This window comes from Brevibacillus fluminis, from assembly GCF_052072235.1.
Taxonomy (GTDB): Bacteria; Bacillota; Bacilli; order Brevibacillales; family Brevibacillaceae; genus Brevibacillus_D; species Brevibacillus_D fluminis_A.
The window spans coordinates 1,738,186-1,795,856 of record NZ_CM125436.1 but is presented as its reverse complement, the minus strand read 5'-3'; the positions used below and the strand labels follow the sequence as shown (position 1 = coordinate 1,795,856).

Below are 57,671 nucleotides of genomic sequence, written 5' to 3'. Positions count from 1 at the left end.
AATCAGAAAAAGATCCGTAAGAAGGCCGGTTGGGATGGCCTTTTTACGGATCTTTCGTGTTTACTCATCGTTTTTCTTCAACTCTTCAATCTCTTGTTCGGTACATCCCGTGAACGCTGCGATTTGAGCGAGGCTCATGCCTGCTCGCAGCATGTTGCGGGTGACCTCCGCTTTTGCATCGGCTTTGCCTTGGGCGATTCCTTCTGCTCTGCCCTCTGCTCTGCCTGCGGCCATCGCCTCTTCCCTTGCGCCTTCCAGCATGTTTGCCTCATCCCTTTGCGCTTTCAGGCGCATCTCATACAATTTTCGGGCATCTTCATTTTGGTTAAGAAACTCAAGCACGGTCATTGCTTTGCGGATTGCGGGTTCTCGCTGAGCCAATTCCTCCACCGTCCTTTCGCTTGCCCTCCGATTCATCTTTTTCTCTCCTTTCATTTTATCATTGTCTTGATGATAGAAAAAGACAGACCGCTTGAGCAAAAATATGCAAGCCGAACCGTTCTGGAGCCAGCGTGATGCAGCACATGAATAATGCCGTAACGATTATCCATCCTAAGAAAATATTACACGTTTGGGGGAGTTGATCATGTTCTTTTTTGGTGATTTCCTCAAAAGAAAACGTTACTCCCACGGGGGAAAACGGGTGAATTCGAACCAACCGGTTCAGGAAGAGGTTTGTCCCCTTCATCCGGAATTGTCGCGGAATATCGAGGAAATCCACCGTTCTTTCCCTGCGTCACCCGATTTGGTTATCTATCAGGTAACGATCGGCCCTCAAGAGACTCCGATTGCTCTTTGCTATCTTGACGGAATGACGGATAAAAATGCGCTCAACAACAACATCCTGGGACCATTGATGTATGGCAACCTCGATCCAAAAAGCGAAATGGACATCCCGATGCCCACGATCAGCGGGTTCAACACCGTTACAAACTGGGGCGATGTGGTAACCGCCATTCTCTTTGGAGAGAGCGTTCTTTTCATGGAAGGTCGGCAGGAGGCGTGGGTCTACGATACAAAAGGCTGGCCCCAGCGCGCGATCGAAGATCCCCAGCTGGAAAGCTCGCTAAAAGGGGCGCATCAAGGATTTTTGGAGATCGGAATGCAAAATATCTCGCTGCTGCGAAGGTACATTCCGAACCCCGAGCTTCGCATTGTAAAGCATGTGGTCGGGAGCCGCGGGAAAACACAAGTCTGGATCATGTATCTCGAAGATGTCGCCCATCCGGAAGTTCTTGTGGAACTGGAAACGCGAATTAGCCAAATCGATGTGGATGCGGTGATCAATACGGGGGAATTGGCTGAGTTTATCGAGGATAACTCGTTTTCGCCGTTTCCCCAGTTCATCATCACGGAGCGTCCGGATTCAGCAGCAGCTCAACTGCTGGCAGGTCGTTTTGTCGTGATCGTTGACCGTTCGCCCAGCGTCATCATCGCCCCGGCTACGTTTACTTCCTTTTTCCAGAGTATCGATGATTACAGCATGCGTTGGCAGATTACATCGTTTATTCGGCTTCTGCGCTTTCTGGCTTTCATGATCGCCCTGCTTCTCCCGGCTGTCTATATTGCGTTCATTTCGTACAACTACGAGGTGGTCCCGCTTCAATTGTTTTTGTCGATCGCCGAATCGAGGGCGCGCGTGCCGTTTCCTCCGCTTCTGGAAGCGACAATGATGGAAATCATGCTGGAAATGATGCGTGAAGCTGGAATCCGCCTTCCTGCTCCGGTTGGGCAAACGATCGGGATCGTGGGCGGCATCGTCATTGGTCAGGCTGCTGTACAAGCAGGCATCGTCAGCAACATCATGGTCATTGTGGTTGCCTCTACCGCGATCGCTTCTTTCATTTTACCCAGCTATGATATGGGGACCGCTGTCAGGCTGTTGCGGTTCCCGATGATGGTGATGGCCTCGCTGTTTGGGATCATCGGGATCGTGGTTGGCGCGATGACGCTGGTTGCCCATCTGGTCACCCTGGAGTCGCTTGGGACTCCTTACGGCAGCCCGCTGGCACCGTTCCGTTGGGCAGATATGAAGGATACGTTCATCCGGTTCCCATTATGGACGATGGTCAAGCGGCCGAAAAGCGCCAGACCGACGCAAGAAGTCCGGATGGGCCACAAACGGCCGAGAGGGGACCAGTCATGAAGAAATATGCGATGAACGAAATTACCTTGATGCAATACATTTTTCTGATCCACGGGGCACAAGTCGGAACCGGGATATTGTCACTTCCACGGCAGGTTGCCGAAAAGAGCGGAACGGACGGATGGTTGACGATCATCGTGGCATGGCTGATCAACTGTTTGGCAGGCTGGGTCATCCTGCTGACGCTTCGGAAATATCCCAACTTTACGATGCTGGATTTGTTCGGCTACTTGTTCGGGAAGCGATTCGGGAAGCTGCTTTTTCTTCCGTTGATTGCCTATTTCGCCTTTTTTGGCCTCGACATCCTGGTGAATTCGATGCTCTATATCAAAGCATGGTTTTTGACGAAAACCCCGGGATACCAGGTCTTGCTGCTGTTTGCCATCCCAACCTAGATTCTCGTTTCCAATGGCTTGCGCGTACAAGCCCGCTACGTGGAACTCGTCTTTTATATGATGCTGTGGATCCCGCTTTGTTTGTTGTTTCCGCTGGAGAGAGGCGAGCCTCTCCATCTGCTGCCTGTGCTCAAGGAAGGGTGGGGCCCCGTCTTGAAGGGACTGCCGACGACGGTTTTCGCTTTTGCGGGCATCGAGGTCCTGTTTTTCATTCATCCGTTTCTGCGAAACAAGCAGTACGCCATACACGGGTTTATCATCGCCAATACGATGACGATGCTCTACTATCTGTACGTCACCATCGTTTGCTTCGTTTTTTATACGCCGGATGGAATCACAACGCTGAATCAACCGGTGCTCAGTTTGCTCAAAAACATCGAGTTTCGCTTTCTGGAACGGTTCGATATGGTGATTTTGGCTGTTTATTTATTTGTCGTGTCCAAGGCGTGGATCATCTACATTTACTGCACCGTTTTCTCAACATCCCAAATCCGCCACAAACAGGATCATCGCCTGCACAGCGCCATTTATTTATTGCTCGCAATCGGAGTGATCTATGTGGTGAAGCCGACATGGAATCAAGCCGACGAATGGGTGAAGCTGCTGTCCTACGCCGGGATGGTTGTCATGTATGTACTGCCTGTACTTCTGTACGTCTATGTCCGCGGCTTCGAACTGTTCCGAAGGGGGAAAGCCGAATGAAGAAGTTGTTGATCGGGCTTTTGTCCCTGACATTGGTAGCGACAGGATGTGCGAATCGGATCGATATCGAAGACGCATCCTTGTCACTTCTCGTCGGCATCGATCTTGATGAAAAAAACAACTTGATTTTTTCGGCATCCAGCCCCGTTTTCAATAAAGAGGCAAAAATAAAAGAAGAGGTCTACGTCTCCAAAGCAGAAACGCTGCGGAAATCGAGGGAGGAAGACGACAAAACGTTTATGGCATTGACGACCGGCGGGAAAGCGCAGGTGTTTTTGATCGGAAAGCGCGTGATGCAGCATAAGGGCTGGTTCAAGTTGCTGGAGCCGTTTTTGCGAGACCCGAAAAATACCGTGAACGTCAGAATTGCAATGGTCGACGGACTTGCTTACAAGCTCATTCAATTGAAACCCAAAAACAAGCCGCGTCTGCCCCTTTACCTCGCAAAGCTGATCGATACGGCCGCCCGCCGTAATCTTACCGTAAAAACAACGCTGCAGGATCTTCGCAGGGAGACGTACGAAAAAGGGATAACGCCGAGCGTGACCAACCTCAGCAACGATGGAGAGGTGCTCGTCGTCGGTACGGCGCTGTTCGAAGAAGGGGGAAAATACGCGTTCAGCATTGGTGCCGACGAGAACAAGCTGCTTCGCATTTTGAAGAACAAGCTGAAAGGGGAATTCGGCTTCACGTTTAGCGCCCCCGATCAACCGAAGGGTGAGATTTTCCCGGCGAATCGGTATAGCTTCACCGCCGAGAAAATCTCCGTCAAAACGAAGACAGGATTTGCAGACGACAAGTTCAAGTTCGACATCGACGTAAACATGAGAGTAGGTTTGACGGAACGACTGTTTCAGCTCGATGTTACGAAAGAGGCGAAAAAACTGGAGAAGGACATGGAAGCGGAGTTGGAAAGACGCTTCGAGGGGCTCATCCGCAAAATTCAAAAAGCGAAAATCGATCCGATTGGCCTTGGCTTGCACGCGCGTGCTTATGAATACAGACATTGGAAAGCTGTGCAAGATGACTGGGGCGAAGCGCTCGCGAAGGGAGATGTGAACGTAAAGGTAAACGTCACCATTATCGGGGTGGGAACGACGCAATAGGAAGCGGCTGAAAAAATCCCCCTGGCTTCCAAACGGTCAGGGGGATCAGGCGCTCTCTTTATTTATCTTTCCAAAAATCGTGCTGCCCCGCCAAATATGGCTTCAGCGTGCTGTACGGAATCTCGAATTCGGGGAAGCCTGCTGCGTACGGGGTGTATTCGTACGGCTGGAAATAGACAACGATCCCGTTTTTGGTCAAGAAAAACGCGGTGTCATCCTCGATGCTTTCGAAATCGGCCAATAGCGGCATATCCATTTTCGCGAAACCGTCTTTGATCACGGCGTTGATCGCTTTTTTGTAGTCGCTGCCTGCTTTGAACAAGTCTTTCAGACCGATTGTTTTGCCTGTTGCCATGTCGATAACCACCGAGTCTCTGCCCGGCATGCCGTGCGCTGCGCCGCTGTAGTACGAATACGAGTCGCCGATGATGTTGAGAATGTTGTTTTTCTGGTACACGACGCGGTAATCCGACGAATAGCTGAGATCCGCTTCTTCCTCAAGCTTGGGCGCGAATTTTTCAACCAGCGTTTTGTTCAGCGCATCCTGCAGCTTGGCATCCTTCAAGCCGGTGATTTGCGGATAATACATGTAGGAATCCCCGGATTGAAGCGGCTGTTTCTTTTCTACCAATGTCGCACCGTTGCCGAGCGCATAGTCGCGCGATTCGGTCCAGACCGTTTTGCCTGTCCGATCGATATAAGAAGCGTGCTGATTCTTGATCACTTCCGCCAAACCGTCCTGAAACGGATAAATGGTGCCTTGCGCTTCAAGAAGCTGTTTGCCTGTCTTATCGAACAGCTTGTTGTCCACATAAACAAGGCCATCGACCACTTGCGGCAGTACGTCCCACACCGGTTTCACCACGTATTCGCCCTTGGCATTGATCAACCCGTACTTGTATGCTTCCCCCTCTTGCACTTCCACGGGTGCGAGGCCGTCTGTGAAATCGCCGACGCTGAAAAAGTTCGGGGGAATGACGACTTTGCCCGATTTATCGATGAAGCCCATCTTGTCGTTGATGGTGACCGCCGCTTTGCCTTCGTGGAACTCACCGGCAAAGCTGTATTGGGCTGGCAGGACCAGCTTGCCGGTCTTGTCGATGTAGCCTTGCTTTGCATTATCCTGGCTGACAGCAGCCAACCCTTCGGAAAAACGCCCGACCATTTCATAGGTCGGCTTCACAACCCAGTTCCCCTTTTCGTCCACGAAGCCCCACTTTTCGCCATCGCGCGCTGCGGCAAGCCCTTCATAGTAGCCGTTCAAACCGATTTTGTCCGGGTTTGGCCCCAATGCCTTGCCTGTTTTGTCAATCGTCAACACATCATCGTTTACGGTGACGTGGGCGATTCCGTTTGTAAACGAGTCCAGCGCCGATTCATACACGGGCTGAATCACGAATTTGCCCGTCCGGTCGATGAAGCCGACCTTCCCGTTTTCCGCGCTCGCCGGTGCCAATCCTTCGCTAAACGTGCCCACCCAGCCAAATTGCGGGGCAATCATCTCTTTGCCTTCTTTATTGATAAAGCCGAATTTGAAGTTGATGTATGCCGGATAGAGCGGATCATCCTGCTTCTTCTCCTCCGCCATGGCACCGTTTACGCCAAATAGCATGCTGCTGATCAGGACAACCGACAGTGCTGCCGCATTTTTTTTCATTGTTACGTCCCCGCTTTCTCTCTCCAGTGGTTGCATCACCTAGAATAGACGATTCTCCGGTTTGTTTCGTTACAAATTTTTGCACGCTTCCCCTCTTTATAAAATCGGCGAAACAAGGCGCGCGATTGACTCCTTGAAGCGGGCAAATCGTGACCGTCGGATGTATTCGGCCAGCGTTTCCTCGCTGCACTCCTTCAGATCCTCGTTGAAAATATGTACCAGCTTGCACGCCGTCTCCGTATCGTACACAAATGCGTTGATCTCAAAATTGAGCTTGAAGCTGCGAATGTCCAGATTGGCCGTGCCGACAGAGGCGATCTTTCCATCAACGACAATCGTTTTGGCGTGAAGGAAGCCTTTTTCATAAAAATAGCACTTGATCCCGCTTTCCAAAAGCTCCCCCACATACGAATGCGACGCCCAGCGGGTAAATTTATGATCCGCTTTTCGCGGGAGCATCAGCTTGACATCCACGCCGGAGAGCGCGGCGATTTTCATCGCGTTAAGCAGGCTGTCATCCGGGATAAAATAAGGAGATTGCAGCAGGACAGACTCTTTCGCGGAATGAATCATCTTGACATACCCGTCGCGTATGTGATGCCATTTGGAATTCGGCCCGCTGGTCACGATCTGGATCGCCGTCTTGCCCCCGCCTTCAACTTTGGGGAAATAGCGCTCGTCATAGGCGACGCCCTCCCCTGTGGCCAAGTTCCAATCCAGAAAGAACGGCGCCTGCAAATGAAGCACAGCCCCGCCTGACAGGCGCAGGTGGGTGTCGCGCCAGTAGCCCAGGTAAGGGTCCAGGCCCAAATATTCGTTTCCGATGTTGAACCCGCCCACATAACCGACTTTTCCGTCGATGACGACGATCTTGCGGTGGTTGCGGTAATTGATCCGCGGGTTGATGTACGGGATTTTGGACGGAAAGAACGGAACCGCCTCCCCGCCTGCCTTGCGCAGCTCGTCAAAAAAATGACGCGACAGATGCGAGGAGCCGATGTCGTCGTACAAGAAGCGGACCGCCACGCCTTCCCGCGCCTTTTTTGTCAGCGCGTTCAAGATTCGTCGTCCCAATTCGTCATCGCGCACGATGTAGTAGAGCATGTGGATATGATCCTGCGCAGCCTCAATATCCTGCAAAAGCTGCGCGAATTTGTCATTCCCGTCCGTAAAAATGTCGACCTTGTTATCGGTGGAAAGCAGGCTGTAATTGGTCGTCAGATGCATGTAAATGAGATTTTCGTACTCATACACCGACGGGTCATGGCAGCCAAGCCGGGCGTGGGACAGCTGTGTCGCCTGCTCTTCGACTTGCCTGGAAACCATCGCGATCTCCTGCCGCTTGATGCGGTAGATTTTCCGCTTGCGCAAATTTTGGCCGAGAAAAATATAGAGAAAGAATCCAGCGATCGGGAAAAATACCAATACCATCAGCCACGACCATGTGGCGGCAATGTTGCGCCGTTCGAGAAAAATGATGGACAGGGCAAACATGATGTTCACAACCAATAGAACGATATATAGCTTTGATAAAATTTCCACGTGCGAATCCCCCCGTTCTGATGGCCGTCCGTCTATTATACCAAAAAGGAAGAGATTCCCTCAAAACCGAATCGTTTTTTCGCGTTTCTACATGTTTTTTTATAAAGGCTTTTTATTTGGCACGACAGTTGCTAGGATAAGAGACGGAAAAAGTTATTCTACCGAATGGAGGCTCGTTACTTGTCACAACCTAGAACACTCAAACGCTCGCTCTCGCTGTTCCACGTCATCTTTTTCGGCCTTGCCTATATGGCGCCGCTGACGATTTTCACCACGTACGGGGTTGCCACGCAGGCGTCGCACGGCATGCTGCCGGCTGCCTATATCGTCGCCCTGATTGCGATGGCGTTTACCGCCTATAGCTATGGCAGGATGGTCAAGGTGTATCCGATGTCCGGTTCCGCCTATACCTATACGCAAAAATCGCTGAATTCGCACGTTGGCTTCCTTGTTGGCTGGGCCATTTTGATGGATTATTTGTTCTTACCGATGATTAACTACTTGGTGGCCACGCTGTATTTGGCGATTTATTTTCCCAGCGTCCCGTTCTGGGTCTGGGTGATCAGCTTCATCGTGATTACGACGGTGCTCAACATTTTGGGAATCAAGCTGGCTACCAATATCAATACGCTGTTCGTCATTTATCAATTTTTCGTCCTGATCGTTTTCGTCGTGCTGTCGGTCAAAGGCATCCTCAATGGCATGGGTACGGGCACGCTCGTCTCGATCAAGCCGTTTTTCAATCCGGACGTGCCGCTTTCGTCCGTTATGGCGGGCGCATCGCTGTTGTGCCTGTCCTTCCTCGGATTCGATGCGGTCTCGACCTTGTCCGAGGAAACAAAAAATCCGGACAAAACGATTCCGAAAGCGATTTTGTTGGTGACGCTGATCGGAGGCGCCTTGTTCATCTTCATTTCGTACGTGGGGCACATGGTATATCCTGACTATGCGTCATTCAAAAACGCGGATACCGCTGCGTATGAAATGATCGAGTATGTCGGCGGCAACTTGTTGACCGCCCTGTTCACAGCGGCGTCGCTCGTCGGCTTCCTCGCCTCGGCAGTGGCCGCCCACGGCAGCGTGACGCGCCTGTTGTACGCGATGGGCCGCGACTCGGTTTTGCCGCAGAAGCTGTTCGGTTCGCTCCATCCGCGCTTCAAAACGCCGGTGTTCAATATCGTGCTGGTCGGGGTACTGTCGCTGACGGCGCTGTTCGTCGATCTGGTGACCGCAACGTCATTCATCAACTTTGGGGCGCTGGTTGCCTTCACGTTCGTCAACCTGTCCGTGATCGCGCATTATTTCGTGCGCAGCCGCCGCCGCTCGCCGCTGGATACGCTGCGGTATTTGATTCTTCCGCTGATCGGCGCGGGCTTTACGGTATGGCTCTGGACCAGCCTGGACAAGCATTCGCTGATTCTTGGCGGCGTTTGGGCGCTTTGCGGGCTGATTTATTTGATGTATTTGACCAAGATGTTTACGAAGCGGCCGCCTGAGTTGAATTTTGATGAGGTGGATTTGGAGTAGGTTTATTTGGTGGCAACCTCAGCTTGGGCTGGGGTTGTTTTTTTTGCTTTTGGTGGGCTTTGGTGGAGGTGAGGGGATTTTTGCAAGAAAGTTCCACGGCAGCGGTTGCGATGCCTACTGGGGGTCGGGGTGGCAGGCATCGCAAACGCTGGCGTTCCACTTTCTTACAAAAATCCCTTCGCTGCGTTTATACAGCCAATCAAAAAGATAAAAAAACCTAAATAAAAGCTGGGAAACCGCCTCCTACAGGCATCTCCCAGCTTTTTACACATCTTATCACTGAATCAACCCGATCATCTGCCAGAACGGCACGCACGCGATGATCAGCACCAGTACCATGATGGCGTAGCATACGGCGATGAATTGGCCTTGTTTATGGGTAAAAGAGCGTTCCTCCGTGCTGTAGTAGGCGGTTAAATAGGTTGGTGATTGGTAGGAGAAGAAGAATGGGTCTGTGGAGAGCAAGATGACAAACACGAGTACCCATGGATGGATCTCCATTTTTTGTGCCAGCGGCAGCATGGACATGACCAGCAAAATGACAGCGGGGTCGTCGCGGATGATCAACGTGACCAGAAAGGATAGCAGCGAGACGGCGATGAGAAACAGGTATGGCGATGTCATGAACGGTGCCATGTACTCGCTGGTCGCCTGTGCCATCACATCTGCAACGCCAAGCTGTGTCGCCACTTCCGCAAAGCTGAAGGCGATTCCGATAAAAAGAAGGAACGGCCAGTCGATGCCGCTTTTCAACGTTTTCGCGTCCAGCACGCCGGTGATGACGAAAACGGCGAAGCCCATCAGCATGACCCAGGCGTTGTCAATCCCGTGCAACGGCTGGAGCATCAAGGGCACGATACATGCCAGCGTGACTGCGATCGTGATTTTTTCTTCGCGGGTCAGCGCACCGAGAATGCGGATCTGGTCGTCGATCACTTCTTTTGTAATCGGTCTGGCAGGCGCCTTCGGTTTGAAAAAAATCAGGATAACGGCTAGCATGCCGATCGTGAAAACCACGAAGGCCGGCAGCGCATACCACAACCATTGGAACCAGGAAAGAGTGCTGTCGCCGGCCACCAAGCCGTACGCCATGACGTTCGTGTACGAACCGGTCAGCACAAATGGTGCCATAAAGCCGTAAAAAATCATCGCCGCAAGTCCAAGCCCGGCCGCCCCCTTGCTTCTGTCGGCAAAGCCCATCGATTCGGAAATGGTCTGGGCGATCGGGACTCCCAGCGTCGCCTTGGCGGATGAGGATGGAATCAGCGGGTTGAGCAGCAAGCCGCTGACCGTGATGCCCCACAGCTGTCCGCGATAATGGCTGGGAAACGCTTTTAGCGCATACAAGGACAACCGGTACAAAATCCCCGATTTGGTAATCGCGGCGCCCAATGCAAGGATGAACAGCATGTATAGCCAGACGGGCGATGCATACCCGGAGAGTGCCACCTCCGGCTTGACCAAGCCGTCCATAACCCAATACATCGCCATGAACAAGGCAACGATGAAATCAGGAATGATATTGAGTATCCAAAAAATAACGGCCGCGATTGCGACGCCGATAAATGCCATGCCTTGGTGCGACAAACCGCCAAACGGCGCGCTTTGTGAAAAGAACACGATGCATCCGATGGCCATGAGAACCGACAGGCTGGTGACCAGCTTGTTTTTGGCGAACAGCTTGCCGGCAGCATCCACCAGGCCGTTTCGCTTCATCCCGTCCAGCGACAGCTTGGCAAGAAAAAAGGTGCGATTCTCGTCGTTTGCGGCCGCTGCCGCCGTCTGCTGCGACAGCCCCATGGCCGCATTCAAATACTCCAGCGATTTCGCCGGATGGTGCTGACGGCAAAGCTCCGCGCCGATCCGATAGAGCGCGATCGTTTGGTCGTCGGAAAAATAGCGGGTGCGCAGCCCGAGAGCGGCATCCAGCTTGGCGATCCCCAGCTCCGGGTTTTCTTTCACGCATTCTTGCAAAAAGGCGAGCAAGAGCGAAAAATCGCAAAAAAGCAGCTCTTCCGGACATTGCGCAAGCGCGGAGATGATGATGTTCCAATCGACTCGTTCGAGTTGATCGCGTTTTTGCCTGATCAAGCCAATGAGGTTCTCCCACTTTTCCGCATAGGCGAGAACATATGCGCCATGTCCGATCTCACCATGCTGCACAAAATCGGCGACGACCGTCTCCATCCATGCCTGTCTGCCTTCCGCATCGCTTGTAGCGCCGTACAGCTCGATCAGCTTGCTTCTCGCTCCAGGCAAAACCGCAAGCAACTGCGCATTCTCCTCGACCGGCTTCACATAGTTTCCCACAGACGGATTCGCCCGCAGCCCTTCCTCCCACGTCGGAATGTTCAACTCGCGCAAGATCAGTCGTTTGCTGACATAAGGGACATGAGCACAGCGCAAAATGACTTTGTGCCACGTCGGATCGAGCACGCGGAACTCCGCTGCGAACTGCCGCGCCCGTTCCTCTTTCGCATCCTGCAAGTTGTGGTTCGTCTGGACGAGCCGCTTGGACAGCAGCCGAATAAAATAAGCGGAAATGGATGTTTTTTCGTTCACCAGCTCGATGAACGTTTCCGCATCGATGCGCATGAGAACCGTCTCGCCCACTGCGATCGCCGTCGCGGTGCGGGCTTCCCCCGTCAAGAGCGCCATTTCGCCGAACGCCTCGCCAGGCGCAAGGACAACCAGGGAAAACCGGCGTCCGTCCGGCCCCTGTGTGAACAGCTCGATCTTGCCGCTTTGGATCACATACATGCTGTCCCCGGCTGCCCCTTGTTCAAAAACCGTTTCCCCATTCTGATAGGATATGCGTTCGAGCTTGCCCAGCAAGCGAGCCTGTTCGACTTTTGACAATCCATGAAGCATTTCAATTTGATTCAAGCTCTCACCTCGTATCCGTTTCCCATTGCGTCGTATGAGCGGCATTATAGCGCCTTTACGTCCAGCCTGTCATCTCCCCAAATGGATAGCACATGTAAAAACCGACTCTCAGCGATGTGCCAAGAATCGGTTATGGATCAGCTCGAATATGCTGTCGACATCATCAATCCCGAAAACAGGCAACCCTTCGTGCCGGAACGCAAACCAGCTAACCGCTCCAACCACATTGCTCAACTCCGCAAGCAGAGCGGTATGCGCTTGTTCCCGCAGCAGCACAAGCTTTGGATAGCCCTCCCGCTTGTAACCCTCGACCAAGATCAGCTCGGCCCCCGCGTCTGCCAAACGCTGGATCAGCTCGTCGGGAGAACGACTCCCTCTTTGGATCAGCGCGCTTTTGGCTGCCGACTGAATCGCCACAAAGGACGCGCCGGCCTCGCCGAAGCGGTGCGTGTCTTTTCCCGGCTGATCAAGCGCGAAATCGTGGGCGCCGTCATGCTTGAGCACTCCGACGCGAATGCCAGCGCGCTCGAATCGCTGGATCAGCGCGGTCAGGAGCGTCGTTTTTCCTGTATTGGAATAGCCGGAGATCTGAAAGACAAAAGGAGCCGTCATCGCTTTCTCTCCCCTCCGAAGCGCGGCATGGCATGCAAAATCACTTCGACCTCTTCCCCTGCGCTCCGTCCTCTGCCGCCGGCCGGAATGATGATGAAACACTCGCTGTTTTTCAGCGTGGTCAAATTCCCGGCTTTGTCGTTCTTGTCCGGATACGCGACAAGCTGCCTGTTTTCTTCCTGCAGACGTCCGCGCAAGTATCGCGGATACGGGCACGGCTTTTCACACGAGCTGCCGAGCGTCGCCCTGATGGAATGCCGCAGCGCGTTCGTCTGCCCCATCATCTGTGCGAGCAGCGGCCGGACAAACAGCTCGAAGCCGAGAAAACAAGCGCCCGGATTGCCGGACAACCCGCAGATCGGCTTATTCCGATACAGGAGGGCAGTCGTCGGGCTGCCCGGCCGCATCGCCACCCGGTTAAACAAAAGCTGCACATCGTCATCGTCCGACATCGCCGCGATGCCATCGAAATCGCCGACAGAAACGCCGCCCGTCGTCACAAATACATCCACCTGGTCGACCAGCTGATCGAGCGCTTCCTTCGCTGCGCCAGGATGATCCGACAGCGGCGGAAACAACAGCGGCACTCCTCCCGCATCGGCGATCATGCCTGCAAGCATCGGGCCGTTGCTGTTGCGAATTTGCCCGGGGCGCAGCGGCTCCTCCGGCGACAGCAGTTCATTGCCGGTGATCAACAGTCCGACCCGCGGACGGCGCACAACGGGAATCCGCACATAGCCAAACGCGGCCAAAAGCGCCATCACGCCGCCATTAATCCGCTCGCCGCGCTCGATCACCTGTGTCCCTCGCGAAATTTCCTCGCCGCGGCGCGAGATGTTTTCACCGGCTTTCATCGCCCGCTTGACACCGACCCGCTCGCTGATTTCACCCGGATTTTCAGTCTGTTCAAACATGACGACCGCATCCGCCCCTGCCGGCATCAGCGCGCCTGTCATGATCCGGATCGCAGTGTTGGGCAAAACCTGCTTGGACGGCACCTGCCCTGCAGCGACGGTTTCGATCACGTTCAGCCATACCGGATGCTCGACTGACGCATGGACGGTATCCTCCGCCCTGACGGCATAGCCGTCCAGCGGGGAGCGGTCAAAAGGCGGCATGTCGCTGTCCGCCTGAAGCGAACGGGCCATCACCCGTCCATGCGCTTCATAGAGGCTGACCTCCTCTTCCGGCAGCGGATGGGCGGCTTGCGCAAGCAGCATTTGGACTGCTTTCTCCACGCTGATCGTCTCTCTTGTAAAGCGCATCTTTTTTCCTCCTTGGGCTGCAGCGGTCGTCCGGCATTCACGCTTCCGTCCCAGTTTCCTGCAACAATCGGTTCGCTGCTCTTGTTTCGCCTGCACTGTGCAATGGCAAGCGGGCTTTTGCAAAAATCATGTCCTTTTCCATTCTGGTCGTTATGCGGCTTTCCCGCATCCCATTTCGATTAGCTTGCCCACGACCGGCGGGCCATACGATGAAAAAATCGCCATGAAGCCACTCGACTGCCCGAAGCAGAGAATGGTTCACGGCGATTGTCCCTGGCAGGTTCGCTACCAGGTGTCAATGTCCCATGCAGGCGAGAGCAGTCAGCCAGAACGATGGGCAGGAACGCTGCGCTGTCCGGCTTACGACTCGTGCTTGAATTTTTTTTCGATGTCTTGATCGAACACAAAGATGGACATGCCGAAATCTCGCTCGATATCGATATCAACAAACAAATCCACGAACGTTGCACCCAACAGCTGTTCCATTTCGACCGGACGGTTTTTGCGGTACATGTCCTTGACCATTTCCGTGCGGGCGGAACGGAGCATTTGCTTTCCTTCTTCCGCTGTGGCGATGAATTTTTCCACGGGCGACAGATTGCCTTCCATTTCGCTGATCGCCCAATTTTTGCAAAAGGTGGTCATGACCTTGCTCGGTCCTTTTCCCATATGACGTTTGCGGAAAGCTCTGACCAGATTGCTGAATTCGGCTTCATATTTATTCATTACGAGGCAGATCACCTTTACCTATTTTCTGTACTACCCCCAATGTATCACTGTTTAGCTGATTTTTTCAACAGATGTTTTCGCCGCTCCCGCCTGTTCGCGCAATTTTTTAATATCCAAACGAATGACCAGCGAGATCGCCAAACCGACGATGAACATGCAGCCAAAGACGCTCAAAGTGCCGATGTAGCTTCCGGTGGATTCGCGCACCCATGCCGCGAAGATCGGTCCAGCCAATCCTGCTGCCGCCCACGCAGTCAAAATGTAGCCGTGAATCGCGCCGAGCTGCTTGGTGCCAAACAGGTCGCCGATATAAGCCGGGATGGACGAGAAGCCGCCGCCATAGCAGGTCATGATCAAAAACAGGGCGATTTGGAACAAAAGCGGTACGGTAATGTTCGGCAGGAGGAAAAACAAGACCACTTGGATGATGAAGAACGCCGTGTACGTATTCGGTCTGCCGATATAATCGGACAAGGATGCCCAGGCGAGCCGTCCTGCGCCGTTGAACAGTCCGTTCAAACCGACCATCGTCGCGGCTGCAGCGGCTGACATGCCGACGATCTCCTGGGCCATCGGAGAGGCCACCGAGATCACCGCGATTCCACAGGTGACATTGATGAACAGCATCAGCCAGAGCAGATAAAAGCGGCGGGTTTTCACCGCTTCATTTGCGGTCAACTGCGCCAAATCGCGCTTGATCTGTTTTTTGCCCGCATTCACTTGGGCCTTGAAGCCTTCAGGCATCCACCCTTCAGGCGGCGGTGACAAATATTGGGCCGAGGCGAACATGACGATGAAATAAATGATGCCGAGAATATAAAACGTTTTGGCGATGCCCACCGCTACGATCAGCGCCTGCATGATCGGGCTTGCGACGAGCGACGCGAAACCGAAGCCCATGATGGCAAGTCCTGTCGCCAATCCGCGGCGGTCAGGGAACCATTTGACCAATGTCGACACCGGCGTGATGTAGCCGACGCCTAGTCCGATTCCACCCAAGATTCCGTAAAACAGGTAAAGCAGCGTGATGTTTTCCAGCTGGATTGCGAGCCCGGAACCCGCGATTCCCAGCCCGAAAAAGATCGACGCCAGCGTCCCGGCTTTGCGCGGGCCATGCTTCTCGACGTAATGCCCGAGAAAAGCGGCCGACAGCCCGAGGAACAAAATGGCGATGCTGAAGGTGAACTGCACATCTTTCAGGCCCCAGCCGAATTGCTTGGTGATCGGGTTCGTAAACACGCTCCACGCATACACCGAGCCGATCGAGATATGAATCCCGACAGCGGCCGCTGCAATCAGCCAACGATTTTTCAATTTTCCCTGCACAAACTTCATCTCCTTTTGACATTAGTGAACAGCTCTTCGGATCGACAAGCCCGCCGCACACCGGCAGCCCCGGTACTTGCCGATCGAGAAAAAGAAAAACTGCCGGATTTCATCCCTCCCCATGAAAATGGGAACCGGATGAAACACGGCAGTTAATCATCAGCAGGAACGCTACATCAGCATCAACCACAGGTTTCCAGTGTAAAAAATCGCTTTTCAAATGAACTGGTGACAGGAGCGCTGTCCCATGTCGATTTGCTGCAAAAGCGGGCTGGATCAATTATGAAATTGTTGTGACAAGTAAATCTTCACCATGTATACTATCATGTAAGCGTTACCTTTACAATATCGTTGTAAAAAAACTTTTTGTTCCAGACTTTTGGGGAGGTACCTATGTCTGACTTGGATTCAACCATCAAACGGCGCGTGCTCAAGATCACAGACGTGACGGCATCATGGGAAGAAGATGAAATCGTCACGGAATATCCGCTCACGCTGTTCGTCAACGATCAGGAGTTCGCCACCATCGTCTGCACACCTTCCGATCTGGAGGAAATGGTCATCGGATTTCTCGCTTCCGAAGGCGCCATCCGCAGCTATAGCGAAATCAAGCACATTTCGATCGATACGGCCCAAGGCTTCGCATACATTGAGCTGCATGAACAGACACTTTTGTCCCAACAGTTTTACTCCAAGCGGCGCATCACTTCCTGCTGCGGCAAAAGCCGCCAATCGTTCTACTTTTTCAGCGATGCGCGGACGACCAAGCCGGTGGAGAGCACCACGGCCGTAACGCCTGCACAATGCATCGACCTGATGAACAGGCTGCAAGCCTCCTCCGCGATGCACCGCAGCACGGGCGGCGTGCACAATGCGGCGCTTTGCACACCGGAAGGGATTTTGCTCGGCTATTCCGATATCGGACGCCACAATGCGCTGGATAAAATTTTTGGCCGTTGCCTGAAGGAAGGGATTGCGACCAATGACAAAATCCTCGTCTTCAGCGGGCGCATCTCCTCGGAAGTGTTGCTGAAATCAGCCAAAATCGGCGCAGGAATCCTCATTTCCAAATCCGCGCCCACCGAACTCGCCCTAAACCTGGCCGAAGAGCTTGCCATCACCGCGATCGGTTTTGTCAGAGGCAACAACCTGAATGTCTATACGCATCATGAGCGGGTGCAGCTGCCGTAACGCCCAGCGCCCGCTTTTATTTTGCTTCCCCTTGGCGGCGGATCGACCACTCTGCCAGTGCCCGCTCGTACTCTGCCGGCGTATTGGCGTTGTACGTCGTCCACGGGTCGAGCACGCCCTCCGGTACGGCATGAACGCGCATTTTGCCTAGTGTCGCCATAAGTTTCAGCTCCCGATTCGCATAGGCACTCTCCCACAGGTGTTTCGTTTCCCTCCGGTAGATGCCGAGCAACGGGTGCAGCCGATTTTGCGATTGGGCTACCATGACATCCCACTGTTCCACGCTGGCCTGGCAGGCGAGCAGCTTTTCCAGCTCGGCGGGCGTGACAAAGGGCAGATCGCAGGAGAGCAGCAGCAGCCGATCCTCCGTGCGCAGCCGACATGCCGTGAGGATGCCGCCCAGCGGTCCACACGGCTCCACCGCATCGCGGCTCACCTGCACCTGCGGATCGTTCGTTACGGAATCCGGCAGCAGCTGCGGCTCATTCGTCACGACCAGGCAAGGAAGCGACAGCGCGCGGACACAGCCGACAAGGTGCTCGATCAGCGTTTCTGCGCCCCATCCCAGCAATTCTTTGCGCTGCCCCATCCGGCTGCTTTGTCCCCCCGCCAAAATGACGCCGCACATGCTATCCATGCTTTTCATGAGGCATCTGTCCCCCTTTTCAACGTAGTGCTTTGTTCCATCATGCACCTCTCCTGCGCCCCTGTCAAAATGATTTCACCTGCATCCTCGCCGCGTTTTCCATCTTTTTCGCCAAACGATGTATAATAGAACCATCATTTGATTTCCCGTGGACAAGATGTGGAGGAACGTATGCTGCAAACATTTGGCTTTTCCCAATACGAAAGCAAAGTATATGAGACGCTGGCCGCAAGCAGCGAGCCGATGGACGCGGCGCTCGTGGTCAAGCATTCCGGCGTACCCAAAGCAAAAATTTATGAAGTGCTCTCCCGCCTGATCGACAAAGGCATGGTGCTCGATACCGTTTCGGAAAAGAAAAAATTATATGCCGCCCTGCCGCTTCCAAGCCTTATCGACAAGCTGACGCGGCAGTTCCAGCAAGATATGGAACAGCTTGCCGCCTCGCTGACGCCGAAGCGGGTGGTCGATGACCGCGTATGGAGCCTGAAAGTGGATGCTTCCATCCGCGCCGAGATCAAGCAGATGATTCAGCAAGCCAGCGAATCCATCCGAATTATGGCGTGGAGCCAGGATTTCGCGGATTATGTGCCCCTTTTGCTGCAAAAGGAGCGGGAAGGCATCCACATCGAAGCGCTCGTGATCGGGTCGCTTGAAACAGGTTTGTCCAATGTGCACCTGCTGATTCCGAGCAAGGAGCACAAAGGGCTGGAGAAATCCCAGCTGATCGTCGCTGACGAACGCGACATGATTTTTGCCGGGGAAGAACAAGGCCAGTGGCAGGCGATCAAGACGAGCGCCCAGCCGTTCGTGAAGTTTTTTGCAGACTACTTTTATCATGATGTCGCCTTGTCACAGATTACCCAAAAGCATTACGACCTGTTGTTCGGCGATGAGGATATTCGGAAAATGCTCGTGCGGTTGCGGTATTAAAGCATTTGCTCATCCGCGTCGCTCACTCTCCTCGCGTGAATACAAAAACAAGCATGTCTGCGGTTCCCCCGCACGCATGCTTGTTTTTTTGCCCCTGAACCTCTACGCCGCCGACGAGTTCACTTCATACGAAACCCGGTTGGTCCGCAGGAACAGGTACAGTCCGACGACGACGAACACGCCCCCCGTCATTTGCGAAAACGACAGCATTTCGCCGAACAGCGCCGCTGCGAGCAGGCTCGCCCCGATTGGCTCGCCGAGCACGCACATGGAAATTGTCGTACCATTGGTGAATTGCAACAGCCAGTTGAAGAGAATGTGTCCGAACACCGTCGGCACGATCGCCAGCAGCAGGAAGACGCCCCACTCCTGAAGCGGGTAGTTGAACATCGGAATGCCCATCAAAAAATTGTATACGGCAAAAAACGCTCCTGCGATGATGAACACAAGCAGGCTGTACACATACGAGGAGATTCGGGTCAAAAGCTGCTGCGCGGCCAGCATGTTGAAAGCCATCGCCAGCGTCCCCAAAATGGACAACACGTCGCCGTACACATTTTCCGCCGAGACGCCGATATCGCCCCAGCCGATCAACACCGCTCCGATAATCGCGATCCCCATCGCTGCAATTGCAAATGGCGTCGTGCGCTCCTTGAACAGAAAAAACGCTCCGACCATCACGAACAACGGCTCAAGCGCCATCAAAATCGTCGAGCTGGCAACCGTCGTATACAGAAGCGAACTCATCCACAGCAAGAAATGCAGGGCGAGAAAAAATCCGGCGACGAGCAAGAGCAGCCAATTTTTGCGGGAAATGCTTTTCATCGTGCCAAAATGTCTGCCGCCAAACGGCAGCATCAGCAAAACCGTGATCAACAGGCGGTACATCGCCTGGACAGATGCGGGCGCATGCGACCATCTGACCAAAATCGGCGAAAATGAAATGGCGATAATTCCGACGATAATAGGAATAAACAGCGGGATCGGGCTCTTCACGTCTCTCATTGGTTTCTCCTTTTTCGTATCGATATACCATTACCTTATCATATGGACGGGCTGGAAAAACAATTGGGAAAATCAATCGTTACGATAGGCGCTTGTGAAGAGCGAAGCTGCCATTTCGATTACGCCTGACAATGGGAAAGCCCCCGATCGATTTTGGGCTGATCGGGGGCATCTTGATGATTACGGCTTTGCGGTAGCCGGATTGTTGCCTGTTGCCGGCGTTTTTGTTTGTGTTCCTGTAGTTGCTGAACCGGAACCGGCTTTTGGCGCTTGTCCCGCTCCCTGCTGTCCCGTCTTGCCAGAGGGTTCAGGCTTGCCCGATCCGGTTGCGGCTGGCGGCGTCTGCCCGGTCTTGGCCGGATCATTCGGCCCTGCTGGTGTCGTCGACGCCGGAACCGATTCGTTCCCCGGCACGGTTCCGTTCGGCGTCGTGCCGGTTGGCGCTGTTCCGGAATCCGGCTGCTGGCCGGTGGACGGCTGCGTCCCCGGGTTCTCCTTGTTGCCCAAATGATCGTTGACAACAGGCGGCTGCGGCATTTTCGCCGGACTGGGATCGCCCAGCGACAGCATAACCACCCACGCGATCACGCCGATGGAAATCACCCCTGCCACGCCGATCAGCAGCTTGTCCATATATTTTCGGAAAAACCGCGACAGTCCGCCCGACGTTTCATCCGCAACCTCTTCGAGCACTTTGCGCAGCTCCGGATGCTTGATCCCGTACCACTTTTTCCGCGCTTGCTTATCGCGCAGCTCATCGGGCACGTCCTGGGTCAAATACTGCTTGAGCCCCTCCTTGTAGGAGGCCAGCAGTGTCCGTTTGGTAAAAAAGATATGGCGCGACAAGGACCACACGATGAAATCGAACGCATTGTCCGCTCCGCCTTTTCGCTTGATGTAGCGCAGCATATCGTGGAACCGGTAAGGCGCTGCCTGCGGCGAGTCCGGATTGTAAAAGGCGAAGGTCACGGTCAAAAATTGATCCTTGCCAAACGGGCCGTCCAGCAAGCTTTGCAGCATGCGCTGGGTGGTCCCTGCATCCTCTCTGCTCATTTCCTGATAAAATTGCTCCGGGTCAAAAACCTGGGCATTTTCCAGCAATTCTCCCGCAGCAAGTATCATCTTCGCTTCTCTTCTGCTTTGCGGGTCGAGTTCTTGCAGAAAAACTTGCGGCTTCTCTCTAAGAATTGCTACGATCTTTTCGAAAGCATCCCGGCCAAGCGATTCCAGCTTGATCCCGGCCAAAAGTTTCCGCTCCGCCGAGGCGATGATTTCTTCCGCCCATGCGCGCTGGCGGGTGAAGTCTGCAAAAAATGCATGCAGCCCAAGCAGCGCGCCGAGCTGATCGCGTTCGCCATCGAACAGCTCCAGCATTCTTGCCTGTGCCCGCTCCTGAAAAACACGGTTTTGCAACGACTGCTCCACAAGCGCCGACCAATAGCGGATTTCTTTCTGCACTTCGCTTATCGTTCGGCAAGCGCCAAGTCTTTCTGCAGCATACTCTTCAAAAACCGGCCCAACTGCATTGGGGTTTTGCAAACTCGCGCCCGCCACAAGGGAAAACAACGGTTCGCATGCTTGCAGCAGCTTGTAGATCTCCGCCGCTTCCGTACGTCGTCCCGTTTCTTTCGCCAGCTTGAGCACGTTGATGAAATAAGCGGCGAATTGCTCCTGAACCGCTTCCGATTGAACGTGCGGATAATAGGCAACGATCGCCTTGAGCATGTCAGGTGTAGGGAAATTCGTTGCAGTCAGCTCCCGATTCTCTTCCCGGAACAGGTTCATGAACAGCTCATGCAGCCGCTGTTTTTGGCTGATGCTGTCATGGCCCGCATACTCAGCGAGCGTATGCAGGATACCCGCCTTGTTGCGCTTGTACAGCTCCACAATGCCCTGCTCGATCTGATAAAATGCGGCGAGCTGGTAGTAGGTCGCGATTCGCATGGTAATCGAGCTGTCCGCACCAGCCAGCACTTCCTCGACAAAGTCGTAAAAGCGCTCGCGAATATGCGGCCGCTCCAGGGTATGCCAGGCGAAATCAAGATATTCATGGCTCGCCCCTTGCAAATCGACGTTTGCGAAGCGCTGGTTGGGGAAATCGAAAAGGAAGTCTTTCTCGATCTGCTGATCCCCTGCCCGAATGCTGCCCTTTTCCACGAACATGACATTGATGTATTTTTTGCTCTGCGGCTCGCTGCTGTATGTCATGAACCCGAAATGACGCCTCAGCTCATACGGCAGCGCATCGTACACAACCCGCAGCAGCTCGCGGGCGCGCAAGGACGACTCGGACACATCCGCATCGAGAATGACGTACACCTTTTTCTTGCTGGTGATCGAGCTGATCACAGCATAAAGAAGCTGCTTGAACAGCTTCTCGTCAATGCCTTCCAAAGACAAGACCTGGCGCGGGTTCGGCCCCGCTTGTGACAAGCTGTTTTGCGGGATTGCCGCCAATTCCGGAAGGCTTTTGTCCCCTTCTGCTTCATGGTGACTGACGAATCCGCCTGCTGCAAAAATCTTTGCCGGAACCTTCAGGAATTCATCCCGGCGTGATGGAGGAATCACATAGTTATGCGTAAAAAACGTATTCCGCTGCCCGGTGAAATCGGCGCCGACATAGACGCTGCGCCCCAGAATCAGCTCGCCCGTCTCGCTGTGAAAACAAACGAGCGATTCCGGATACAGGCTGACATCGCGTTCCCCGCGCTTCTGCAATTCTTTCGGCGCATCGTAGCCGCAAAACGGATGCAGCGTTTTTTTAATGAAGTTATTGTCGAGAGAATCCGACTTGGCAATCGTATCGTACCCTTCGTTCGAGCGGAAAATCCCTTGCCGCGCACGGGTATAGTATTGCTGCAAGATCAACTGCTGACTCAATGCTGTTCTCTCCCCTCCACGTAGTCCAGCTCATGCAACAGCCAGATGAACGGTTCATCGACGCGAATCGGGGTGACGATTCCGGTAACCCGCTGATCGACAGGGTTGCTGCCGAGCGACGATACGGCGAAATACGCGACATTGGTAAAGTATACTTCCAATGCGTCTTTAAAGGGGCGATCCACTTTCTCGATGAAGCGTCGTACCTCCCCGTTGATGTTTTCGAATTCGCTCAGGTTGAGAAACTCTTTGTGAACCACGTTTTTGAACACATTGCTGTTGCTTTTGATGTACTCGCCGTCCTCGTCCTTCAGCGATTGCAGCATGTCGCTCTTCGTCAGCACGACCGCTGTGGGAATATTCGTTTTGCTCTGTTCCTGGTAGCCGATGAAGTTTTCGAACAGCGAAATCACCACATCGCGCGGCTCGTCGTAGCGGGCCGTAAATTCGCCTGGCGTATCCCCCAGATTGATCATGATGCGGTCACGGATCGTCCTGATCTGCAATGGATCGACCAGAAACAAAATGCCGGACGAATTTTTGACATGCGCCGCGTAAATGTCCAAATACTCGCGATCCACCATTCCCTCGCCCGCCACGTCAAAGAAAACAAGGGTCAGCGGCGCTTTGCTGCTATCCTTGAAAATGAACTGGAAAATAAAAGGCTCCTGCCGCTTTTCCTTCTGGGTGGAATCGAGCAGATTGCCGTGCTCAAACAGCGGCGCCTCATAGTTTTCGCGGAACTTCCGGCTGATTTCGGCATTCAGCGGCATGCATGCCGCTTCAAAATTGCTGGCTGTTATTTTTTGCAGCGTATGGATCAATGAGGTCATGTAGACGGATTTGCCTACCTGTGAAGCGCCGACGATCGAGATGATGTTGCTCGGGGCCTTGCCTGCGGTGATCGGCAATTCGTTGTGGCATTTGGGACACAGTCGCTTTTTCGTCGTCATGCCATAGCGGTCCGTCAGCCCGACCAAGACGTTGTCGACATACAGCTTGTTTTCGTCCGGCACCAGCTCCGGGTCGAGCACCGCTTCGATTTCATCGATCGAATCAAGGCCGAACTTGTCCCGGTAATGATTGAGGATTTCATCTTCCTGCAACGCATAGTCCTCATCGTCATTTCGGTGGTGCGTGGCGCGGAAGACGACATCCTCCGGCGAAAACTTGGAAAAGCACAACGGACAAACAATATCAAAAAAAGGAGGCCGCTCCTTTGGCACCGGCTTTTTTTCAAAGATGCTTTTCAAAAACGTGAACATGCGCATCCCTCCTATCTGGGAATCAATTCATACAGCTCGCCGTACTTTTGTCCGTCCGTCAAAAAGAGACGGATGTATTCCGATTTTTTGATCTCGATCTCAGGCAGGATCGTTGTGCCCGGTTCGAAATCATCCAGAAAATCGTAGCGTGTCCCGTCGTCTTTTTTGGCCGGCATTGCCCCTTCTTTTTTCACATAGCAGAGGACGTCCCGCGCGACGAACGTTTCGGTGAAAATCTGGATTTGCACGGACTGGTACTTGCCGAAGAGCTGTTTTCTTTGCTTGATCGAATACTGAATCCGGGCTCGGCCCGTGCTGACCACGATGCTGTTCTCGCCGTTTGCCTGCGCCAGCAGAACCGGCTTGCCCGCGTCCAGCACACAGGGGAAGATGTGGTACTCGTAACGGCCGATTCCCTCTACCCGTTCCTTGTAGCCAGTGTGCGCCTTGTATTCTTCCCGGGTGTAGAGCCGCAGCTGCTGCAAGGAAAGCTCGGCCAAAACGACCGGGACGCCGGGGAGCGCCTTGTGGATATAGACGCACGGAATCCCGTCCGGCCAATGCCAGGTGATCAGCGCCTGATTGTCATGAAGCTCAAATGCGACATTTCGGATCAAACGGCTAGGGTTTGTTTCTTCCATCCAATTCACAGTCATTCCACTCGACTCCTACCCCTGCATGTCAAAGCGCTTCCCGCTTGCCTTCCGGTCGGTGAACGTCTTCGCTCCGGCGTTCCGGCTCCTGCTGAAGCTGCCTGCAGTCAAACTTCTTTCCTGCACTGGCACAATCGCAGTGAAGATGGCAAGCACTGCCGCCATGACAAGAGCAGCAACGAGTCGCACCAGTATATCAGAGAAGGCCGAATGGCCGAGTCCAAGCTCCAGAAGCAAGCCGGCCAGCAAGCCTGAAACCAGTCCGCCTGTGAGAAAGCTTTTCGCCAAATGTTTATTGTCAAAAAACAGGCCGAGCGACAAACCAACCAAACCGCCGATGAGTGTCAAAAAGAACACGCGCAGGACGGCATACACCGTGCTGTCCGCTGCCGCTCCCACCCGCTCGCCGACTAGGTGCTGGTCACGGTTATTCAACAAATAAATTTTGTGGAAGATGGCAGAAAGCTCATTGGCGTTTTCGACGCTGTAATACGTCCCATCCGTTTGCTCGGCGATATTTTTCAGCAAATGGGTCGCATCGGCTTCCACATTGCTGATTCCAACCGTATTGATCGCCACATGATTTTGCTGATACGGTGCCAGTGCGGTCGCAAGATCCACCTGGCTATAGCCATCCGACATCAGAATCAGCATGCTGCGTGTGCTGTTCATCTGCTTCATGTGTTCCATCGCAGTCGACAGCGCCTCGCCGATATTGGTGCCGCCAGCTGGAGCCTGGTAATTTTTCAGCAAGGCAATGATGTGATCTCTTACTTTTTGAGAAGAGACGTCTGTCAGCGGCTGCAGGATGGTCGCCTGATCATTAAAAACGATGATTCCTACCCGTTTGTCGTCATCCATGTTCCGAATCACGTCAGCAGCCGCATCGAACAGCTGGCGATTCGGGTCGGTCTGGTTCATGCTGTCCGATATGTCCAGAACCATGATGACATCATCGGCGGAAGCCGGTTTCGCCCCTCCGATGTTCATGCCATAGATCAGCTGAAACAGGGAACCTGCCACGAACAGCATCACCAATGTGCTTGGCACAAGCATTTTCCAGGAAAAGCCGAGATAGCGCTGTTTCCAGCCAAGTCCGTTCAATTGCGGGGAGATCATTTCCGCCAGCAGACAGCCGAGACCGACGAATAACGCATATTGTCCAAAATAAAGGCCCATTAACAACCATTGGGGCAGTTGGTTTTCATACTCCGCCAACAAGTATTCACCAACCAGAAAGCCAACTGCCCCGCCTACCATACTGAGGACCAGAAGGAGCAGATTGATTTTTCTTCGACTCATGCCGATGCATCCTTTCTTTCTCGCAAATGGTCAACCCAGGGAACGATCGCGTTCGGGCGTCTCTCCATGAAATTGGTAGCCATTTGCTACGTACGAGTCATAATACTTCCTGCCGTTTCGCACATACATCAAATCATCCATGTGGAAGCCACCCATCAGCTTCATTTTTTCAATGCCGCTGCTTCGCTTTTCATGCATGCACCCCAGCTTGTATGTCCGCGTCCCTTTGTCATAATCAAATGCGAAGCGGACGAACTCGCTGGAAAAATCGGCAAAAAAGTAGGTTTCCTCATAGCGGTGCTTTTGGGCATAATGGAAAACTTCGATATGGATTGCAGCGTTGTCCTCAAGCGCATGATACAGCTCTTTGAACAAGCTCTCTTTGGACAAAATTTCGCGCTGTTCAAAATGACCGGCCACATTGGCGCGCCGCAGCAGCTCTTCTTCAAATAACAGCTGAAACGGCTCGCTCGGCAAAATGACGCTGCGGCACAACTCGATGAAACGGGAAACCAGCTCGCTCATGGAAGATGTCATCATCCGTGCCGGGCTGCCCAGAAAACGGTCCTCGAACACAAAGCGCTGGCCGCGCTTGGCTTCTTGCTCCTGCATGACAGCTGCAACGACGCCGGTGTAATACTCTTTCATGTTTTTCCCGAAGCCGTCTGTCGTTTCATCGATGGATTCTTGCGCCAGCGTATGCAGCAGCCGCTCGGTCTCATTTTGCTCCGCAATCTTTTTACCGATGCGCGCATGGATTTCCTCCAGCGCCCCGATCTGCTGCTGCAAGAGCTGCAGCTGTATTTCCAAACCGAGAATCTCGTATTTTTTCCCATAGACATATTCAAAAAAATAGCGGATGAAGCTTTTGACCCGTTCCTTGTCTGACGTGAAGAGTCCGCCTTTTTTAAACGGCTGCTCCCAGACCCGCTGCCGGTAGACGTCCGCCAGCTCTGCCTTCGCCGCATCCAGCTGCCGGTTCGTATCTTTCACCAGACGGTGCAGCTCCCCTGCGATGCCTTGTTCGCTGTCCGAGGTCCATGTATACGCATGGTAAAAGCCGTACGCTTCATTTTCGATCACGTTGCGGATCAGGAGGGCTGACAATTGGTCAAAGGTCTGCTGCTCCGCCAATCGCTCGTGCGCCGGCTGAACGAAATGGCTGACAAAAAAACGCTGGCTGCCATCGCGGTAGAGCGCTTCCTCGGCTTCCTGCAGCGTCATTTCCTTAAGCTCGCCAAAGCTGACGCGATCCGACATCAAGCTGTGCAGACCTTCCAGCCTGCTTTCTTCCGGCAGCATGCCGATCACCTTTTTTTGCAAGGAAGCAGCATCCAGAGCAAGCAAGGCAAGGATGTCACGTTTGTCTGCTGTTGCCACCTTCTGCAAGCGATGAAGAAATTGCGAGTAACAGGCAGCGAGCACAGTGAGTGCAATCTGTTTGCTGGGACGCGTCACTTTGGCGAACCCGGCGGATGCATACGCATTTTTGGCCGTGCCCGACGCGATGTTGCGGATAAACTGCGCTTCGTTGTACCCTTCGTTTTTGCCGCTGAAAGGAAGCTCGCTCTCTTGCAGGTTGTACTGCCTGTTTTTCAGCAGGTTGAGGTTGCTGATCAGCTCGTAATTTTCCTGCATGCTGCTTGCTGCCAGAACGCCCCGCTCGTTTTTATCGCCGAGCAGGTAGGCAAGCGAAAACAACGGCCCTCCCGCATGCTCGACGGGAAGCTTGATTTTGTCCTCCGTCACCTGCAAATCTGCACGGAAAGTATAGTCCGCATTCTGGTAACGGTCCAGCTCCTGCAAAAAGCTGATCCCGAGCGAGGCGGCGTAACCGAATTCGCCGCTTTCGCTCTTTTCCTTGATCAGCGCGTACAAGTCGATCTGCACGTTTTTGAATGACTCTTGAAAAATGCTTTTGGCAAGCAAGGTCAGCTCGGGGAGGAGCACGTTGCAAACGTCGTCCACTCTCGTCACGACGGCGATGTTGATTTTTTGAAACGACGCGAAGGCGGCGCCTTGCTCGCCAATCCAGCTGCACACCTGCCTGTAGAGACGGTTCAGCTCATAGCGCCCCGTTTCGTCCTGATAAAACTTTTGGTGCAATTCTTTGCGGATCGTCTTTTTATCCGCATCCGGGCGCGGCAGCCGAAAGCTGTACACATGCTCGCGTTCGGCCGTCTCCGCTGTGTATGCATGAACATAGGCGACGCCCGCGCTGTTGCTCCACTTCCGCCTGTTCAGCTCGTGGATGGCCACCAGCGCTTCAAGGCTTCTATCCCCGACAAAGAGGAAGACCACGGGGTTGTTCAGACGCCGCTGCTCATCACCGCTATATACGCGCCGTTCCAAGTCGAGCACGTAATCATGTGCGAACTGATTTACCAATTCCCTCATCGTTCCTCCGTAACATTGCGACATTGCGCTTGTGTTCTCGCTGGCGTTTCCCAGCCGCCCTACTTCAGCGTCTGCAGCATGTTGTTCAGCTTGGACCAGGCGTTTTTATAGAACTGGTACACTTCCTCGCCGTTGATCAGCTCGTCGCGGTCGTATTCCAGATCGTTTTTGCCTTTTTGGAAAGCCGCTGCCAGTTCTTCGAGCTTGGCGACCAGCTGCTGCGTATCTTCCTGATTCGTCAGCTCGTTGCTGCGCTTCGTCGCTTTGCGGGACAGCAGGTTCAAACGCTTCGGCTCCAGCTCGCGCATTTTTTCATAGATCGCGAACTCGACCCACTTGTTCACCTTCATCAAGTTGACGAACGGCTCCCATGCATCTTCCTCTTCATCCTTGTCGTAGACGTACAGCGCTCCCTTTTTGCAGATGGTGCCGGTGTACATGACCTCGACGAACTGATCGAGCAGCGCTTCCTCGCCTTTCATCGCGGCGAGCGTTGCTTCCAGCTCTTCGATCTTGCTTTGGATGGCCGCGTATTTTTCCACTTCTTCGCTCACCAGCTTGATCAACTCAGGGGAGCGGATCAAGTTTTCCTGCGCCATCTCTTCATTGACGCTGCCAAAAATGTCGCGGACCTGCACTCGTTCCAGCCCGCCCGCAAGCAATCCTTTCAGCTCATCCAGGCAGCGCTTCGTTTCGCCCGGGTTCGGCTTTGTTTGCGCAGATTGACCTGCTTGCAGCTTGTATTTGCCAAGCACCGCTTGCAGATCAAACGGCTTCGTCGCGATGCATTCGTAGCGGCTGCTCGTCTTGCTGTCGGCATTCTTCTCCACGATGCAGCCGAACGAAAGCGCGCGTGCGAACAGCTGGCGGATGCGCGTATTGTACGCCTGGACGCGGCTGTTGCTGTACGTCTCGCCCCACGATTTTTCCGGGATTGGCGATGGCAAGTACGCCCAGTTGTTTTTCTCCGTCTGCACCAGATGGCGGCCGATGCCTTCTCTTTCGAGGATCGTCCGTTCGTAGCTCTCCTCGTACACTTTGAGCGGTGTATAAACAAAGAGCGGCACCCCGTTTTTCGTATTCAGCCAGAAGATCCGGTTTTTGACCTCGCTCTCCTTCACGGTGAAACGCGAGCCGCTGATCGAGGTGTTCTGATAGTTTTTGATCCCCTTCAAAATGCCGGGCGCCTTCACCGGAACGGACACGAAGCCCCATGACGGGAAGTGCAGGTTGCCGACGCTGTTGCTCAGATGGAATACCGGAATCGCTTCCTCGTCCAGCTTGTTGGCGATTTTGCGCTCGATGATCCGTTCGATCGTTTCATCCTGGCCATACTTGATCTGCAAAAACTCTTCCATCGATTTGGTGATCAAGTCGCCGAATTCGTCGCTCAAAAAGTCGGAAATTTCATTGACGATATCGACCTCTTGCTCACGAACCCATTTGTCGGAACGCTTCAGCAGCAATCCGGTGAACTCGCGGATCAAATCGTCCGTGCTCTTGTCGTCCATGAACTTGCTGATCACTCCGGCGATATCAGGCACGTTGACGATGTTCCAGTAATAGGTTTTGTTGCCGGACTTGTCGGTCTCTTCCTCGCCGTTGATCAGGATGTCGCCGTTTTTGTCAAAAATTTGGTTCAGCGCATTGAGAATTTCGGTGAACACGTTGTAAATCCGGTTGTTTTCATCGTTTAAGAGACGGTACAAATCCTCGTAAAACTCGATCATCTGCTCGATTTTTTCCTGATCGGCATGAAGCTGGTACTCATGGATCTTGGCTTCGATGTAGGCGTTTTTCTTCTTCTCCTTGGAGATGAACGCGCTGCGGGCGTCGCCGAGTTTTTCGTTGGCGTTTTCGCGCGCACCGTCGATCTCGCGCGGGAAGCTGTCCAGATTGACCTTCAAGCTTTCAATATAGGAAGAAATCATTTTCAGCAAGCAGAAGCCTTTGTCGGAATGGATCAGGCGCGACGCATAGAACGGGCCTTGCTCCGGATGCAAAAACACCTTGGTGATCATTTCGGAGAACGTCTCCACCAATTCGCCCGGATGCTGCTTTTTGCACTTGATGTACGCCTCGCGCGCTTTGGCCAGATAGCCTTGCTCCAGCTCGTTGTCGATGCTGACCAGCTGCTGCTTGATCACGTTGTTGTAAGAGAGGCGCTCGCTGTTCTCGTAGCCGGGAATCGGCTCCGGCACGCGCTCCTCGAATTTGCGGGCGACGGTGTCGATGTCGATGCCCAGCTTGCGGGCGAATTTCTCCGCATCTTCCTGCGTCGGTGCGACCGCAAACATTTTCTCCATTTTTTTGAACAGGCGATACGCCAAATAGGTCGTGATCTCCTCGATCGGCAGCACAGCGGAGGACGCACCGATCACGTTGTATTGATAGTTGGCTGCATAAGCTTTCGGCATCTGGTTGATGTTCGTCCGAATGTTGCTGATGTAGTCATGGATGGCGAATTCCTCGCCGGACTGCTTTTCTTCATTTGCCATGAAGTTGGTGATGTTTTCAGCCGTCACGTTCATGCAGTAGTCATACGCGTTCTCAAGCGGCTTGCCTTCCAGATTGGTCGCCGAAATCAGGTGGCACAGGTTAAATGGCGGCATCGGCGAATTGACGGTCAGCAAGTTGCCGTACTGCTGCTTGAACCGTTCCATCCGCTCATCCACGTTCATCCAGTAATCCAGCTCTTTCAGAGCGGCATAACCGTTCTTCGCGATGTAATCGCGCGTGTGCGTGCTCAGGCTCTTGTTGGACAGGTTGACGTCCGGCGTGAAGACGTAGCCGAGCGTATTGACACGGTCCACGCCGGCGCTGCCGAACTCCTTCTCCAAAATCCCGCGCACGATATAGGCGATATCGAGGAAACAGCCGCTTCCCGTCCCCCCGGACAATCCGGTGAGAATGAAGACCATCAGCTTTTTGTTCGTGCCCTCGGTCAGCATCTTGATTTTTTTCTCGATGGTTTGCACCACTTGCGTAATTTTGGTAAACATCAGCAGGCGGCCTGCCTGCCGCACGCCGGATGCGCCGCTGATCCCGTCGGTGATGCTCAATTCAGGAGAAAGCCATTCGGTGATATACGGCTCCAAAATGCTGCGGTTTTGCAGCACGCCGCCGATCTCCGGGTTGGACAGGAGCACGAACTCCGTAATCGGATCGAGGCCGATTCCCTTGTAGCGCTTGTTGCGGTCGTGCTCGTTCGTCTCGAACGCGATGAATTCGATATTGTCCGGCTTCTCTTTTTTCTTTCTCGACAATGGATCTTCCGGCAGTTTGAACCTTCTGTTGATTTGGTATTTCAAACGCAGCAGGGCATCGATCCCCGTTCCGCCGATCCCGATGACGAGCATCGGGTTATCGATGGTCTGGACGCGAATTTTTTCGCTGACGATCCCGCCGCCCTGCGATACGTCAAGCTGTTGGATATGTTCTCTGACAAGTGCTTTCATCGTTTTTCATCTCCTAAACAATGTAATCGACGTAGATCGATTTATTGACGTTTTGCAGCATGATCTTGATCCGGTCGTTTTTCTTGAGTTCTTTGCCCGCTGCCGCATCAAGCACCCTGCCTGCTTTTTCAATCGTGCACGCCGAACGGTTGAAAATGATGATCGTATCGTTTTTGCCCGGCACCAGTGTGACCTTGTCCGTTTCCGCCAGTTCCGGCGCAAGCTGGAGCAGCTGGTGGAGCTTCACCTTCCCTTTGAACGTGTTCAGCTTTTTGTATTGGGGGGGAGTTTTGCTCCCCGTATCCTCGTCGCATATTTCAATCGCGACCTGGCCGATAAAGCCTTTGTTCGCTTTTTTCAGCGCCGCCAAAATGTACAGGATCGCGACGATCAGCACGATGGCGCCAACCAGACAGCCGATGGCGAGCATCCACGGAAACGGCTTTTCCGGTTCGGCAGGCTTCGCTGGCGTCTGTGTGCCGGAAGCTGCCGCCGTGGATGCATCGACGATCACCGGCTGTGTCTCCCGATAAAAGCTGGACGCCTCGGCCTTGATTTTCAGCTCGTAGCGGTGCGTGTCTTGCACGCTGTAGCTGCCCTCAAACCCGCTGCCAGTATTGGCGAGCGGCAACTCGCTCACCTGCTTCGTGGCGGTGTCCGTCACCAGAAGCGTCGCCTTCATTTGTTTGTAAACATCTGCGCTCGTCACCTTTTGTCCGTTTTCGGTCAGCGCGGCTTTGATCGCGATGGTGTCGCCCTTGCTGTACGATTTCACCGGAATCGGCTCCATCGCCAGCTGCAAATCGTAGTTGAATACCATGCTGATGTCGATCTTGTCCCGTGTGACGCCCTTCACTTTCAGCTTCCAGTCGCCTTGCACCGGCGAGACGATTTTGAGCATCGAGTACGCTTTCGAGCGGGAGAGCTGGACATTGTTTGACGCCAGGCTCACTTCCTTGCCGTCCGGCGCATACAGCTTCAGCTCGACCGGATTGCCCGACATGATCGACACGTTGGCTTCCATCACGCTCGCATTCGGGATTTTGATGGTGACATCCTGATACTGCCCGTTGGCCGTCATGCTGGTCAGCGGCACGACCTTGAGCTTCAGGTGATCGGCGAATATTTGGCTCAGGATGCTTGGCAGCTGATCCGCCGTGCTCGCTTCAAAAAACTTCCCTTGCGTATCGGCCGCGATTTTTTTCAGCGAATCTTTGTTGAGCTGCCCGTCGGCATTCAAGCCGATCGTGTAAATCGGAAAGCCGTTTGCCTGCGCGGTCTTGATCGCCGCCTGCAGTTCGTTGTCCGACTGCTGCTGCGTGCGCGATGAGGCGGTGTTCAAATAGTTGTTGCCGTCCGCGAGCAGCACGATCATCGGGTAATTGGCCGGATCATGGCCGGCCGCAAGAATTTTGACCGCTTCGTCCACGCCCACCGCGATATCGGTATACGCGCCCTTGTGGAGGCTGTCGATAAACGACTTGATCTGCGCTTTGTCTGCAGGCGAGTTGGCAGCGATCAGCGCTTTTTCCCGCTCGATCTTATCCGTATACGAGACGACGCCGATTTTGTTTCCTTGGGCAGACGTCATGTCGACGAACATTTTCATCGCTTCCGAACTGATGTTATGCTTGTCGCTCGTCGTCATCGAGTTGCTGACGTCGACGACGAGCACCGCATCGAGCTTGCCTGCATTTGTAGCATTCGCAGCCTGCGCCTGCGGCATGGCGCCCAGCTGCACCAAAAGAACGAGCATCATTGCGAGTAACCAGGTGGTTTTTCTTGTAAGTTGAACCATACTTAGGGCCTCCGACCATTTCCTTAAGGTTGATATTGGAGAGTAGTGTAGTAAAATAATTCAATATCTAGCAAATGTTGCAGCTATTCTCCAGTTCATTGTAATCCACAGCATTTTCGCAAAGCAATGAAAGAGCGCACCGGATGACCACTTTTGTCGCAAATTGTAAGGCATCCGCAAGCAAAAAATAGGACAAATGAAGGGCTTACCTGTTATACGATGCGTCACGTAGTTAAGTTACAACGAAATTATCGCACCGACAATGTTCGACAAATCTGATCTCGGGAGATGTGACATGCTCACCTATTTCTTACTAGCAATCGCGGCGTCGTTCGTGGCAATCCGCTTTTTCGTCCTGTATGCGCACAAAAAGCGCTACCTTTCTGACCGCGACACCGACCAATTATTTCTTACCATGCTGAATGAGGAGAAAGAACCAGATGAAAAAGAAACTGGCCGTCCGCTTTACCGATAGCAAAAAAACGAATTACGTTTACGAGCGGCTCCTGCTTTGCCAGCATTGCGGAACGTACTCGATCCGGATGCAAGACGAATGCGAGGAATGCGGCAAAACAAGCCGCCTTACGCCGATCCAACAGGTCGCTCACGCTTGGTCACGGCGCAAAGGACAAAGCTCGCTGCTGTTTTTGGGCATTTTGCTTTGCCTTGCGATCGTCTCTGCCCAAACATTGCCTGCGCTCATCGGCAGCATCATCGGCAGCATCGTATTGTTCGGGGTGGCCTTTTCCTTGCAAAAACAACTGGCCCGCTACGAACGGTCGGTGCACTTTCGCCGTTTCCTGTACGCGGAGCGGGGAAAAATCAGGCTGGCGCTGATGCGCGAGCTTGACGAAATCGCCGTCGACATGAAAGAAGGCAATCCGAAAACCGCCTATGAAAAGCTGCGGGAGGTCAGTTATTTCCTGAACACCGATTCGATCAAACGCCGGAAAATCGCCTGCCTGAACCAGTTTGTGCTGCGCAGCGACATGGAGCTGGAGCTGGATACGCTGGTTCCTTCTTCCTATGACTACCAGTTCGTCGAGTATTTGCGCAAAGTCGCGCAGGTGAAGCGTTCCCTGATCAAAAAGAACGTGCTCGATTATGCCGTCACCTACAAAAATGAAATTTTGCGGCACGAAAACGGCGCGGAAATACTGGCAAATGTAGCCGGTGCTGCCTTGCGGATGAAAGCCTATGTGGATGACTATCACGAGTTTATCCTTGAATTTTTGGAATATCTTTCGAAAGAACGCCTGCTGCGCCTGGCAAAATTAGCCAGCACGTACCGTACGGAATGGGCTGAGCTGTATGCGCGGACGGAAGCGCTCGTTTCTGCGCGCTACTCGTTCGATCCTGATTTCAAAGGAATTTTTCAAAGGGGTTCTGCCTGATGAGCTTTTATCAAAAAACGACCTTGGTCCGCAACATCCTGCTGATCGCCTTTGCGCTCGCCTTCCTCGCCGTCGGATGGAAGCTGTTTGCAAGCGCGCGGGAAGTCAGCCTGATTCAGGAGGCCGAGGCGCTGTACAAGCAAAACAAGCTGGAGCAGGCCGTCGAGCGCTTCTCTTCCGCGCAAGCATACGATGCCATCACGTACGGCGATCCTGGGGTTCGCGAGGCGCTTGTCGCCCTCGACCAAATTCACAACCAGCTGGCTGACATCGACGCCCGGCTATCGCAAGCACATGAAGCGAAGGACTACAAAGCCTTGCTCGAGACGCATCGCAGCTACTCGGACCTGAAAGCGTCCTTTGGCCAAAAGACGCCTGCGCAAAAAGCGTATTTCCAGCAAATCAGCACGCGGCTTTCCATCGAAAAAGACATGCAGAGCGAATTTTCCCGCTACCGAGCGCAATTCGAAGCGCAGATGGCGGCCAATCTGAAAAAGGGAAGCTATCAAGATGAATCGTTTATCCCTGATCTGATCGCGATGCCGGACGACTATTTCGAAGGCGGCAAGCAAAAAGAGCTTACCGCTCTGTTCAAAAACTATGACCGGAAAAAATTCCGCGACCAAAAAGAAAACCAAAGCTTCGCGACGGTGGTCGCCAATACGGCCAAAAGCTTGCGGCTGTATCAGGAAAATCATTTTGACGCCCCTTGGCTGGTCGATGCCCTGGAGCAGTACGGCCTGCAGACGCTGTCCAGGGAGAGCGCCAACATCGAAGCGTTTATCAACGACGCGAAGCTGTACGAACAGATCAAAGATGTGCTGCCGAACGCATCTGACGTACTCGCGCTGATCGACCGGAAAATCGACGGCTTCTTCACAAAAGCCGAACAGTATGTGAAGGGGAATGCGTTCGACAAGGCGATTGAGCTGTACCAGGCGCTTGGCGCCTACAAATCGACTGCAAGCTATTTGACACAGCTGCAGGAGCGCTGGCTCGATCATGACCCGCTTCAACTTTTGCAAAAGCAGTATCCGGATAAAACGTTCAGCGATGTCGTCTCGGGGAAAGATCGATTCGGCGCGCAGCTGTATGCTGCCGGTGTAGCGGACGGAAACCAGCTGTATTACGCCGCCAAACTTGCAGACGGCGACGTGCGTTTTTGGGATGCTGCCCTTGATGACGGCACCCGGGTAAAAAAACTGTCGCTCTCCGACTCGATCGCCGAGGGCAACCAGCTCGTCTTGTTGGTAGAATCTGCTTCTCCCAATCGGAAATCTACTTATACCGGATATGCGGTTAACCCATCCTCGCTGAAAAAATCGTTCCAGCTGGAAGCGGACGGGCTGAGTGTCAAGGAGCCGGGCCTGCTGGTGTTTGAGAATCCGGTTGGCGAGGGCGAAGGCCAGACGGAGGCGCCTTACCAATTGCGCGATGACTCGCTGTCTTACATCGGGAAGCCGGCAGAGGAGCCGGCGGATTCAGGCAATGGCGAATCGGGACAAGGTACGGATGGATCAGGCGGCGAAAATGGCGACACCGGAACGAACGGTGCCGGTGAATCGGGCGGCAGCACAGATAACAGCGGGAGCAATGCCGGAACACCTGCGGATGCTTCCAAACCGGCAGATTCCACCGCAACGCCCAAGCAGCTGACAATCCAGCAAATCACCGATGTGCACGCCTCCCCCGACGCCGCTTCAGATGTCATCGGGCAAGTGACGGCAGGCGATACGCTGCAAATCGAAGAAGAGAAGAACGGCTGGTACCGAATCGGGTACAATGGTGCCGCCGGATGGATCAAACCGTAAAGGAGACGCTATGGAGCCTTATCTCGACGCCCATTTTGAAGAGGTTGATTTTCGTTCGGAAGATTTGCGTGACCGTGAAATGACGCGAACCACCTTTGTGCGCTGCCGCTTCACCGGCGCTTCTCTGGCAGAAGTCGTCACCAACAGCTGCCGCTTCATCGAATGCGATTTCCGGGGCGCACAGCTGAATGCGTCCGTCCACACGGAAACTGTGTTCGCAAATTGCCACATGCAAGAGTCAAACCTGTTTGTCGCCCAGTTTCGCCGGTGCAAAATGACGGGCAGCGACTTTACCAAAGCCCAGCTCGACGGCATCACGATCGACGAGGGGGATTGGTCGTACACGATTCTCCGGCATGCCAAGCTGACAAAGCAAGATTTACGCGGCGTTCGCTTTTATGAGGCAGACTTGTACGGAACCGAATTCGGCAAAGCAGACTTGCGCAAAGCGGACCTGACGCGCGCCCAATTGTCCAAAGCGACGTTTGAAGGGGCGGATTTGCGCGGAGCGATCCTCGACGGCATTGATTTTCGCACGGTCGAGGTAAAAGGGGCGCGGATGGATGCCGCGCAAGCGATTTCGTTTCTGCGCTCGTTCGGGGCAAAGGTTGAGTAAAAAAACCATTCGGGAGACGTGTCAAAACGTTGCGCCCGGATGGTTTTTTTCTTCATCACTTCTATTCCTGCTCTGCAAACAGCGTCTCGCCGATCGCGAGCACGCGCAGCCGCTCTTTTGGCAAAGCCGCCTTTTCCCACGCTGCAAGCAGTCGCGCCAAAGCCTCCGGTCCCGTATCGTCCGCCAGGCGATAGGCCCCATAATGCATCGGAATAAAGGTCTTTGCGCGCATGTCGAGAAACCCTTGCACCGCTTCCTCCGGCGTCATGTGCGACACACCCATAAACCATTCCGGCTCGTAGGCGCCGATCGGAACCAGCGCAATATCGATGTCAAAGCGGCTGCCGATTTCGGCAAAGCCGCGAAAATAGCCCGTGTCTCCGACGAAATAAAGCGTCTCCCCCGCCCGGCGCAGCACCCAGCCGCCCCAATGCGACGTATTCGTGTCAAACGGCGTGCGGCGCGTCCAATGCTGGGCCGGCACGAAATGCAGCTCCAGGTCTTTGTGCTGCACCGCTTCCCACCAGCTCAGCTCCGTCACATTCGCGTACCCTTTTTTGGCAAACAGCCGTTTCAGGCCAACCGGCACGAAAAAGTGCGGATTGCCTTTCAGCTGCCGCAATGTTGGAAAATCAAGATGGTCATAATGCCCATGGGAAATCACGACGATCTCAATCTCCGGCAATTCGGCGAGCGGCCAGCCCGGCTCGGTCAGCCGTTTGGCAAAACCCATCCGCCTCGCCCAGACCGGGTCTGTCAGTATGGCCAGCCCGTTCATTTGAATCAAAAAAGTCGAGTGCCCCATCCAGGTGATCGTCGTTTTCGTTCGGTTTTGCTTCACTTCACGCTGAAGCTTTTGTTCGGCGGCAGGAATCTGGACGGACAAATCCTTTTGCTTGCTCCGCCGTTCTTTCATCCACCGCCAGCCATCGAGAAAAGCGTGATTGTTTTCGATCCCGTCCATGTTGCCGTATCGTTTTCGCATCTGTTTCCTCCTGCACAAAACGCTTGCTACTGCTAAGGATACTCGCAAGTGCGCGCAGCCTGCAAGGGCGAAGCGCATCTGCCACAAACAGAGCGCACACGGCAAAAAGCTCCCCCTCATTGCCCGGGGGAGCCTTCGTTTACTCCTTGCTGGTTTTCCAATAATCGTAGGCATGAACGACAAAGCCGCTGTACGAGGCATACTTGTCCAAATGCGACGCCATCAGCTCAAGCTGGCGATTCATTTCGGCTTTGCCCTCCTCATGGAAGGAGACATAGTTGCCCTCGCGGCTCTCCTTCATCTCAACGGCGACCATCAGCGGTTTGCCGATCGACTCAGCGTAAGCCATCTTGTTTTTCACGATATCCACGATCCCGCCCGGGCCTTCGGCATGATCGCGGAAGGCCATCAGCGTCGTCTGATCCACCTGCTTGATCATCCAGTTGCTGAACGGAAGCGCGGGCTCGCCAGGCGTCGGTGTATGTTCCAGCCATACCGCCAAATCGACGCTCGTCTTCAATTCGGGTGACGCTTTTGTTTCTTGTACAAACGCACGGATGTTGCCCATCCATTGACGCAGCACAGACTCCTTGTCGCTGCGCCACATCGGCATCACATACGGCTCGATGTCCAGATGGATGCCCTGGAATCGCTCGTCTTTGTCGACGTGCGCATTGTAGTTTTTCACCCACTTGACCAAGCGCGTGATGCGCGGCCGGTTCTGTTCCAACGCCCAGATCGGATGACCGCCCATCGCCTGCACTTCGATCCCTGCCGCATGCGCCTTTTTGACGAAATTGCGGTACACGGAAAACGGTTGATCCAAATCAAGGCGGGCGTAGAGCAAATTGAGGCCATGCTCCTTGGCGAACGCGAGAATCTGATCCGGCTCGGACATGATCTGCTCCGCTTCCCAAATGTAGGTCCCTTTGATCCCTTTTGTCGGCGGCACTTCCTCAGGCGGTACTTCAACAGGCGGCATCTCCTCAGACGGGGCATCCGCTTGCTTCCAATAGCGGTAATCGTGGACAGCCGTTCCCGCAAACGAAGGATGTGCGGCCATTTCCTGCGGCAATCGGGCCAATTGACGGTTCATTTCCGCCGCGCCCGCATCGGCGTACGACGTGTGCCGCTCATTCATCTTTTTCATGTTGACCGCGATGATCGCCGGTTTTTGCCATTCATCCGCGTCGCTCATTTCCTGTTCCACCAATGACAGAATGCCGTTTGCCCCTTCAAGCTCGTTGCGATACGCCATGATTGTGACCGTATCAAACTGGCTGATCATCCATTTGCCCATCGACATGTCAGGCTGATCCGGAGCCGGGATTTCATCCAGCCAAAAAGCCAGCGCCGTGCCGATTTGCAGATCGGCATCGTCTCCCGCTTCCTTCATGAACGCTTTCACATTCGCTTGCCACTGGACAAGCACGTCTCGTTGATCGGTCTCCCATTGCTTCAGCAAATAAGGCTCGACATCCAGCTGAATGCCTTTGATCCGTTCGTCTGCATCGGCCTTTTCATTATAGCGCTTGACCCATTTCGCGAGCTGCAGCATGCGCGGCTTACCGGAAGCAAGCGCCCAGGTCGGATGGCCGCCAACCGCATGCACTTCGATCCCGTTCGCCGTCGCTTGCCGGATGAATGCGCGATAGTCGCCATCCGGCTTGTCCTGATCGATCCGCAAATAAATCAGGTTGATGTCATTTTGCTTGCAAAACGTGAGAATTTGCTTTTGTTCGTTCCCGATAAGCTCTGCCTGCCAAATCCAGGTCGCCTTGCTCTTTTTTTCAGGCGAAGAAAACCCGAACAAAAAGCACATGGCAAAACCAAGGAGGCAGAGGTAAATACGGGCAGCTTTCATTCGCTTTCCTCCTAGACCAAACGTCTCCCCCGCCTATTCGCTGGCTTGGCGCCAACTTTTGTAATCATGGACGGCATATCCGGCAAATGAGGGGGATTGGGCCAGCGCGTCCTGCAAAATCGACAGCTCCCTTTCCATTTCTGTAGTTCCCTGCTTGTGGAAGCTGACGTTATCCCCTTCCTTTGACTCCAAAATATTGACGCCGACAATGACGGACGCTTTTTTCCGGTCGTTGGCATCCGCCAGCACCCGCTGCGTGATGTCGACGATGCCGTTCGGCCCTTCCGCATAGTTGCGGTACGCCATCAACGTGATGCTGTCCAGCCGGTCGAGCATCCAGCTGCTGACCTTCTCCGATTCTCCGGGCACCTTCAGCGTATCGATCCAAAACGGCAAGTCCGCGCTTACGGTAAGCCCCGGCTCTTTTTTCGTCTCGCTGACGACGAACGCCATGTTCTCCATCCATTGCTCGATGACATCGTCCTTATGTTTTTCCCAGCGGGACAACAGGTAGGGCTCGATGTCGACGTGGATGCCCTGGAATCGCTCCGCTTCGGCCGCCCGGCTGTTATAGTCCTTCACCCAGGAAATGAAGCTGGCGATGTTTCCCTGATTGTCGGTGAGGGCCCAGTTCCGGTCGCCGCCGAGCGCATCGACCTTGATACCCGCTTGGCCCGCCGCCTTGATGAAGGAGCGGTATTGGTCCGGGGCGATCTTGTTTTGCTCGATGTGCAAATAGATCAGGTTCACTCCGTTTTCTTTGGCAAAGGCGATGACATCGTCCGCTTGGTCGGTGATGATCGTGGCGTCCCAAATCCAGGTCGCCGTGGTGACAGGCTTGTCTTTGTCAAGGGAAAATGCAACGGCAGACAGTAAGAGCAGTACGGCGAACAAAACGATCATCGTTCCTTTTATCGATCGGATCGAGCACAATCCGCTCATTGCACCTCTTGCAGTTTCTTTTTCATACGATACGCTTCCTTGTTTTGCTGCCGCTGCCGCGCGATCGCCAACGCCTGCCTTGGCACATCTTCCGTGATGGTCGAGCCTGCCGCCACATAGGCGCCCTCCCCGACCGTCACCGGAGCGATCAGGTTTACATTGCAGCCGATGAACGACTCATCCTCGATGGCCGTTCTGTGCTTTTCCACGCCGTCATCATTCACCGTTATGACGCCGCAGCCAACATTGACGCCTTGCCCTACCTCTGCGTCGCCCAGATAGGAAAGGTGAGACACCTTGGAAAATGCACCGATCCGGGTGTTTTTCAACTCCACGAAATCGCCGACGCGCGCGCCTCTGCCCACCTCGGACTGCGGACGAATGTAGGCAAACGGCCCCACCGTCGCCTCTTCGCCGATGATGCTTCCCGCAATGGTGGACTGGGTGATCTTGACGTGGCTTTCGATGTTGCAATCGGTCACATCCGCGTTCGGGCCGATCACGCACGAGCGGCCGATCCGCGTCCGTCCGCGCAAAAACGTGCCCGGATGGATCACCGTGTCCGGCTCGATCTCGACATCCGCATCGATATACGTGGACGACGGGTCGATCAGCGTGACACCGTTGCACATATGACGCTCGCAAATTCGCTTGCGCATCAGCGCTTCCATCTGAGACAGCTGCACCCGGTCATTGACGCCCGTTCCTTCGGAAGGATCATTCGTCATGAAGGCGGCGACCCGGCACCCCTGCTCTTTCAAAATGTGGAGCACATCGGGCAAATAATATTCCCCTTGCGCATTGTCGTTGCGCACCTTTGTCAGACTCTCGAACAGCTTGCGGTTATCGAAGCAAAAGATGCCGGTGCTGATCTCGCACACCTTTTTTTGCCCAAGCGTGGCGTCCTTCTCTTCCACGATGCGGTTGACATCGCCGTTTTGGTCCCGAATGACACGGCCATAGCCGGTCGGATCAGGCAGCAGCGTGGTCAAGACGGTTGCCGCCGCCTGTTTGCTTTGGTGATAGGCAAACAGGCTTTGCAGCGTTTCTTCCTTCACCAGCGGCGTGTCGCCATTGATGACGAGCGTGATGCCATCCTGTCCCTGCAGCTGATCGCGGCACATCGAGACGGCGTGGGCCGTCCCCAGCTGCTCCGGCTGAAACGCGAACTGCACGCGATCGCCGAGCTGCTCCTTGACGGCCTCCGCCCCATGGCCGACTACCACCACGATGTTTTCCAGGGAGAGCTTCTGCAGCAAATCGACGATATGCTGAATCATCGGCTTGCCGCAAACCGGATGCATCACCTTGTAGAGGCTTGATTTCATTCTGGTGCCTTTTCCTGCTGCGAGTACAATTGCATGTGTCTTCATCCCGCTACCTCCTTGCTATTCGTCCGTTTCAACTCCGCCCGGTCCATCCGCTCGATGTGCGTATGGTCTGGCTGGAGGTAGGCGCGTAGCTCGCCCGCCATTTTTTGCACGATCTCTTTCGAATCCATGTTTGCCTGGCTGCCCAACCGATAGGCACGCAGCATGATTTCATACAAAACGCGCTGGTCCATCGTTGGTTGAGAGGTATTATCCATCTGTTCCTCCTTCTTTTGCCAAAATGTTTAGCCGCCATGTACGGTATGGTGATAGCCGGGCCTCGTTCTTTTGGCAAGGCCCAGCCCGCTTGCGATTGCGTGTTCTTTCCTTTTTTCGCTATTCAACCGTCACGCTTTTGGCGAGATTGCGAGGGCGATCGACGTCATTGCCCAATGCGAGCGATGTATAATAGGCGATCAGCTGCAGCGGAACGACGCTCAAAATCGGTGTGAACAGCGGCGCGGTGCTTGGAATGAAGCAAAGCTCATCGACGGTCCGATGCAGTTCGATGTGCGAATCCGGCGTAATGCCGAGCACCTTTGCGCCCCTCGCCTTCACTTCGGTAATGTTGCTGATCATTTTTTCGTGCAGCTCTGCTTGCGTGGACAGCGCGATCACCTGTGTGCCTTCCTCAATCAGCGCAAGCGTGCCGTGCTTCAGCTCGCCTGCGGCATACGCCTCGGAATGGATGTAGGAAATTTCCTTCAGCTTGAGCGAGCCTTCGAGCGAGACGGCAAAATCGATGCCGCGTCCGATGAAAAATACGCTCTTCTCATCCTTGATCCCCTCGGCAAACGTGCGCAGGTCGTCGGCGTTCTCCAACACTTTTTCCACCTGTTCCGGCACGTTTTTCAAGTCGGCGATCAAGGCCGCATGCTCCTGCGGATCGATCGTCTGCTTCTCCTGCGCCAAATAGAGGCCAAACAGATAGAACGCCATCAGCTGCGCGGTGTACGCTTTCGTCGATGCGACTGCGATCTCGGGACCCGCAATCGTGGCAATCACATCATCCGCTTCCCGTGCGATCGTGCTGCCGACCACGTTGGTGATCGCGAGCACTTTCGAGCCCAGCCGCTTCGCTTCGCGCAGCGCGGCGAGCGTATCCGCTGTTTCTCCGGATTGGCTGACGACAATGGTCAACGTTTTGGCGGTCACCAGCGGCCGCTGATAACGAAACTCGGAGGCCACATCGACATCGACCGGGATTTGCGTCAGCCGCTCGATTGCGTATCTGCCGACAAGCCCGGCATAGTACGCTGTGCCGCAGGCGACGATGAAAATTTTGTCGATCTCCTTGAGTTCCTCCGGTGTCAAGCGCAAGCCCGGAAACGTGACCTTACCTGCAGTCTCATCAAGATGGCCCGCCATCGTGCTCTTCAGGGCGCGCGGCTGCTCGTAAATTTCCTTCAGCATGTAGTGCTGGAAGCCTTCCTTCTCGGCCTGCTCCTTGTTCCATTCCACCCGCACAAGCTCCCGCGCTTGCGGCTCATTGGTGTGGACGTCCACGACCGTCACCGAATCTTTGGTCAAAATCGCCAGGTCGCCGTCGTCGAGAATGTATACATCGCGCGTATGCTCAAGGATTGCCGGAATGTCGGAGCCGATGAAGTTTTCGCCTTGGCCGACGCCGATAATCAGCGGGCTGGCGTACCGGACCGCAATCAGCTTGTCCGGCTCATGCTCGCACATGACGCCAAGCGCAAAGGCACCGCGAATTTTGCCTACCACCTTGCGCACAGTCGACACAATGTCGCCATCATACAGGTCGGCAAGTAAATGAACGATCACTTCCGTATCCGTTTCCGAGGTGAACGTCACACCTTTGTCGATCAGCTCCTGCTTGATGTCCAAATAGTTTTCGATGATGCCGTTATGGACGATCGAAAATTTGCCTGTCTCATCGACATGTGGATGCGAGTTTTCATCAGAGGGGCGCCCATGGGTTGCCCAGCGGGTATGGCCGATGCCTGCGCTGCCCGCAAGGCTTGCCTTGCTCACCTGCTGCTCCAGCACTTCGATTCTCCCCTTTGCCTTGCAGACCGAAATTTTATCGCCATCGCTCACGGCGATTCCGGCCGAATCGTAGCCACGGTATTCCAGCTTTCTCAACCCATTGGTCAAAATGGTTTGCGCTTCCCGGAAGCCAATATATCCCATAATTCCGCACATGCTTGTATTCCTCCTTCGGTTGCCTGTCCCTGTCTTTTCCGCTTATGCCAACAGGCTGTACACTTCCTTTTCTTGCTGAATGGAAATCGGCGTACCGATCTTGTAGATGTTCGGGCTGCGAATGCCGTCGAACGCATTGCGCGTATCGATGATGCCGACGCCCAGATCGGCGAGTTCCTGATAATGGAAGCAGCGATGGTTGGTGACAAGCACCATGCAATCATATGTTTTCATCCGCTCCAAATCGTAGCTGATCGACGGAATCACGTTGCCGTGTTTGTCCCGGAAGCTTTGGGCGTACGGATCGTAAAAATCGACCGTCGCACCGCTGTGCTTGAACAATTCATAGATTTCGAGGCCCGGCGATTCGCGCAAGTCGTCGACATCCGGCTTGTAGGCCATGCCGAGAATCAAAATCTTGGAATTGTTGATCGATTTCGCCTTCACGTTCAGCACCTGTGCCGTCTTGTTCAGCACGTAATCCGGCATGTTGACATTGATCGATTGCGCGATTTCGATGAACTGGCTGTGGAAGCGAAAGCCCTTTGCCTTCCATGCCAGATACATCGGATCAAGCGGGATGCAATGTCCGCCAATGCCCGGTCCCGGATAAAACGGCATGAATCCGAACGGTTTGGTCGAAGCGGCCTTGATCACTTCCCAAATGTCGATGCCCATTTTGTCGGACATCAGCGCCATTTCGTTCATGAACGCGATGTTTACGCTGCGGAACGTGTTTTCCAAAAGCTTGGACATTTCCGCCACTTTCGGCGAGGAAACGGGAACGACGGTTTTGACCAGATTGCTGTACAAGAGCGTCCCCAGCTCCTGGCATGCTTCGGTCGTGCCGCCGATAATTTTCGGCGTATTGAAGGTGGTGAAGCGGGAATTGCCCGGATCGACGCGCTCCGGCGAGTAGCAAAGGAAGAAGTCGACGCCCACCTGATAGCCCATCGCTTCCAGCTCCCACTGGATCAATTCCTCGGTCGTCCCTGGATACGTGGTGCTCTCCAATGTAATGAGCAGCCCTTTTTTCATATAGGTCTTGATCTGGTCAACCACTTTCGTGATATAGGACGTATCCGGGTCCTGGTTTTGACTGAGCGGCGTCGGCACGCAAATGCTGATCGCATCCAGTCCCTCAATCACGGAATAATCGGCGGTCGGGATAAAGCGGTTGGTCGCATTCGCTTCCTGCAAAATTTCATCGGCGATATCTTGCACATAGGAGCGGCCCGCCTTCAATTTTTCAATTTTGCTTTGGTCGAGGTCGATCCCGACTACGGTGTATCCGCTTTTCACGATTTCCATCGCGAGCGGCAAGCCCACATACCCGAGTCCGACCACACCGATTTTAGCCGTCTTCATTTGAAAGCGCTGCTTCAGTTCTGTATATCGATCCATTCTGGTTCTCTCCTCTATGTTATGAAATTAAACGTTTGACACGGGCTTCCAGCTCTGTCGGGGAAAACGGCTTCGTGATGTAATCCGATGCCCCCATGGCAAATGATTTGCTGACGTCTTCTTCGAGCCGCTTGTCGGTCAACACGACTATTTTGCTTGCCGGTTTTGGCTCGCGGCGGATGCGCTCGATCAACTGGTAGCCATTCATGATCGGCAAGTTCAGATCGGTAATGACCAGATCAGGCGCGATTTCCTGGTACTTGGTCACCCCATCCATCCCATCGCACGCGACATGGACCTGGTATCCTTTGCGCTGCAGGTAGATGCGCAAAAATTCTGTCACGGTTTCATCGTTGTTGATCAACAGGATGCGGGCTGCTTCCTCTTGCCTTTGCTCGATGCGATGGTCATAAATGTTGATCGCCCCCAGCACGCCCGGCTCCTTGATTTCCTGGATCATGCGAATCAGCATTTCCGATGCGGTTTCCGCGCTTTCCGGAAAGCTCGCCACCAGGAGGGACCCGCCCAGCAAATTGCGCTGCAGCAAGTAATCCTTCACCAACAAGCAATGAAAATGGGTGTCGCTGAGCTTTTGTCCCTCCACGATGACGCCCAGAATGCCCTTGCTTGCGTCAAAGACATACTGCGCTACTGCCGTGGGCCGCTCCTTTTCCAGATCGAATCGCAGGCTGTCCAGCATTTCCTTGGAAAAATTTTTGCATCTGGCAAGGATGGCTCCGCATGATAACCGGTTTTCTTCACAATGGGTAAGGAACTGGTAAAAAGTTTGCACGAGACTGCTCAACGTCATTTTCCTCCTAACCTGTCATCGTTTTTTTCTCTTCCAGCTTCCAGCTGGTGCGCGTCATCGTTCCCCATGAGTTGTTGTTGCGCAAAAACTCGATATGACCAAGGAACCGCCAGATGACGCCGATTTGGCGATAGCCAAAAAACATAAGGATTGTATAGAAAAGCATTTTGACGATATCGCGCACACGCGGATAACGGCGAAATGCGATTTCTTCAAGAAGCAGCGAACCGACGCCAAGCAGCACGCCGTACAGGACATTCAGCAGCCCGTATACCAGCAAAATCTTGCTGTTCGTCATATCGAGGGCGGTATAGCCGATGAGCGCCAAGAGACCGGTAATCCGGAAGTACGGATTAAGCGTCTCAAACAAGATGTTGAACGGCAGCGTGATCATCCCGAACACTTTGTATTTGGGGCGCAGCACCATGTTTTTGCCGTACTCGATCATGTTTTTCAAATTCCCCCGGCCCCATCTGCGCCGCTGGCTGCCCAAGATTTTGAACGTGTCGGGCGCCTGGGTCCAGCACACCGCATCCGGGGCGAACGCGATCCGGTACGGCAGCTTGTTTTCCAGCATGTATTTGTGCAGCTTGATGATGATGTTCATGTCCTCGCCGGGATACCCTTCGCGGTAGCCGCCGACTTTGACCACATAGTCTTTGCGGAACACGCCGAACGCACCCGAGACGATGATCAGCCCGTTGATCGAACTCCAGCCGATCCGGCCGCCGAGAAACGCCTTGAGATACTCGACGCATTGCAGCATCGGCAGCAGCTTTTTCGGCAAGCGGATGTCGCTTACGACCCCGTCCTCGATTTTGCAGCCGTTCGCAATGCGGATGTCGCCGCCGATTGCCACCGTCTCTTCCGGATTTTCCATATACACTCTGGCGATCCGGATCAGCGCGTCTTTTTCCAGCAAGGAGTCCGCATCGATCGAGGCGATCAGCGGGTAGTGGGAAAGATTGATCCCGGCATTGAGCGAGTCCGCTTTTCCCCCGTTGTCCTTGTCGATCAGATACAGGTTCGGGTAGGCGGGGTTGTGGTAAATCCCTCTCACCTTTGATGTCGACAGCACGCGGTTGATCGGCAAATGCTTGGCCGTGGTCAGTTCAAACTGATCGATCAACACTTGCAGCGTGTCGTCCTTCGAACCGTCGTTGACCACAATCACCTCATACCGTGGATAATTCAGGGACAGAAGGGAACGCACATTTTCGATGATCGTCAGCTCCTCGTTGTAGGCCGGAACCAGAATCGAGATCGGCGGCACGTACTCGGAGCCGGACAGCTTCTGGAAGCGCGAATAGACCGAGCTTTTCAAAATCGACATGATGTTCTTGAACGAACACAGCATGATGAAAAAATACATGGAATTGATCGCAATGACGTAGTAGATGGCAAAAATGCCGTAGTACAGCAGAAACTCCCTCATGTCTTCCTCCTTCCTGCTACATTTCCAGCGCGTGCATCGCAGCTGTCTTTTGCTGATTCAGCTTTTGATACACATGCAGTTTGTGATTGTAATCGAGTTGCACGTCCAGATTAGACTGCATCGATTCGCCTTTTTCCAGCTCTTCCTGAATGACGTGATAGGCCATTTCCAGCTTGCCTGATTCGTTGTTTTCCTGCAAAATTTCGCACAGCGCCACAAAACCATCGACATGAAGCTGGGCCAAACTATGCGCGCTGTTGCGGCAGACCCACCAGTTGGAATCGCCGACCGCTTTTTTCAGCAATGGAATGTAGCCTTGCAGGCCCAAGTCGCCGATCGCTTTCGCGCAAATCGCCCGGACTTCCCAATCAGCGTGACTCATGAAACGGTTGATCCGCTCTTTGGTCAGGAAGCGGCTGTCCCGGCAGAGCAGCTTGATCGCCTTGATTCTCACTTCCTTGTCCGTCGAGCGGCTCAAGCTGGCGAGCGGCCCTTCCATGCCTGGTTCTGCGTGGAAGGCAAGACCGACCAGCGCGATTTTGACCAATTCCTGGTCCTGTTCTTTCAACAACGAGATCAACAGCGGGATGAAATCGACCTGCGACTCGCTCAAAATATCCGCGATGAGCTGATGAAAGCTTTTTTGATAGCCGCTCATCAGCTTCACCAGCTCGCGCAGCGTACCCTCGTCCTGCGCGCATTTGGCAATGGCTCGGGCGATAATGAAGATGCTCGGATCGTAGCTGCTCCGTCGAAGCAGCCCGAGCAGCTCGGGTACGGCCTGTGGTGACCGCATCGTGCCGAGATTGTAGGCCGCATCGATGCGCGTCCATTTGCGCCAGCTGCGCAGCCTTTGCAAATCATGCTCCACCAGTCCCAAGTCCTGGCACAGCATGATCAGTTTTTCGCGGTGCGCGCCGTTGAAGCGCTCGATCAATTCAAACAGCTTCTTCTGGATGATCCGCCGCTCGGCAAGCGTAACCGTGCCGGGCGGCAGCTGCAGCCGCTCTTCCTCCTCGATGTAAGCCTGTACGTACTGGAAATAGTCTTGATGGGTCTTTAAGCAGCGCGCCGTCCGCTTTTCTTCTGCAACATGCCGCAGCTTGATCGCAAACAGCACAATCAGCCCAATGACCGTTATTCCCGTAAGCGCGTAGATGAAGGTAATTGCTGTCGCCAAATGTGTCTCCACGAAAATCTCCTCTCCTATCCACACATGGTTTCTATTTTTTTGCCTGCTGCGGGCTTATCTCGCCAAACGCCTTTTGCATGATGTCATAGCTTTGCTTTTTCCGCTCGACATAGTGGACTTGCTCCCATGGCTGCCATGTGTAGCGCGGCAGTTTGGATACCGGAACCACCGTCGTGTCCGGCCCCAGCCCGACCACGCTTTTGCCTTTTCGCTCGACGATCCATGGCAGCAGGCGGATGCCTTTGGTCGTTTCGGTGCGGAATGTTTTCCCCGCATCCTGGTAGCTCATCACCTGCAAAGAGCTTGGGTCCGTGAATCCGAGCAGCATCCACGGTATACGTATTTCCACCGTGTCCCCTTTCGCCTGCCATGCGGTCAGCGAATTGTAAGCCGGATCGTGCGGATTGGACGTGCCTCTCACCAGCTGCCCCGCGTTCACCGCTTCCAACGGATGGTATGCCTTGCTGTCAGGCGGCTCCATTTCCAAACCGACCGCCAGCTTCCACGGATTGAAGATGCCCGAATTATCTTGCTGCTCTTGCGGCGGAACCTGCAGCATGCCGTATCGTTTTCCATAGAGTCGGGTGAAGAAATCGTAATTGGAGGCAATGCGCACGCTGCTCTCCTTGTCGCTGCCCAGCTCGATCAAGGTGTCCAAGCCTTCGTCAAGCGTGTGCCCGCCCAGTTCAGCAGCATGGCGATTTCCGCCCGGCAGCGTGTCGACCCCCAGATACAGCGTCTCGGCTGCAGGGGTAAACGCATGGTCCAGCTTCGTCATGACGTAGACGTACCCTTCGTCATGGGTCATCCACATTTCTTTGACACCTGGCATCTGGATCGCGAGCCGCTGCTTCTCTTCCGGCTTGAGCTTGTCCCAATCACGGACATCGCCGTCGATCGCCAGCGCATCTTCTTTGCCCGGATACATCCCGAGGACGCCGAACACCGATTCATTGGTCAGCACATTGATCCAGAACGCCCGGCGGTCTTCCGGCAGCTCATATTTCATCGTGTTCCACGTTTTTTTGAACCATTCGTCCTGCCACACAAACAGGATGGCGCCCGCATATCCTTCCTCATGAATCTCTTTGAGCAGGTCGGCGTCGATTTGCCCCTGTTCTTTTTCGGAATGTCCGCCTTGGTCGCGGCCCAGATTGCCCAAATGCGCCGTTCCCCAGGAAGCCGGCACCCCGAACTCGGTGACCATGACCGGCATGTTTTTGTGATACGCCTTGAGCTTTTGCAAATACGCCTTGTACGTATCGATTTGGCCATTCTTGTTTTTCACCGTCTGCAGCGTCTTGTCATACCGGAAAAAATCCGGATAGTACGGATAGACGTGGTAGGAGGCAAAGAAACCCGCCTGCCAATTCGTCGCCTGAATGTGCGTCGGATCAACGCTGACCAAATCTTCCTGCAAAATCGGCTCACCGGGATGTGACAACGGATCGGTCGTCACCCAGTTGGTAAAGGTCATCGGATGCTGCCAGCCATACTGGCTTTCTTGCGTCGCCACATCGTCCACCATCTCGGCCAACCACTTTTCAAAAGGGGTCGCCTGTTTCGTCCCTTGGAAATGCGTGCCTGGCGGAAGCGCGTCTTTCTGGTGCAGCTTGTTTGTCTTTTGCACCATCACCGGGTCCCATTCCGTTCCGGTATGCCAGCCGAGCAGGTACGGTCCCGCATTGGCGCGATAGGTCCCGCTCGCCTTCCCCGGTTTTGCCGGGATGGTGATTTTGCCGTACACCGCGCCGACCGCATCCGCGATCTCTTGATGAAACTCCTGGCGAATCTCCGGCAGATATGCATCTTTTTTCTCGGCGAGCTTTTCTTCCGGGCTCCAGATCCCTTGCATGAAATACAAGGGTTCGCCCTGTTTCTTTCGATTGAACTCTACCAATGCTTCATAGAAAACCGGCGAATGGATCGTGTAGATGCGGATCACGTTGACCCCCATCTCATCCATCATGGCAAACCACCGCAAATAGTCCTCTTTGGTCATCGGCAGCTCACCTGGGTAATGCCCCGGCAGCGACGCGCCGAGGTTCATGCCCTTCGCAAAGAAAGGCTGCCATGTTTGGTTTTGATAGATTTCGATTTGATCTCCCTGCGTGCGAAACTTCAGCTTGACGCCATCGGTCGTCTGCATGCTTTCAACTGGCGGCGGCTGCCAGTACCAGGTAAGAAAACCCGCGCCTGCCACAACAGCGGCGAGCAAGCTCATCCAGCCAAGCCGCCTCTTATTCCGTGCCAAAACTCATTCGACCTCCTATTCGTTCACGCCGCGATTGCATCTCAATATGGTGAAATGATGGGGAAAACGCATTCCACGCACCATTTGTCAGTTTTTGTAAAATGCAGCCAGCTTTGTTGCCATTATATAATCCCGAAACAGCTTGTTCCCATAGACCCATGTCCCCATATATGATCATCATCGATATTCATCAAAAATTAATGTTTTTTGACAGAAGGATAAATTTGTCAATCTATTCAGGAAAAAAGTCTGCAACCTCATCCGACTATTTTCCCGTATCGAAAAGGTTGCAGAGAATGCGTAGGAAATCGGATCAGTTTTCCGCTGGTAATGGATGGGGGGAAAGTGAGAGGTTGCAACTAATTTGCGCAGGCGAAGGATGAAAATTGGTAGGTTGCAACTAATTGCGATCGACGGAATTGTGCGAAAACATCACGGAAACTTTACGGTTTTAACCCTTTCTAAGCAGAATCGGGCGCCAATAGTGAGAAAACCTGGCTACGCCATGCTTTTGGCTTAAGCCGCGGTTGCACTTCTAACAAAAAAAGCATGCTGCCTCACCCGTTTTCGGGGAGTCAACATGCTCATTTCGGTTGTAAGCTGTCGTCGATCCATGCAGTCAGCCCGTTATTGAAACAGCATCATCAGCCACGGGGCCACACATAGTGTGACGAAGGCGGTCACCATCATCGCGATCCCGGCGACGGAGCCGGAGACGCCATCATATTCCAGCGCCTTGCTGATCCCCGCCGAGTGGGCGCTGGTGCCGAACAAAACCCCTCGGGCGATCGGGCTGTGAATCCGGAACCATTTGACGATCAAAGGGCCGATGATCATGCCGAGCAATCCGGTCACCAAGGTGGCAACCGCCGTGATCGTCGGCACGCCGCCAATGATTTTGGAGATGGAAATCGCGATCGGCGTTGTGGCCGAACGCGGCGCAAGGCTGTCCATGATCGCATTCGTCAAGCCGAACAGATGAGCGAGACCCGCCGAGGTGATGATCGCCGCGATCGCGCCGCAGCCGACGCTGATCAAAATGGCGCTCGCATTCTTTTTCATCACGTCAAAATGTTTGTACAAGGTGACGGCCAGCGCGATTGTGGCAGGCTCGATCATATCGCTCAACCATTTCGCCCCTTGGTTGTACGTATCAAATGAAACGCCGGACAGCTCGATCGCCGCAATGATGATGATTGGCGTCACGAGCAGCGGCGTGAGATAAATTTGGGGGAATGCCCGGTACAATCGTTTTGCCGCGACGTACACCGCAATCGTGCAAAACAGCCAGAATAAGGCGCTCATCATGTCGTCATCCTTTCTTTGCGCCGGGTGATCATTTGACCGATCAAACCGGAACACAGCATCACGACGATTGTGCTGCAAATGATGGTAAGCGCAATCGACAGGCCGCTTTTCATCACCAAGCTTTTGTAATTGACGATGCCGACTGTCGCCGGGATAAAAAACAACAGCATCTCGGAGAGCAGCCATTTGGAGCCCGTTTCGATCCAATCCAGCCGGATGACCTTCAGCTTCAGCAGCGCAAACAGCGCGCAAATTCCCAGGATGGCGCCCGGAATGGGCAGATGCAGCCAAGCCACCACCGCATCCGCCAGCCTGGCGATGACGATGAAGAAAATCACTTGGCCAATCAGTTTCAGTATTCGCTTCATTTTGTTTGTCGTCTCCTCTCCCTACGATTAGTATAGGGAAACTCTTTTCATAAATGAAATGAATTTATCGCATGGTTTTCATTCCATATGTCTATAATGACGACCTTCTCTCGGGCGCAAGTCGCAGCCTTCCCCATCAAGAGTCTGGCAGTCGATCATCCCCCGGGCCAGTTAAAATCTGCCAGCCCATCCTGAGCGCTTGTGCTTTGGCGCTCCTTTGCCCATCGTGCGGTTGCCGCGAATCGTCTCAGATAGGCGTTCAGACAAAAACCCCAGTCCCGCACGCACTGCGTGTTCGAGACCGGGTTTTTTTGGGTACCTCAACGGGTGCACCGCAGATTCACATCAGCACCCGCTTCAATCAGGAAACGCACGGTTTCGATATGGCTGCCATGTGCCGCGAGCAGGACAGGCGTGCGCCCTGCCGCATCACGTACATTGATGGCAGCTCCTCGTGCGAGCAAATCTTGAACGACGCTTGTCTCCCCATTTTTTGCAGCCAGCAAGAGAGTGTGAGCCATCCTCAGTTCCTCCCTGCACGATGGACCTGTTTCCATCCTATTATAATAGAAGACATCGCTTCCAACTGGGTCATTTTGTAAAAAAAACTCCGCCCTACTCTCTTCCGAGGCCATAGGGGGAGCGCTTTGCCGTCACTCTTTTTTGTCATCCCATTTATTCTGATTCGTCTCGATCGGGTCCACAACGTCGGGTTTTCTCGCATAGGCCTTGTTGGTGACCCATATGCTGATCCACACGATGAAGGCACACATGACGACCATGACGATAATAAATCCGCTACCCATACACAATCCTCCAGACATTGGCATTCTCTACCCTCAGCTGCCGTCCCACCTACCAACGACACGCCCCATCCTGATTATAGGGTGAAAGAAAAGGGAGAAAACCATCCACTTTTTCGTTATTTTACCCATCCACTTCGTTACAATCGCCATTGCCGCCTTCAATCTGTCACACCTTTTGCCGTTTTCCACTGTTTGTAGGCAGCAGGCAAGCAGATGGCACAAGGTCGATACCCTGCCGCAATCGCCGTCTGCTCATCCGCAAAAAACACGCGATGCTTCACATAGCCGCCACGGGCGATTCACGCAGTGCGGAAGGGCAGTCCAAACGTCCATACAGCTTGCGTGGCTTATACCCGCCGAGCGTTCCGGGCGTTTTGCTTTGATACAAAAGCCCGTCCGCCCCTAGCAGCGTGAAGGTTTTGCCGCTGCCGTCACACGGTCTGTGCGGCATGCACATTGGCAAACCAGCCGATCAGGCGGAAATTGATCTCTTCCTCAGCCAAGCCTTCAAACAGGTCGGCCTCCGTCACCATGTCGTACAATCGTTCCATCGGCTCCCGACCGTCCGCCTTTTTCGCCTTCGCGTCGGTTTTCAGCAGGTGCCATGTGTTGATGACAAAATCGCGCCGATCCACTTCCTGCTTGCGGAAAAAGTCTGCCAGTTTTTCGACATCGGTAATGAATGCCGCGCCGAATCGGCCTTCGGCATCGCCGCGAAGAAGTGCGATCTCCGCTTCGTACATCGGATACAGCTTTTCTTTGCTCTTGCCGATCCATGGTGTTTCCAAAATGAGCGGCAGATGGCGGATTTTTTCATGGTGCACGATCCGGTTCATCGCGTCAAAGCCGATCATGCCGGCTCCCACCGGAGCGTGGCGGTCTTTCCCTGTACCGATGAGGCTCTTGCTGTCGTTTAAGTGGACAACAGCGAGCCGGTCCAACCCGACGATGCGATCGAACTGCTCCAGCACGCCGTCGAAATTATTGACGACGTCGTAGCCGGCATCATGAATATGGCACGTATCCATGCAGACGGAAAGCCTGTGATTCGCTTCGACCTTGTCGATGATCGCGGCGATTTCCTCAAAACTGCGGCCTACCTCGGTCCCTTTGCCGGCCATCGTTTCCAGCGCAATGTTGACGTCATGATCCTGGACACCGTTCAATACCTCGTTCAGCCCTGCTGCGATCCGCTTGATCCCGTATTCCGCATCCATTTCCGTATAGGCGCCGGGATGGAGCACGATGTTTTTCGCGCCTCCGATGTAAGCGGTCCGCCGGATTTCTTCTTGCAAAAATTGCACCGCGAATTCGAAATTGTCATCTTTAAAGGTGCCCAGATTGATGATGTAAGGCGCATGGACAACGATTTCCCCGATGCCTTGCTCCTCCATGATCGCTTTGCCTTGTTCGATATAGTGCTCCTCAATCGGTTTGCGGCGCGTGTTTTGCGGTGCGCCCGTATAGATCATGAACGTGCTTGAGCCGTACGCGACCGCTTCTTCCGCGGCATTCAGCAGCCCTTTGCCGGAAAAAGACACATGTGATCCGATTCTCAACATGACAAACACTCCTCTTTTTTCACTCATAAGCAAGCCTTGCCTGCGATTCGTTCCTGTTTTCGTCCGTTGGCACAAACGGCCTGTAACTATTTTCGTTTCATTTGTCGAATAACCTTTTTTGTTTTTCGGATCAACGCGATTGGATGCGGTTATTTTTTGCAGCGCCTTGTTGTACGTAACCATGCGAAGACCTTCTGAATATATGCTTCTTCGCTGTAAAAATCAAGCAGCATCACGACGCCAAAGTCGTTTGGGGACGCGAGGTACGGCTGCAAAAACTCCCAGACGGCCGCCTTTTATTCAAACGAGATGCGCCACAAATAGATCGAAGCGACGGAACCGTACGGACTGTATGTGCGCCGGTATGCCTCGAATTGGTCCCTTGTCAACGCATCGAGGCCGTACAGCTTCATCATGCCGCGCCGGATGGCGACATCGCCCCAGCTGACGACATCCGGACGCTCCAGCGAATGGATCAGCATCATTTCCGCCGTCCATCTGCCCACTCCGTTGATGCTCATCAGCTTTTTGATCACCTCGGCATCTGACAATTCGCACAGTTCCTGTAGCCGAACCGTCCCTTTCATGATGCTTGTGGCAATCTCTTTGATGACCAACGCCTTTTTCATCGTGATGCCGCATTGCTGAATAAGCTCTGCTGGCTGCATGGTCAGGTTGTGCGGCGTGATTTCGCCGAGCCGTGACTGCATGCGCTCCCACACGGTTTGCGCCGCTTTGGCGGATATGAGCTGACCAACGATCGCGTGAACCAGGGCGGCGAACAGATCGGGGATGACCGTGCGCTCCACCATGCCCAACCGCTTCATCGCCTCCCCCAGCGCTTGATCCGCCTGGGTCAAAAACTCGATTTCTTTTTTGCCATATCGAAAACATTTCGTCGCAACCATCCCCATGTGCCTCTGCTCCCCCGTCCGCATCTATGATCCATTTTTTCCTTTGTAGCACGACTCTATCGCATCTGTCTGCACCAAAACGACGAAATTGCAATAGAAAAGCAAGATTGTGAAATGGCAGAAGACGTTACCAACGAATCCGAATAATTGGAGCATACTGGATCGCCGATAGGGAGCGGGCAACGGCAGGCAATAAAAACAGCGGTCCATCTACGACTTCGTTTTCAAGTCATAGACGGATCGCTGTTTCATGTCTGGGACAGGCTTGCCCGTGCTACGGCGGCTGCCACCCCTGCATTGTTTGCCATCATGGCCAGATGGGCATCGACACTCCGCTCTTTCGCGAACTCCTCCACCCTGGCGAACAGAAACGGTGTCACGCCTTGCCCGTAGAAGCCGCGCCGCTTCGCTTCAGCAATCGCCGATGCAATGATGTCCTCCATCTGCAACTGCTCGACTCGGATTTCTGGCCCCATACCATGTACGATCACCGTGCTGTTGTCTTGCAGCATGCGGGCGATTGCCTCCACATCATCCAGACGCCGCTCGAGCCGATATCCGCTGTTCGGCGAATAGTACGTGGGGCACTCCTCGATCTGATAGCCGACGACGGAAATGCCATCCGTTCGGCAGTACGTGAGCATTTTGCGAATGTCCAATACGGATGGACATCCCCCGCAAATGACCGCGATCGGTGCCCGCCCCGGTTCAGGCATATCGGCCGAGACGGTCCAAATCGGCTCGCCTTCACGGTGCACACCGCCGATTCCCCCGGTCGCTGCCACCTTGATCCCTGCCAATTGCGCTGCGTACAGGGCGGCTGCAAAAGTCGCGGCTCCGGTTTTGCCAGCCGCCAAAACTGCTGCAACGTCGCCCCGTCCCACCTTTGCCACCTGCCGTTTCGGGTGCTGATCAGCCAGCAGCTCCCATTCGTCCGCGTGAAGTCCGAGCTTGATTCGTCCCTGCAAAAAACCGATGAACGCCGGAACTGCGCCATGTTTGCGAATGTCCGCAGCAAGCTGCTCAGCCATTTCGACGTTCCGCGGAT

The 57,671-nt window shown here is 54.0% G+C and carries 45 protein-coding genes and 2 pseudogenes (1 of these 47 running past the window's edge); 10 read left to right on the top strand and 37 right to left on the bottom strand.

Going from position 1 to position 57,671, the window contains the following annotated elements:
- Positions 1-60: 60 nt before the first annotated feature.
- Positions 61-417: a PD-(D/E)XK nuclease family transposase gene (locus tag ACTID9_RS08975; protein ID WP_441070858.1), complete on the bottom strand. Its 357-nt coding sequence runs from the start codon at positions 415-417 to the stop codon at positions 61-63.
- 169 nt (positions 418-586) lie between these two features.
- On the opposite strand from ACTID9_RS08975, the gene ACTID9_RS08970 reads away from it, so the two are divergent.
- The 3 genes and pseudogenes from ACTID9_RS08970 to ACTID9_RS08960 all read left to right on the top strand — a co-directional run bounded on the left by ACTID9_RS08970 (position 587) and on the right by ACTID9_RS08960 (position 4,349).
- Positions 587-2,146 (top strand): spore germination protein, encoded by a 1,560-nt coding sequence (locus ACTID9_RS08970; protein WP_441070857.1) that lies wholly within the window; start codon positions 587-589, stop codon positions 2,144-2,146.
- Positions 2,143-3,243 (top strand): annotated as a pseudogene (locus tag ACTID9_RS08965) (GerAB/ArcD/ProY family transporter). Before ACTID9_RS08970 ends, ACTID9_RS08965 begins: the two are co-directional and overlap by 4 nt.
- Positions 3,240-4,349, top strand: coding sequence for a Ger(x)C family spore germination protein (locus ACTID9_RS08960; RefSeq protein ID WP_441070856.1), 1,110 nt, complete (start codon positions 3,240-3,242; stop codon positions 4,347-4,349). Before ACTID9_RS08965 ends, ACTID9_RS08960 begins: the two are co-directional and overlap by 4 nt.
- 58 nt (positions 4,350-4,407) lie before the next feature.
- On the opposite strand, the gene ACTID9_RS08955 is transcribed toward ACTID9_RS08960, so the two are convergent.
- Entirely contained in the window at positions 4,408-6,006 is a 1,599-nt protein-coding gene (locus ACTID9_RS08955) for a WG repeat-containing protein (protein ID WP_441070855.1), read from the bottom strand.
- A 96-nt stretch (positions 6,007-6,102) separates the two neighbouring features.
- The gene (cls, locus tag ACTID9_RS08950) at positions 6,103-7,548 is read right to left on the bottom strand and encodes a cardiolipin synthase (protein ID WP_441070854.1); all 1,446 of its coding nucleotides are present in this window, start codon (positions 7,546-7,548) and stop codon (positions 6,103-6,105) included.
- Between the two features lie 165 nt (positions 7,549-7,713).
- Between cls and ACTID9_RS08945 the strand changes: the two genes are divergently transcribed.
- Positions 7,714-9,075: an APC family permease gene (locus ACTID9_RS08945; protein WP_441070853.1), complete on the top strand. Its 1,362-nt coding sequence runs from the start codon at positions 7,714-7,716 to the stop codon at positions 9,073-9,075.
- 276 nt (positions 9,076-9,351) lie between these two features.
- On the opposite strand, the gene ACTID9_RS08940 is transcribed toward ACTID9_RS08945, so the two are convergent.
- The 5 genes from ACTID9_RS08940 to ACTID9_RS08920 form a co-directional block, all read right to left on the bottom strand.
- Complete coding sequence (locus ACTID9_RS08940) at positions 9,352-11,961, bottom strand: SLC13 family permease (RefSeq protein ID WP_441070852.1); 2,610 nt, start codon at positions 11,959-11,961, stop codon at positions 9,352-9,354.
- Positions 11,962-12,069: 108 nt separating this feature from the next.
- Positions 12,070-12,573, bottom strand: coding sequence for a molybdopterin-guanine dinucleotide biosynthesis protein B (gene mobB, locus ACTID9_RS08935; RefSeq protein ID WP_441070851.1), 504 nt, complete (start codon positions 12,571-12,573; stop codon positions 12,070-12,072).
- On the bottom strand, positions 12,570-13,838 hold the full coding sequence (locus ACTID9_RS08930; RefSeq protein ID WP_441070850.1) for a molybdopterin molybdotransferase MoeA: 1,269 nt from the start codon (positions 13,836-13,838) through the stop codon (positions 12,570-12,572). The genes mobB and ACTID9_RS08930 overlap by 4 nt, the downstream gene beginning before the upstream one ends.
- A gap of 360 nt (positions 13,839-14,198) precedes the next feature.
- Complete coding sequence (locus ACTID9_RS08925) at positions 14,199-14,564, bottom strand: DUF2294 domain-containing protein (RefSeq protein WP_441070849.1); 366 nt, start codon at positions 14,562-14,564, stop codon at positions 14,199-14,201.
- A gap of 54 nt (positions 14,565-14,618) precedes the next feature.
- Entirely contained in the window at positions 14,619-15,893 is a 1,275-nt protein-coding gene (locus ACTID9_RS08920) for an L-lactate MFS transporter (protein ID WP_441070848.1), read from the bottom strand.
- Positions 15,894-16,286: 393 nt separating this feature from the next.
- Here ACTID9_RS08920 and fdhD point away from each other — a divergent pair, with 393 nt between their 5' ends.
- Positions 16,287-17,084, top strand: coding sequence for a formate dehydrogenase accessory sulfurtransferase FdhD (fdhD, locus tag ACTID9_RS08915; RefSeq protein WP_441070847.1), 798 nt, complete (start codon positions 16,287-16,289; stop codon positions 17,082-17,084).
- Between the two features lie 16 nt (positions 17,085-17,100).
- Here the strand turns inward: fdhD and mobA are convergent, their stop codons facing one another.
- The gene (gene mobA / locus ACTID9_RS08910; RefSeq protein WP_441070846.1) at positions 17,101-17,730 is read right to left on the bottom strand and encodes a molybdenum cofactor guanylyltransferase; all 630 of its coding nucleotides are present in this window, start codon (positions 17,728-17,730) and stop codon (positions 17,101-17,103) included.
- Between the two features lie 171 nt (positions 17,731-17,901).
- Here mobA and ACTID9_RS08905 point away from each other — a divergent pair, with 171 nt between their 5' ends.
- Positions 17,902-18,660 carry a TrmB family transcriptional regulator gene (locus ACTID9_RS08905; protein WP_441070845.1) on the top strand — a complete coding sequence of 253 codons (759 nt, stop codon included), beginning with the start codon at positions 17,902-17,904 and terminating at the stop codon, positions 18,658-18,660.
- A 102-nt stretch (positions 18,661-18,762) separates the two neighbouring features.
- Here ACTID9_RS08905 and ACTID9_RS08900 read toward each other — a convergent pair whose 3' ends face one another.
- The 8 genes from ACTID9_RS08900 to ACTID9_RS08865 all read right to left on the bottom strand — a co-directional run bounded on the left by ACTID9_RS08900 (position 18,763) and on the right by ACTID9_RS08865 (position 33,418).
- On the bottom strand, positions 18,763-19,665 hold the full coding sequence (locus tag ACTID9_RS08900; RefSeq protein WP_441070844.1) for a DMT family transporter: 903 nt from the start codon (positions 19,663-19,665) through the stop codon (positions 18,763-18,765).
- A 180-nt stretch (positions 19,666-19,845) separates the two neighbouring features.
- Positions 19,846-22,545 carry a GAP1-N2 domain-containing protein gene (locus ACTID9_RS08895; protein ID WP_441070843.1) on the bottom strand — a complete coding sequence of 900 codons (2,700 nt, stop codon included), beginning with the start codon at positions 22,543-22,545 and terminating at the stop codon, positions 19,846-19,848.
- On the bottom strand, positions 22,542-23,810 hold the full coding sequence (locus tag ACTID9_RS08890) for a TRAFAC clade GTPase domain-containing protein (RefSeq protein WP_441070842.1): 1,269 nt from the start codon (positions 23,808-23,810) through the stop codon (positions 22,542-22,544). The genes ACTID9_RS08895 and ACTID9_RS08890 overlap by 4 nt, the downstream gene beginning before the upstream one ends.
- A gap of 11 nt (positions 23,811-23,821) precedes the next feature.
- Positions 23,822-24,466: a beta-mannanase gene (locus tag ACTID9_RS08885; protein ID WP_441070841.1), complete on the bottom strand. Its 645-nt coding sequence runs from the start codon at positions 24,464-24,466 to the stop codon at positions 23,822-23,824.
- Positions 24,467-24,478: 12 nt separating this feature from the next.
- Positions 24,479-25,765 (bottom strand): vWA domain-containing protein, encoded by a 1,287-nt coding sequence (locus ACTID9_RS08880; protein WP_441070840.1) that lies wholly within the window; start codon positions 25,763-25,765, stop codon positions 24,479-24,481.
- A gap of 30 nt (positions 25,766-25,795) precedes the next feature.
- The gene (locus tag ACTID9_RS08875; RefSeq protein ID WP_441070839.1) at positions 25,796-28,162 is read right to left on the bottom strand and encodes a hypothetical protein; all 2,367 of its coding nucleotides are present in this window, start codon (positions 28,160-28,162) and stop codon (positions 25,796-25,798) included.
- Between the two features lie 59 nt (positions 28,163-28,221).
- Entirely contained in the window at positions 28,222-31,620 is a 3,399-nt protein-coding gene (locus tag ACTID9_RS08870; protein ID WP_441070838.1) for a tubulin-like doman-containing protein, read from the bottom strand.
- 13 nt (positions 31,621-31,633) lie between these two features.
- The gene (locus tag ACTID9_RS08865) at positions 31,634-33,418 is read right to left on the bottom strand and encodes a vWA domain-containing protein (RefSeq protein WP_441070837.1); all 1,785 of its coding nucleotides are present in this window, start codon (positions 33,416-33,418) and stop codon (positions 31,634-31,636) included.
- 295 nt (positions 33,419-33,713) lie between these two features.
- Between ACTID9_RS08865 and ACTID9_RS08860 the strand changes: the two genes are divergently transcribed.
- Genes ACTID9_RS08860 through ACTID9_RS08845 form a run of 4 tightly spaced genes read left to right on the top strand, consistent with a single transcriptional unit; the run spans position 33,714 to position 37,239 of the window.
- Positions 33,714-33,893 carry a hypothetical protein gene (locus ACTID9_RS08860; RefSeq protein ID WP_441070836.1) on the top strand — a complete coding sequence of 60 codons (180 nt, stop codon included), beginning with the start codon at positions 33,714-33,716 and terminating at the stop codon, positions 33,891-33,893.
- Positions 33,859-34,812, top strand: coding sequence for a hypothetical protein (locus ACTID9_RS08855; RefSeq protein WP_441070835.1), 954 nt, complete (start codon positions 33,859-33,861; stop codon positions 34,810-34,812). The genes ACTID9_RS08860 and ACTID9_RS08855 overlap by 35 nt, the downstream gene beginning before the upstream one ends.
- The gene (locus ACTID9_RS08850; RefSeq protein WP_441070834.1) at positions 34,812-36,623 is read left to right on the top strand and encodes an SH3 domain-containing protein; all 1,812 of its coding nucleotides are present in this window, start codon (positions 34,812-34,814) and stop codon (positions 36,621-36,623) included. Before ACTID9_RS08855 ends, ACTID9_RS08850 begins: the two co-directional genes overlap by 1 nt.
- A gap of 10 nt (positions 36,624-36,633) precedes the next feature.
- Positions 36,634-37,239 carry a pentapeptide repeat-containing protein gene (locus tag ACTID9_RS08845; protein WP_441070833.1) on the top strand — a complete coding sequence of 202 codons (606 nt, stop codon included), beginning with the start codon at positions 36,634-36,636 and terminating at the stop codon, positions 37,237-37,239.
- 61 nt (positions 37,240-37,300) lie between these two features.
- Here the strand turns inward: ACTID9_RS08845 and ACTID9_RS08840 are convergent, their stop codons facing one another.
- From ACTID9_RS08840 to ACTID9_RS08745, 20 genes and pseudogenes are all read right to left on the bottom strand, one after another.
- A complete protein-coding gene (locus ACTID9_RS08840; protein WP_441070832.1) occupies positions 37,301-38,224 on the bottom strand; it encodes an MBL fold metallo-hydrolase in 924 nt (307 codons plus the stop codon).
- A 139-nt stretch (positions 38,225-38,363) separates the two neighbouring features.
- Complete coding sequence (locus ACTID9_RS08835) at positions 38,364-40,088, bottom strand: hypothetical protein (RefSeq protein WP_441070831.1); 1,725 nt, start codon at positions 40,086-40,088, stop codon at positions 38,364-38,366.
- Positions 40,089-40,121: 33 nt separating this feature from the next.
- On the bottom strand, positions 40,122-41,030 hold the full coding sequence (locus ACTID9_RS08830; protein WP_441070830.1) for a hypothetical protein: 909 nt from the start codon (positions 41,028-41,030) through the stop codon (positions 40,122-40,124).
- On the bottom strand, positions 41,027-42,403 hold the full coding sequence (glmU, locus tag ACTID9_RS08825; protein ID WP_441070829.1) for a bifunctional UDP-N-acetylglucosamine diphosphorylase/glucosamine-1-phosphate N-acetyltransferase GlmU: 1,377 nt from the start codon (positions 42,401-42,403) through the stop codon (positions 41,027-41,029). Before glmU ends, ACTID9_RS08830 begins: the two co-directional genes overlap by 4 nt.
- A complete protein-coding gene (locus ACTID9_RS08820) occupies positions 42,400-42,618 on the bottom strand; it encodes a hypothetical protein (protein ID WP_441070828.1) in 219 nt (72 codons plus the stop codon). Before ACTID9_RS08820 ends, glmU begins: the two co-directional genes overlap by 4 nt.
- Positions 42,619-42,736: 118 nt before the next feature.
- A complete protein-coding gene (glmS, locus tag ACTID9_RS08815) occupies positions 42,737-44,569 on the bottom strand; it encodes a glutamine--fructose-6-phosphate transaminase (isomerizing) (protein ID WP_441070827.1) in 1,833 nt (610 codons plus the stop codon).
- A 42-nt stretch (positions 44,570-44,611) separates the two neighbouring features.
- Positions 44,612-45,973, bottom strand: coding sequence for a nucleotide sugar dehydrogenase (locus ACTID9_RS08810; protein ID WP_441070826.1), 1,362 nt, complete (start codon positions 45,971-45,973; stop codon positions 44,612-44,614).
- 19 nt (positions 45,974-45,992) lie between these two features.
- Positions 45,993-46,784 carry a response regulator transcription factor gene (locus tag ACTID9_RS08805; RefSeq protein ID WP_441070825.1) on the bottom strand — a complete coding sequence of 264 codons (792 nt, stop codon included), beginning with the start codon at positions 46,782-46,784 and terminating at the stop codon, positions 45,993-45,995.
- 7 nt (positions 46,785-46,791) lie between these two features.
- Positions 46,792-48,219 carry a glycosyltransferase gene (locus tag ACTID9_RS08800; protein ID WP_441070824.1) on the bottom strand — a complete coding sequence of 476 codons (1,428 nt, stop codon included), beginning with the start codon at positions 48,217-48,219 and terminating at the stop codon, positions 46,792-46,794.
- A gap of 16 nt (positions 48,220-48,235) precedes the next feature.
- Positions 48,236-49,411, bottom strand: a complete 1,176-nt coding sequence (locus ACTID9_RS08795) for a HEAT repeat domain-containing protein (RefSeq protein WP_441070823.1) — start codon at positions 49,409-49,411, stop codon at positions 48,236-48,238.
- Between the two features lie 31 nt (positions 49,412-49,442).
- The gene (locus tag ACTID9_RS08790; protein ID WP_441072507.1) at positions 49,443-51,635 is read right to left on the bottom strand and encodes a hypothetical protein; all 2,193 of its coding nucleotides are present in this window, start codon (positions 51,633-51,635) and stop codon (positions 49,443-49,445) included.
- Positions 51,636-52,292: 657 nt separating this feature from the next.
- The gene (locus ACTID9_RS08785) at positions 52,293-52,973 is read right to left on the bottom strand and encodes an LrgB family protein (RefSeq protein WP_441070822.1); all 681 of its coding nucleotides are present in this window, start codon (positions 52,971-52,973) and stop codon (positions 52,293-52,295) included.
- Positions 52,970-53,341: a CidA/LrgA family holin-like protein gene (locus ACTID9_RS08780; RefSeq protein ID WP_441070821.1), complete on the bottom strand. Its 372-nt coding sequence runs from the start codon at positions 53,339-53,341 to the stop codon at positions 52,970-52,972. The genes ACTID9_RS08785 and ACTID9_RS08780 overlap by 4 nt, the downstream gene beginning before the upstream one ends.
- 320 nt (positions 53,342-53,661) lie before the next feature.
- Positions 53,662-53,862 carry an ankyrin repeat domain-containing protein gene (locus tag ACTID9_RS08775; protein WP_441070820.1) on the bottom strand — a complete coding sequence of 67 codons (201 nt, stop codon included), beginning with the start codon at positions 53,860-53,862 and terminating at the stop codon, positions 53,662-53,664.
- A gap of 132 nt (positions 53,863-53,994) precedes the next feature.
- A complete protein-coding gene (locus tag ACTID9_RS08770; protein ID WP_441070819.1) occupies positions 53,995-54,147 on the bottom strand; it encodes a hypothetical protein in 153 nt (50 codons plus the stop codon).
- 158 nt (positions 54,148-54,305) lie between these two features.
- Positions 54,306-54,428 (bottom strand): Ada metal-binding domain-containing protein, encoded by a 123-nt coding sequence (locus ACTID9_RS08765; protein ID WP_441070818.1) that lies wholly within the window; start codon positions 54,426-54,428, stop codon positions 54,306-54,308.
- A gap of 150 nt (positions 54,429-54,578) precedes the next feature.
- Complete coding sequence (locus ACTID9_RS08760) at positions 54,579-55,709, bottom strand: deoxyribonuclease IV (RefSeq protein ID WP_441070817.1); 1,131 nt, start codon at positions 55,707-55,709, stop codon at positions 54,579-54,581.
- An 86-nt stretch (positions 55,710-55,795) separates the two neighbouring features.
- A pseudogene (locus tag ACTID9_RS08755) lies at positions 55,796-56,005 on the bottom strand (DNA alkylation repair protein); the annotation flags it as partial.
- Positions 56,006-56,623: a DNA-3-methyladenine glycosylase family protein gene (locus ACTID9_RS08750; protein ID WP_441070816.1), complete on the bottom strand. Its 618-nt coding sequence runs from the start codon at positions 56,621-56,623 to the stop codon at positions 56,006-56,008.
- Between the two features lie 248 nt (positions 56,624-56,871).
- A protein-coding gene (locus tag ACTID9_RS08745) for a pseudouridine-5'-phosphate glycosidase (protein WP_441070815.1) crosses the window boundary here: on the bottom strand, positions 56,872-57,671 show its 3' portion. It continues 217 nt past the right edge of the window; 800 of the gene's 1,017 nt are visible here — the last part of the coding sequence; its start codon lies off the right edge, out of view — the gene reads right to left on this strand; the stop codon is at positions 56,872-56,874.

Bases quoted from the DNA above. Each gene is read 5' to 3' on its own strand.
- ACTID9_RS08885 (WP_441070841.1), bottom strand. From the start codon at position 24,466: ATGACTGTGAATTGGATGGAAGAAACAAACCCTAGCCGTTTGATCCGA.
- ACTID9_RS08960 (WP_441070856.1), top strand. From the start codon at position 3,240: ATGAAGAAGTTGTTGATCGGGCTTTTGTCCCTGACATTGGTAGCGACA.
- glmS (WP_441070827.1), bottom strand. From the start codon at position 44,569: ATGTGCGGAATTATGGGATATATTGGCTTCCGGGAAGCGCAAACCATT.
- ACTID9_RS08955 (WP_441070855.1), bottom strand. From the start codon at position 6,006: ATGAAAAAAAATGCGGCAGCACTGTCGGTTGTCCTGATCAGCAGCATG.
- ACTID9_RS08775 (WP_441070820.1), bottom strand. From the start codon at position 53,862: ATGGCTCACACTCTCTTGCTGGCTGCAAAAAATGGGGAGACAAGCGTC.
- ACTID9_RS08845 (WP_441070833.1), top strand. From the start codon at position 36,634: ATGGAGCCTTATCTCGACGCCCATTTTGAAGAGGTTGATTTTCGTTCG.
- glmU (WP_441070829.1), bottom strand. From the start codon at position 42,403: ATGAAGACACATGCAATTGTACTCGCAGCAGGAAAAGGCACCAGAATG.
- ACTID9_RS08905 (WP_441070845.1), top strand. From the start codon at position 17,902: ATGCTGCAAACATTTGGCTTTTCCCAATACGAAAGCAAAGTATATGAG.
- ACTID9_RS08880 (WP_441070840.1), bottom strand. From the start codon at position 25,765: ATGAGTCGAAGAAAAATCAATCTGCTCCTTCTGGTCCTCAGTATGGTA.
- ACTID9_RS08925 (WP_441070849.1), bottom strand. From the start codon at position 14,564: ATGAATAAATATGAAGCCGAATTCAGCAATCTGGTCAGAGCTTTCCGC.
- ACTID9_RS08850 (WP_441070834.1), top strand. From the start codon at position 34,812: ATGAGCTTTTATCAAAAAACGACCTTGGTCCGCAACATCCTGCTGATC.
- ACTID9_RS08945 (WP_441070853.1), top strand. From the start codon at position 7,714: ATGGAGGCTCGTTACTTGTCACAACCTAGAACACTCAAACGCTCGCTC.
- ACTID9_RS08805 (WP_441070825.1), bottom strand. From the start codon at position 46,784: ATGACGTTGAGCAGTCTCGTGCAAACTTTTTACCAGTTCCTTACCCAT.
- ACTID9_RS08840 (WP_441070832.1), bottom strand. From the start codon at position 38,224: ATGCGAAAACGATACGGCAACATGGACGGGATCGAAAACAATCACGCT.
- ACTID9_RS08780 (WP_441070821.1), bottom strand. From the start codon at position 53,341: ATGAAGCGAATACTGAAACTGATTGGCCAAGTGATTTTCTTCATCGTC.
- ACTID9_RS08835 (WP_441070831.1), bottom strand. From the start codon at position 40,088: ATGAAAGCTGCCCGTATTTACCTCTGCCTCCTTGGTTTTGCCATGTGC.
- ACTID9_RS08810 (WP_441070826.1), bottom strand. From the start codon at position 45,973: ATGGATCGATATACAGAACTGAAGCAGCGCTTTCAAATGAAGACGGCT.
- ACTID9_RS08790 (WP_441072507.1), bottom strand. From the start codon at position 51,635: ATGAGCTTGCTCGCCGCTGTTGTGGCAGGCGCGGGTTTTCTTACCTGG.
- ACTID9_RS08830 (WP_441070830.1), bottom strand. From the start codon at position 41,030: ATGAGCGGATTGTGCTCGATCCGATCGATAAAAGGAACGATGATCGTT.
- ACTID9_RS08900 (WP_441070844.1), bottom strand. From the start codon at position 19,665: ATGAGAGACGTGAAGAGCCCGATCCCGCTGTTTATTCCTATTATCGTC.
- ACTID9_RS08760 (WP_441070817.1), bottom strand. From the start codon at position 55,709: ATGTTGAGAATCGGATCACATGTGTCTTTTTCCGGCAAAGGGCTGCTG.
- ACTID9_RS08770 (WP_441070819.1), bottom strand. From the start codon at position 54,147: ATGGGTAGCGGATTTATTATCGTCATGGTCGTCATGTGTGCCTTCATC.
- ACTID9_RS08785 (WP_441070822.1), bottom strand. From the start codon at position 52,973: ATGATGAGCGCCTTATTCTGGCTGTTTTGCACGATTGCGGTGTACGTC.
- mobA (WP_441070846.1), bottom strand. From the start codon at position 17,730: ATGAAAAGCATGGATAGCATGTGCGGCGTCATTTTGGCGGGGGGACAA.
- ACTID9_RS08855 (WP_441070835.1), top strand. From the start codon at position 33,859: ATGAAAAAGAAACTGGCCGTCCGCTTTACCGATAGCAAAAAAACGAAT.
- ACTID9_RS08860 (WP_441070836.1), top strand. From the start codon at position 33,714: ATGCTCACCTATTTCTTACTAGCAATCGCGGCGTCGTTCGTGGCAATC.
- ACTID9_RS08865 (WP_441070837.1), bottom strand. From the start codon at position 33,418: ATGGTTCAACTTACAAGAAAAACCACCTGGTTACTCGCAATGATGCTC.
- ACTID9_RS08820 (WP_441070828.1), bottom strand. From the start codon at position 42,618: ATGGATAATACCTCTCAACCAACGATGGACCAGCGCGTTTTGTATGAA.
- ACTID9_RS08800 (WP_441070824.1), bottom strand. From the start codon at position 48,219: ATGAGGGAGTTTCTGCTGTACTACGGCATTTTTGCCATCTACTACGTC.
- ACTID9_RS08970 (WP_441070857.1), top strand. From the start codon at position 587: ATGTTCTTTTTTGGTGATTTCCTCAAAAGAAAACGTTACTCCCACGGG.
- ACTID9_RS08890 (WP_441070842.1), bottom strand. From the start codon at position 23,810: ATGTTCACGTTTTTGAAAAGCATCTTTGAAAAAAAGCCGGTGCCAAAG.
- ACTID9_RS08870 (WP_441070838.1), bottom strand. From the start codon at position 31,620: ATGAAAGCACTTGTCAGAGAACATATCCAACAGCTTGACGTATCGCAG.
- ACTID9_RS08930 (WP_441070850.1), bottom strand. From the start codon at position 13,838: ATGCGCTTTACAAGAGAGACGATCAGCGTGGAGAAAGCAGTCCAAATG.
- ACTID9_RS08875 (WP_441070839.1), bottom strand. From the start codon at position 28,162: ATGAGGGAATTGGTAAATCAGTTCGCACATGATTACGTGCTCGACTTG.
- ACTID9_RS08750 (WP_441070816.1), bottom strand. From the start codon at position 56,623: ATGGGGATGGTTGCGACGAAATGTTTTCGATATGGCAAAAAAGAAATC.
- fdhD (WP_441070847.1), top strand. From the start codon at position 16,287: ATGTCTGACTTGGATTCAACCATCAAACGGCGCGTGCTCAAGATCACA.
- mobB (WP_441070851.1), bottom strand. From the start codon at position 12,573: ATGACGGCTCCTTTTGTCTTTCAGATCTCCGGCTATTCCAATACAGGA.
- ACTID9_RS08975 (WP_441070858.1), bottom strand. From the start codon at position 417: ATGAATCGGAGGGCAAGCGAAAGGACGGTGGAGGAATTGGCTCAGCGA.